Below are 56,153 nucleotides of genomic sequence, written 5' to 3'. Positions count from 1 at the left end.
CGAAGCCCATCCCGGCGAAGGTGGCGGCCAGCATCATCTCGCTGCGCGCCTCGAGGTCGTCGGCCCCGTGGTGCACCGCCCGGCGGAACGAGCCGGCGATCAGCTTCAGCGACTTCTCGCACCACAGGTCCGAGACCGGGTTGGAACCGCAGTAGGTCACCCGGTCCTCGGCCCGTTTCCGGTCGAAGGTCTCGTACCAGCGGGCGGTGTACGACTCCAGGGCGTGGCAGACGATGTCCATCCCGGCGCTGGCGGTCACCTCGGGCGGCAGGCTGAGCGTCAGCAGCGGGTCGACCACGGCCAGGGTGGGCCGCAGCCGCCAGTGGCTGATGCCGGTCTTGACTTTGAGCGAGAGCACGTCCAGCACGCACATCGCGGTGCTCTCCGAGCCGGTCCCGGCCGTGGTGGGCACCGCGATCAGCGGTTTGAGCTGCCCGGCGGGGGCTTTGGCGGCCCCGATCGGCTTGTTCAGGTAGTCGAGCAGCTCACCGCCGTCGGTGATGATCAGGTTGACCGCCTTGGCGGTGTCGATCACCGAGCCGCCGCCGATCGCCACGAAGGCGTCCCAGGGACCCTGCTCCCGGGCGTAGCCGGCCGCCTTGTCCATGCTGTCGTCGGTGGGCTCGACGTGCACGCCGTCGAAGATCTCGGAGCGGATCCGGTAGCGGGTGAGCTGTTCCTGGATGCGCTGCGGGATGCCGGTGGCGCTGATCGTGGCGTCGGTGATGATCAGTACGCGGGAGACGTCGTACTGGCTCATCTCGAAGCCGATCTCGTCGATCGCGCCGGGGCCGAACTTCAGCGGCGGGGCGCCCCAGGTGAAGATCGTCTCGTTCACGCGTACACCCCCGGCGCGACGCGCAGCTGCCGGATCTGTTCCGGGTCGTGGCCGAAAACCATGGTCGCGTCGGTCTCCTCGGCGATCCCGCGGAGCTTCTCCACCGAGGAGTACCAGCTCTCCAGATTGTTGACGATGGCGGCCGGCACCGAGGGCGGCCCGTAGCTCTCACCCCGGTAGACCGCGTCCGCGGTGAAGATCATCGTGCCGGACTCGGGCAGGTCGACCCGCAGCGACATGCTGCCCGGGGTGTGGCCGGGAGTCTGGATGAAGCTGACGCCGGGCAGGAACTCGGTGTCGCCGCTGACGGTCCGGAACTCCACGTCCTGGTAGTCGGACTTGATGTGGGCCCCGCTGAACGCCCCGTCGAAACCGAACGCGAACTCCTTCTCCACGTCGCTGACCACGAACGTGGCGCCGCTGTCGCGGAACAGGCCGAGGTTGCCGGCGTGGTCGAAGTGCAGGTGCGAGAGCACCACGTAGTCGATGTCCCCGGGCGCCACGCCGAGCTGCTGCAGCCGGGCGTGCAGGTACTCGTCCTCGGACACCTTGTCGTAGGGGAAGAAGTCGTGCAGGCCGGTCGGTTCCCAGCGCTGCTCCCAGTCCGGCGGGCAGCTGGTGTCCCACAGCAGCCGGCCCTCCGGGGTGTCGACCAGGACGCAGTGCGTGGGCACGTCCACCCACTCGGGCGGTTCGGCCTTCTGCTGCCGGCTGCGGATCGCCCGGCCCGGCGCCAGCAGCAGCCAGGTGAGGTCCGCGGTCATCGCCCCGCAGGGCAGGATCGTCAGCTTGGTGCCGGGTTTCGCGAGGGCCATGCGGATCCTCCGTCGACGTCGTCGTCACGTGCGAGGACACCTCCGGGCACGACCGCGCCCGGAAATGTACGGCCAAAGTCCGATGCGGAAACCCTCCGTCCGCTCCGGCCGTCTGTCAAGACCGTCGGCGCCGCCCGGTCAGCCGTGCCTGCGCAGCCGGATCCGGTACGAGTAGTGCTGCGGGTCGAAGTGGCTGACCGCCAGCTCCAGGGGCCGGCCGGTGCCGTCACGGTAGAGCCGCTCGATCCGCAGGACGGGTGAGCCCGGCGGGCAGGCCAGCACCTCGGCCGGCCCGGCGGCGCAGGGGGCCGCGGTGACGGTCTGCTCCGCGTCGCGGATCGGCCGGCCCAGGTGCTGCTCGAGCAGGCCGATCACGGTGGCGGCGCTGCGGTGGCCGGGCCGGGCCAGCTCCGGGGCGGCGGCGACCAGCATCTCTCCGGCGGTCGGGGGCAGGCTCACCTCGGTGTGGCAGAACGTCACGCCGCCGTGGGTGCGGGCGAACGACAGCCGGCCCACGTCGTCGCCGTCAAGCTCCAGCCGGGCGGCGGCCGCGGCGTCGGTCCGGGTGCGCAGCGGGTGCAGGATCTGCGCCTCGGTGTCCACCGACAGGCTCATCAGTTCCTCGACCGAGCCGATGTGCCGCAGGTAGCGCTCCGAGCGGTCGACCGCGTAGGTGCCCCGGCCGGGCACCCGGTCGACCAGCCCCTCGGAGACCAGTTCCTGCATCGCCCGGCGCACCGTCTGACGGCTGACCTGGTGGGTGTCGGCCAGTTCGGCCTCGGTGGGCAGGCGCACCCCGCCGGCGAAGTCACCCCGGCGGATGGCCTCGCGCAGGGCGGCCGCCATCGCGCCGTAGGTGCTGTTGCGGGGAGAGGCCATCTCAGGACGGCTGCTTCCGGGTGGCCTCGGTGGTCCGGCAGGCCTGCGTGGTCTTCTCGTCCTTCTCCGGCTCCGGGTCGGGCCGGTCCGCCTTGGGCAGCCCCGGCAGGGCCTCGGCGATCTTGCTGAGCACCGGCTTCTTCTCGTTAACGGCCTTCAGTTCGGCCTCGCGGGCGGCGGCCTCCGCGGCGGCCCGGCGCTTCTCGTCCTGCTGCCGGCGGCGGCGCAGTTCGGCCTGGGTCACGAAGAAGGCGATCAGCACCGGCCAGACGTACTGCACCCAGCCGGGCAGGTTCGGCAGGTCGGGCAGGTCGATGTCGATGTCGGGCCAGGGGATGTCGGGCAGGTCGATCTCCGGCCAGGGGATGCGCGGGAGCTGGATGCGCGGCAGGTCGATCCGGGGCAGGTCGATGTTGGGCCGCCAGGTGATCTGGCGCAGCAGCCAGATCAGCGCGACCGGCACGAGCACCCCGGCCAGGGCGGTGGCTGTGCGGCGGGCCGCGTACTGGTTCGGGTGTTCGCGGATCCAGGCCTCCCGGCGGGCCGCCCGGCTGCCCTCCTCGGGCACGAAGTCGGTACCGCCCACCCCGAGGTGGGCCTGGCCGGCCGCGCCCAGGTCCTTGCTCTTCTTGGCCCCCTCGTCCGCGGCGGAGTACAGCGTGACCTGGCGGGCCGGACCGGTCAGGGAGGGCAGCTTCAGGCGCACCGCTCCGTGGTCCTTGCCGTCCAGCACCACCGTGCTGTCGGAGGTCTTCTTGGCCGCCACCTCGGTGCCGTCGCTGGTCCAGCGCAGCACCCAGGACGCGGCCGTGGTGGAGATCTCGACCGTGTGCTCGTGGCCGTCCTGGGCCAGATGCCAGCGTTCGGGTTCCTTCGACATCAGCTCATCCGTAAGGTCGTCGACTATTAGTAGAGTAGATGCTCTATTAATATAGACGCCGGACCGCCGCACGTCATCCGTCGTGAAGCGGATCGCCGTCCGTCCCGGGAGGGAGTTGTCATGGCCCGCACCGTCGACCCGGCCCGGCACCGGGCCCGGCGCCTGCAGATCATCGACGCGGCCCTCACCCGGTTCAGCGAGGACGGGTTCGACCGGGCCACCACCACGGCGATCTGCCGCACGGCGGGCATCGGCTCGGGCACCTTCTTCCACTACTTCCCGACCAAGACGGCGGTGCTGCTGGCGGTGCTGGAAGAGGGCACCGCCGAGACCGAGGAGTGGTTCGCCGCCCGGAAGGGCAGCGCCGAACCGGCGCGGGTGGTCCTGGAGTACGCCGAGCACCATGCGCTGCAGTGCGCCGACCCCCGGGTCCCGGGGTTCGTGCGGTCGGTGGGGGCGATCGCGAACGACGCGGAGGTCGCCGTCGCCCTGGAACGCGACGAGGAGGTCATCCGCCAGGGCCTGGAGCCGCTGATCGCCGAGGCCGCCGGGCGCGGGCAGGTGCGCTCCGACCAGCCCGCCGAGCGCCTCGCGGTCTGGGTGGGGGTGCTGCTGGACGGGTACATCAGCCGGGTGGCGGGGCAGGGCCGGTTCGACCACCCGGCCGAGCGGGCGATGCTCCTGGACGCGGTGACCCGCCTGCTCAGACCCTGACGGCCGGGCCGAGTACCTTGACCGCATGAACAGGATTGCGGTGATCAGTGGGGCCAGCAGCGGCATCGGCGCGGCGACCGCGCGCGGGCTGGCCGGGGCCGGGTACGAGGTGGTTCTGCTCGCCCGCCGCGAGGACCGGCTGAAGCAGGTCTGCGAGGAGATCCGGCAGGCCGGCGGCATCGCCTGGTACCAGGTGCTCGACGTCACCGACGGCGCCGCCGTGCGGGCCTTCGCCGACAGCGTCGAACGCTGCGACGTGCTGGTCAACAATGCCGGGGGCGCGGTCGGGGCCGACCCGGTGCTCAGCGCCGACGCGGCCGACTGGCGGGCCATGTACGAGGTCAACGTGATCGGCCCGCTGCAGCTCACCCAGGCCCTGGCGCCGAAGATGCGGCACACCGACGACGCGGTGATCGTGGTGATCGGCTCCACCGCCGGTGCGGTGGTCTACGAGGGCGGGGGCGGCTACACCGCGGCCAAGCACGGTGAGCACGCCCTGGCCGGCACGCTGCGGCTGGAACTGTGCGGCGAACCGGTGCGGGTGATCGAGATCCAGCCGGGAATGGTGGCCACCGCGGAGTTCTCGCTCAACCGGTTCGGGGGTGACCAGGCCCGGGCCGACGCGGTCTACGCCGGTGTGCCCGAGCCGCTCACCGCCGAGGACGTGGCCGACACCGTGGTCTGGACGGTCACCCGGCCCCGGCACGTGAACGTCGACCTCCTGGTGCTGCGGCCCCGGGCGCAGGCCGCCCAGCACAAGGTGCACCGGGTCAGCCAGGAGTAGCCGTGCGCTCGGAGCGCCTGCTGTCGATCATGCTGTTGCTGCAGACCCACGGGCAGCTCAGCGCGTCCGATCTGGCCGCCCGGCTGGAGGTTTCCCCGCGCACCATCATGCGCGACGTGGAGGCGCTGTCGTCCGCCGGTGTGCCGGTGTACTCGGTGCGGGGCCCGCACGGCGGGATCGCCCTGCTGCCGGGGTACCGCACCGACGTCACCGGTCTCACCGCGGACGAGTCCCGGGCGCTGTTCGTCCTGCTCAGCGGGGGAGTGCACCGCGACCTGGGGCTCGGCGAGGCGATCGGGCCGGCGCTGCGCAAGGTGATGGCGGCGCTGCCCTCACCGCACCGGCCGGACGCCGACCTGCTCAGCCGCCGCATCCTGGTCGACCCCTCGCGCTGGCGCGGTGCGAGTGCCCGCCCCGCGGCCGGTCTGGACGTGCTGCAGCAGGCCGTGCTGAGCGACCGGCGGCTGCGGGTGCGCTACCGGCACGGCGGCGACGGTGCCGAGCGCGACTACACGCTGGACCCGCACGGCCTGGTCAGCAAGGCGGGTACCTGGTACCTGGTGGCCGAGCACCGTTCCCGGCCGAAACTCTTCCGTTCCGACCGGATCCGGCGGGCCGAGGTCCTGGACGAGGAGGTGCGCCGGTCCGACCCGCGGGAGCTGCCGCAGATCTGGGACGGACTGCGCCGGGCGATCGACGAGGTGCCCACCCCGGTACCGGCCCGGGTCCGGGTGAGACGTTCGGTGCTGCAACGGTTCCGGATGGTGCAGGAGACGGACCTGGCGCCCGGTGCGGATTTCGAGGACGACGGTGACGAGTACGTGGTCACCACCCTGGCCTTCCGGTCGGTGGAGGCCGGGGCGATGCTGCTCGCCTTCGGCCCGGACGTGGAGGTCCTCGACCCGCCCGAGATGCGCCGCTACCTGGCCGGGCGGGCTCTGGCGACCCACGAGCAGTACAAGTTCTGAGGTATATGACAGAAGGTGTCAGGTATCCCCGGAAGAGTGCTCCAGGTCAGCAGCGAGACCCCTTCCGGAAGGAAATGCCGTGAGCATCAAGGACATCGTCACCGCCTACTTCGAGGCCTGGACCACCGGTGACATCCCGACCGCGCTGAAGTACGTGGCCCCCGACGTGGTCGTGGTCGGCCCGGCCGGCCGGCTGGACGGGGCGGACGCCTTCGCCCAGTTCTGCGGCAACTTCGCCGCCCGTCTGACCGGCATCCGGCTGCTCAGGCTGCTGGCCGACGACGAGGGGGCGGTGCTGTTCTACGAGACGGCCACCGACGCCTCCGCGTCGGCCCTCGCCGCCGAGTACCTGACCGTGAAGGACGGCGTGATCACCGAGGCCCGCTACGCCTTCGACCGGCTTCCCTTTGCACAACTGGCCCAGGGATAAAAGCCTTTTCCCCGACACCGCCAGATGTCACAATTTGTCGCGTGACTGCGACGAAGCGTGCACTGATCGTCCGGGGCGGCTGGGCCGGGCACGAGCCGGTGGCCGCCACCGACCTCTTCATCCCCTTCCTGGAGTCCTCCGGCTTCGACGTCCGGATCGAGGACGGCCCGGCCGTCTACGCCGACGGTGAGCTGATGGCCGGCATCGACCTGGTGGTGCAGTGCGTGACCATGTCGACGATCGAGCGGGACCAGGCGCGGGGGCTGAGCCGGGCGGTGGCGGCCGGCACCGGGCTGGCCGGCTGGCACGGCGGGATCGCCGACTCCTACCGTGACTCGGCCGACTACGTGCAGCTGGTCGGCGGGGTCTTCGCCTGTCATCCGGGCAAGGACCCGGCCGAGCGGGACGACAGCGAGCGGGACAACTTCATCCCGCACCGCGTCGACATCACCGCCGGCGACCACCCGATCACCGCCGGGATCAACTCCTTCGACCTGCTCACCGAGCAGTACTGGGTGCTCTCGGACGAGTACAACGAGGTGCTGGCCACCACGACGGTGGCGGCCCAGCCCTGGAACGAGTGGAGCCGGCCGATCACCAGCCCGGCGGTCTGGACCCGGCAGTGGGGACAGGGGCGGGTGTTCGTGGCCACCCCCGGCCACTCCCTCGACGTTCTGCGCACTCCGCAGGTCAGGACGCTGATCGAAAGGGGCCTGACGTGGGCGAGCCGGTGAGCACCCAGCAGTTGCGGATCGGCGTGATCGGCGCCGGGGCGATCAGCGGGCAGTACTCGCGCACGCTGTCGCGGCTGCCGCACCTGCCGGTCACGGCGGTGGCCGACCTGAGCCCCGAACGGGCCCAGGCCCTGGCCGGGCAGCATCCGGGGGCCCGGGTGACCGGCGTCGAAGAGCTGCTCGCGGCCGACGACGTGGACCTGGTGCTGAACCTGACCATCCCCGCCGTGCACGGCGAGATCGCCCTCGCCGCGACGAAGGCCGGCAAGCACGTCTACGGCGAGAAGCCGCTTGCCCTCACCGTGGAGGAGGGCCGGGCGGTGATGAGATCGGCCGAGGACGCCGGGGTACGGGTCGGGTGCGCGCCGGACACGGTGCTGGGCACCGGGATCCAGACGGCGCGCTCACTGCTGGATGCTGGCCGGATCGGGGTGCCGGTCGCGGCCACGGCCTTCATGACGACTCCGGGCCACGAACGCTGGCACCCTGATCCGGAGTTCCTCTACCGCCCCGGTGGAGGCCCGCTGCTGGACATGGGCCCCTACTACCTGACGTCGCTCGTGCACCTGCTCGGCCCGGTGGTCAGCGTGACCGGCGTGTCCACGCGCCCCACCACCTCCCGGGTGATCGGCAGCGGGCCGCGCGCCGGAACGGCTTTCGACGTGAAGGTGGACACCCACGTCACCGGCCTGCTCGCGCACGCCTCGGGTGCGGTCTCCACGCTGATGATCAGCTTCGACGTGTGGGCCGCCCGGCTCCCGCGGATCGAGGTCTACGGTTCCTCGGGCAGTCTCTCGGTGCCGGACCCCAACCACTTCTCCGGTGACGTGGAGCTGTTCACCTCGGAAACGCCTGAGTGGGAACTCGTTCCGCCGAGCGCCGGGTACGCCGACGGCGGCCGGGGCATCGGGATCGCCGACCTGGCCGAGTCTCTGGCCGCCGGTGGGCAGCAGCGGGTCTCCGGCGAACTGGGCCTGCACGTGCTCGACGTGATGGAGACCCTGCTGAGGGCCGCCCAGGAGGGCCGCACCCTGCCGGTCTCCACCCCGGGCACCCGGCCGGACCCGGTGGCCGGCATCCTCAGCTTCTGAAGCCGGATCTGGTTAGGCTGCGCCACATGAGCTTCCAGGTTCCTGCCTACGCCGCCTTCTCCGCGCACGAGCCGCTGGCTCCGTACACGGTGGAGCGCCGCGACGTCGGCCCCCGCGACGTGCGCATCGACATCAAGTTCGCCGGGATCTGCCACTCCGACATCCACACCGCCCGGAGCGAATGGGGCGAAACCCCCTATCCGGTGGTGGTCGGGCACGAGATCGCCGGGATCGTGGCCGAGGTCGGTCCCGAGGTGACCAAGTACGCCGTGGGTGACCGGGTCGGGGTCGGCTGCATGGTCGACTCCTGCCGCGAGTGCGAGAACTGCAAGGCCGGTGACGAGCAGTACTGCCGCAAGGGCAACACCGGCACCTACGCCAGTACCGACGCCGACGGCCGGATCACCCACGGCGGGTACGCCCGGGCGATCGTGGTCACCGAGGACTTCGTGCTGCGCATCCCCGAGGGCCTGGAGCTGGACGTGGCCGCCCCGCTGCTGTGCGCGGGTATCACCACCTACTCGCCGCTGCGGCACTGGAACGCCGGCCCGGGCAAGCAGGTCGCCGTGGTCGGTCTGGGCGGTCTCGGCCACATGGCGGTCAAGCTCGCGCACGCCATGGGTGCCGAGGTGACGGTGCTGTCGCAGTCGCTGAAGAAGCAGGAAGACGGTCTGCGTCTGGGCGCCGACCACTACCACGCGACTGCCGACGCGGACACGTTCACCCGGCTGCACTCGTCCTTCGACCTGATCATCAACACGGTCAGCGCCAAGCTGGACGTCGGCGCCTTCCTGGGGCTGCTCAAGGTCGACGGCACCATGGTCAATGTCGGCGCCCCGGACGAGTCGCTCTCGGTCAACGCCTTCGCCCTGATCAACGGCCGCCGCTCGTGGGCCGGCTCGAACATCGGGGGGATCGCCGAGACCCAGGAGATGCTCGACTTCTGCGCCGAGCACCGGCTCGGCGCCGAGATCGAGGTGATCGGGGCCGAGCAGATCAACGAGGCCTACGAGCGGGTCCTGGCCTCGGACGTGCGCTACCGCTTCGTCATCGACACCTCGACCCTGGGCTGATCCGGGCCCGCGGTTTCCGCCGATTTTCGCCGCCGTCTGATGAACTGGGGCGGTGGCAGACACCGACGTGAAACTGTGGTCCCGACGACTCGCCGCCGCCGGCGTGCTGGTGCTGGGGGTGGCCGGGTGCGGCGCCGAGAACGACGAATCGGAGTCCGCCGCGTCGCCCCCGGCGACCACCACCCAGGCGGCGCCGGCCACCCAGGCTCCCGAGACGTCCTCAATCGGTTCGGTCGCCATCGACCTGAGCAGCCCCGAAGAAGTGGCGACGGGCATCGAGGTGCCCTGGGGGCTGGCGTTCCTGCCGAACGGTGACGCCCTGGTGGCCGAGCGGGACTCGGCGCGGGTTCTGCGGATACCGGCCGAAGGCGGTGCGCCGGAACCGGTCTACGAGGTTCCGGGCGTGAGTGCAGAGGGTGAGGGCGGCCTGCTGGGGCTGGCCGTCTCACCCGAGTACGACTCCGACGAGACGGTCTACGCCTACTACACGGCCTCCGGCGACAACCGGATCGTGCGGTTCCAGCTGGACGGGGGCAAGCCGGAGGTGATCTTCGACGGCATCGCCCGCAACACGTTCCACAACGGCGGCCGGATCGCCTTCGGCCCCGACGGCCTGCTCTACGTGGGCACCGGAGACGCGGGAGACACGGCCACCTCGCAGGACCAGCAGAGCGTCAACGGCAAGATCCTGCGGCTGACGCCGGAAGGTGAACCGGCGCCCGGCAATCCGGAGAACGGCTCACCCGTCTACAGTTCCGGCCACCGCAACGTGCAGGGGCTGGCCTGGGACGCCGAAGAACGGCTGTTCGCCGCGGAGTTCGGGCAGAACGAGCTCGACGAGGTGAACCTGATCGAGCCGGGCCGCAACTACGGCTGGCCCGAGGTCGAGGGTGAAGGAGACACCGACGGCGGGCGTTTCACCAATCCGCTGGTGACCTGGTCGACCGACGAGGCCTCGCCGTCCGGCATCGCGATCGCCGGAGACATGCTCTTCGTTGCCGCGCTGCGGGGCGAACGTCTGTGGACGGTTCCGCTCACCGGCGGTGAGACCGGTGAGCCGGAAGCGCGTTTCGAAGGAGACTACGGACGGCTGCGGACGGTCGAGGCTGCCCCGGACGGTTCGTTGTGGCTCACCACTTCGAACACCGACGGACGAGGCGATGTCCAGGACGGCGACGACCGCATCCTTCGTTTCCCAGCCGCTGGGTAGTCGGTGATCAGTAGTCAGCGTTCGAACCGGGCCCGGGCCAGCGAGTGGGCCTTGGTGATCAGCTCCCGCAGATCGCCCTCGGTGGCCGGGCCCGGGTTCTTGACCGCGAGCCAGCCCAGCGTGCCGTAGGTGGGGTGGGCGAACACCACGTCGTCGGTGGCGCTGAGCGGTTCCAGGTCACCGGCCGGGGCCCGGGGCTCCCGGCCGATCCGCGCCACGAACTCGTCCTTGCCGCTGCCCACGTTCACCCGGAACGCCCCCGGCTGGTTCAGGCCCGAGGGCACCTCGTCCGGGTAGTCCTTGGTCACGATGGTGGCGAACGGCTGGGTGCGGGGCGCCTCGCCGTCGGGGGAGTAGTGGAAGAACACATCGCCCCAGGCGATCTGCGGCGAGCCGTCGCCCTCGGTGGGCCGCTGCACCAGGACACCCTCGAGCGAAGTGACGAACTCGGTGATCTCCTCAAGCGTCATCCGCCCAGGTTTTCACAACCGGCCGCTGCTAGCGTCCCCACCGTGCTGAAACCTGCGTTCGAGGCCGTGCTGTTCGACTGCGACGGCGTGCTGGTCGACTCCGAGCAGATCACCAACGGCGTGCTCCGGGGGATGCTGCACGAGCTGGGCTGGCAGATCAGCGCCCCGGAGTGCTTCGGGCGGTTCGTCGGCCGCTCGCTGAAGGACGAGTTCGGGGTGATCGAGGAGAACACCGGGTTCCGCCCCGACCTGGACTGGCTGGCCGAGTTCCGCCGCCGGCGCGACGCCGAGCTGGCGATCAGCCTGCAGGAGATCCCCGGCGCCGGCGAGGCCGCGCGAGCGCTGTTCCAGGCGCTCGACGGCAAGGTGGCCTGTGCCAGCGGGGCCGACCGGGGGAAGGTCGAGATGCAGCTGGCCCGGGTGGGCCTGCTCGACGTGTTCGAGGGCCGGATCTTCAGCGGTGAGGAGATGCCGCACAGCAAGCCCGCCCCCGACGTCTACCTGGCCGCCGCCGCGGCGCTGGGCGTCGACCCGGCCCGGTCGGCGGTGGTCGAGGACACCATCTCCGGCACACAGGCCGGGGTCGCGGCCGGAGCCACCGTGTTCGGCTACTGCCCGCCCGACAGCCCTTCGCACAGCCGGCCGGAGTGGCTGCTGGAGGCCGGGGCCGCGCACATCTTCACCAGCATGAAGGAACTGCCGGGTCTGCTTTCGGCCGAGTTGGGCCGACGCGAAGTTCCGTAAGAGAATGCGCCGGTGACTGACAGCACTGAGGTTGATCCCGACATCCAGGCCTGGGTGAAGCAGGCCGCACTGCCCCAGGGCACCGTGCGCAAGGTGACCATGCGGGGCAACCCGGTGCTGCACCGCCCCTGCCAGGAGGTCACCGAGTTCGGGGCCGACCTGCGCCAGCTGGTGGCCGACATGTTCGCCAGCATGGAGGCCGCCAACGGGGTGGGCCTGGCCGCCAACCAGATCGGGGTCGACGCCCGGGTCTTCGTCTACAACTGCCCCGACGCCCGCGACGAGTACCAGACCGGCGCCATCGTCAACCCGGTGCTGGTGCCGGTGCCCGGTCAGGCCCTGACGCCGCCGGTGGAGGACGAGGAGGGCTGCCTGTCGGTGCCCGGCGAGTACGCGCCGCTGGCCCGGCCCGGGGTGGCCGAGGTCCAGGGGCAGGACATCGACGGCAAGCCGCTGCGGGTGCGCGGTGACGGTGTGCTGGCCCGCTGCCTGCAGCACGAGACCGACCACCTCAACGGCCTGCTCTACGTCGACCGGCTGGCCGGGCCCGAGCTGAGCCGGGTGCTGGAGTCGCTCGAGGCCCGGGTGCGCAAGGGCGACCTGCCGGCCTGGTCCGAGGGCGCCTCGTCGTAATCGCCGCAACAGCCCTGGTGGTCGCGCTCGGAGCGGTCTGCCAGGTGCTGTCCGGTGTGGGGTTCGCCCTGGTGGTCTCACCGTTGGTGATGCTCGCCCTGGGGCACGAGGCCGGGTTGCGCACGGTGCTGATCCTGTCGGCGGTGCTCAACCTGTCGGTGATCGCGCGGATGCCGGGCCAGGTGCGCCGGCCCGACGTGGTGCGCCTGCTGGTCCCCGCGGCGCTCGTGATCCCGCCGATGCTGCTGCTCAGCGACCTGTTGCGGGGCACTGCGCTCAATCTGGTGGCGGGCCTGTCGATCCTCGCGGCCACCGCGGTGAGCATCGCCGGCCGGCCGCTGCCGTTCTTCGAGCGTCCGGGCGGGGCGGTGGTGGCCGGGGGAGTCAGTGGCGCGCTGAACGTCCTGGCCGGTGCTTCGGGCCCGCCCGTGGCGCTTTTCGCGATGAGCCGGGGCTGGCCGCCGGCCCAGATGAGCGCCACTCTGCAGGCCTTCGGGCTGCCGCTGAACGTGCTCACCCTGATCGCCGTCGGCCTGCCGAGCGGTTCGGAGTGGGCCGAGATGGGCGGCGCCGGCCTGGGCCTGGTCGTCGGGATGGCGTTGTCGCTGCCGTTCGTGCACCGGGTCTCGCCGGTGCTGGTGCGGCGGGTCACCCTCGGCATCGCCGTTCTCGGTGGTCTGACCCTGCTCGGGGCCGCCTGGCCGTGAGGCCGCTGTCAGCAACATGTACTCGTGTTGCAACAGGGGGTGATTTATCCCCTTGGGAAACCTAGGGTCCGCGGTATGGCTGGGCATTCTGAGCGGCACGGTCCGGGGGTTCCCAAGGAGCTCGACCGGTACCTGGTCCCGAGCGAGCAGGTCGTCTTCCTCCTGCGCCGGCACTGGGTCGTCCTGGCCGAGCCGTTCCTCACCACCCTGCTCGGGCTGATCGTGCTGGCCACGATCAGCTCCCAGGTCGGCGACTCCGTCGAGACCGCGTTCACCCTGCTCTGGCTGCTGCTGCTGTCCCGCCTGATCATCGTGGCCTGGGAATGGTGGCTGGAGCTGGTGGTGGCCACCGACAAGCGGCTGATGCTGGTGCACGGGGTGATCACCCGCAAGGTCGACATCATGCCGATGAGCAAGGTCACCGACATGCGTTACGACCGTACGGTCACCGGGCAGATCCTCGGCTACGGCAAGTTCGTGATGGAGTCGGCCGGTCAGGACCAGGCGCTGGGCACGATCAACTACATCCCCGACTCCGACCTGCACTACCAGCAGATCTCGCAGCTGATCTTCGCCCCGGGCGAGCCCCGGCTGGTGCAGCGCTCCGGCGGGGGCAGCTCGCGGGTGCCGGTCAGCGAGCCGGAACAGGCCTGGTGGCGCCGCAAGGCCTGAGCCGCCCCCCGCGCTTGAGGGTCCTGTCCACGCGATCTAGGTTGGCTGTGGACGGTTGCCGAGAGAACAGTGGGGTCGAACGTGAAGCTCGGGTACAAGGCGTCGGCAGAGCAGTTCGCCCCGGCCGAGCTGGCGGACTTCGCCGTTCAGGCCGAGGACCAGGGCCTGGACTCGGTCTGGATCTCCGACCACTTCCAGCCGTGGCGCCACGTCGACGGGCACGCCCCGTCCGCGCTGGTCTGGCTGCCCTGGGTGGCTGCCCGGACCTCGCGGGTGCAGCTGGGCACGAGCGTGCTCACGCCCACGCTGCGCTACAACCCGGCGGTGATCGCCCAGGCGTTCGCCACCCTGGGGTGCCTGGCCCCCGGGCGGGTGATCCTCGGGATCGGCGCCGGTGAGGCGCTGAACGAGACGGCCGTGGGGGTGCCCTTCCCCGAGCCCAAGGAACGCTTCGCCCGGCTGCGCGAGGCGGTCCGCCTGATCCGTCAGCTCTGGCAGGAAGAGCGGGTCACCTTCGAGGGCGACTTCTACCGGCTGCACGACGCGACCGTGTACGACCGTCCCGAGCAGCCGGTGCCGATCTACATCGCCGGCGGCGGGCCCGGGGTCACCAAGTACGCGGGCCGCGCCGGCGACGGGTACATCTGCACCTCGGGCAAGGGCATGGACCTGTACGAGGAGACGCTGCTGCCCGCCCTGCGCGAGGGGCTGGAGGCCTCCGGGCGCACCGAGGCGGACATCGACCGGACCATCGAGATCAAGCTGTCGTTCGACGAGGACCCGGCCCGCGCGCTGGAGAACACCCGCTTCTGGGCCCCGCTGTCGCTCTCGCCGGAGCAGAAGGCCTCGGTGCACGACCCGGTGGAGATGGCCCGGCTGGCCGACGAGCTGCCGATCGAGCAGGTGGCCAGGCGCTGGATCGTGGCTTCCGACCCGGAGCAGGTGGTCGCGGCGGTGAAGAACTACACCGAGGCCGGTTTCACCCACCTGGTGTTCCACGCTCCGGGCAACGACCAGTCCCGGTTCCTCACCCAGTTCACCCAGGACGTCGTTCCCCTGCTGCGCAAGCTCTGACAACAACTGAACCGACAATGGACGGCCGCGGCGCCCTGGTAGGTGCCGCGGCCGTCCATTGTCGGTTCAGTTACGTGAGAGTGCTCAGATCTCCATCGTGCGCTCGAGGTTGGCCAGCTTGTGCCGGGCCATCGCCAGGTTCGAGCGCTGCTTGTCCAGGGCCAGGTAGAGGAACAGGCCGGTGCCGGACTTGTCGGTGATCAGGCGGATCAGGTGGTACTGGGTGTCGAGGGTGATCAGGATGTCCTCGATGTTCTCGCGCAGCCGCAGCGCGTCCATGGTGCGCAGCTTGGCCCGCACGACCTCGGTGTTGCCGGCCGCGGCGACCTCGAGGTTCAGCGTGTTGCCACCGGCCTGGCCGAGGGTCATGCCGCTGGTGTGGTCCACGAGCGCGACGCCGATGGCGCCGTCGATCTGCATGGCTTCCTTGAGGACGGTGTCGATGTTGGACACGTGATTTCCTTCCGGCCTACGTCGGCGGGCTCGTGGAGCTGGGAGGTGCCCCGGTTCTGGGGGCACCCAGCCGATCGGGGACGGCTGCGAGACGCTCTCGACATGTTTCCTCGGCAGTCTCCGGGGGCTCCTGATGGGCTGTTCGGGGTAACGGCCACCTGGCATTCGTCGCTCGAATCGTTCGAACATCTGTTCGAACTGGAGTAGAATATGGGTAGGTTGTGACGCTTCAGCGGCAGGAGTCGCAGATGTCCGAGATCAAGACCTCCCTTCCGTCGATCATCCAGTTCATCAGCACGCCCGGGGCCCGGCGGGGGCGCGTTCCGGTGCAGTTGCGGGCGATGTACGAAGACCCCACCCGTCATCCCTGGCGCTACTACGACCCGATCGTCACGGCCGTGGTCAACGGCCTGCGCGGCGACCGGCTGCGCACCGAGCTCGACCTGGCGGTGGCCCGGTCCGAGGAGCGGGAAGAGTCCGACCGGCGCTGCCGGGGGCAGTCGGTGCACTACGCGGAGATCCGGGCCGGCATGCTCAGTATCCGCCGAAGGGTCGGGCCGGTGCGGGTCTTCGGTGCCCCGTCGGGTGTTTGGCAGCATCGTGACCTGCGGGTCAACGTCGCCCCGCACCTGATCGTCGAGCGCCGGGGCGGCGTGCAGGAGGCCTGGTTCCTGCACCTCAAGGCCACCCGGCTCAGCCAGGCCACGGCCGACGGTGCCCTGGTCATCATGGGCGAGGCGCTGCGCTCGGTGGGCTGCGAGGCCACTCCCCGCATCGTCGACGTGCGTTCCGGTACGGTCGGTTTCGCGCTCAGCCGCAATCGCGACGTGCGCATGCTGACGGCCTACGCCCGGTCCGAGGCCGAGGCCTTCGCCCGGCTGTGGGAGGCCAAGGCCGCCGCCTGAGCACGAGAGAGCCCGAGCTGGAAGCGATTTCCAGCTCGGGCTCTCTCGTGGTGCCTCGGGATCAGACCAGGTCCTGCTCCACCACCTGATCGACCACCACCGGCTTGGGCCTGCGCACGAACAGGGCCAGCAGCACCGCCGCCGCCGAGATGATCCCGCCCCACATCAGGGCCGCGTGCACCCCGTCGGCCACGCTGGTCAGCGGGTCCACGCCGTCGTCCAGCGCGGCCGTCGAGGTACGGGTCATCACCGTCACGAACAGCGCCGTGCCGGCCGCGCCGGCCACCTGCTGCACCGTGCCCACGATCGCGCTGCCGTGCGAGTAGAGCGCGTGCGGCAGCGAACCCAGGGCACTGGTCAGCAACGGCGTGAACATCAGGGCCAGACCGACACTCAGCACCACGTGGGCGGCGATCACCGAACCCCGCCCGGTGCCGATGTCGAACGTGGTCATGCCCCACAGGGCGACGCAGGCCACCAGGGCGCCGGGCGCGACCAGCGGGCGCGGGCCGTAGCGGTCGAACAGCAGGCCCACCACCGGCGCCAGCAGACCCATCACCAGACCGCCCGGCAGCAGGATCAGGCCGGTGGCCAGGGTGGAGAGTCCGAGCGCGGTCTGCAGGTAGATCGGCAGCAGGATCAGCGTGCCGAACAGGGCCATCATGCTCACCGCGACCAGCAGCACGGCGATCGAGAAGGTCGGCGTGGCGAACGCCCGCAGGTCCAGCAGGGCCCGCGTTGTGAGGCTGAGCTGCCGCTGCACGAACGCTGCCAGCGCCAGGGCGCCGATCACCAGCGGGATCCAGGGCGCCACCGGGGTGTGGCCCGCGGCCGACTCACCGATACTGCTCAGACCGTAGATCAGGCCACCGAAGGCGAGCGCCGACAGCACCACCGAGACCACGTCGAGCGGGGAGGCCTTCGGGTCGGTCACGTTGCGCACCAGCGCCGCACCCACCGCCAGGGCGAGCACCGCGATCGGCATCACCAGCCAGAACATCCAGCGCCAGGTGAGCTGGTCGAGCACCACGCCGGAGATGGTCGGGCCGACGGCCGGGGCCACCGAGATCACGATCGAGACCACGCCCATCATCTGCCCGCGCTTGTGCGGGCTGACCACGTTCAGGATGGTGGTCATCAGCAGCGGCATCATCAGCGCGGTGCCGACGGCCTGGACCACCCGGCCGGCCACCAGCACGCCGAACACCGGGGCCAGGGCGCAGATCAGCGTGCCCAGGGTGAAACTGCCCATCGCCACGACGAAGACGGTGCGCAGCGGCAGCCGGGTCAGCAGCCAGCCGCTGATCGGGATCACGATCGCCATGGTCAGCAGGAACGCGGTGGTCAGCCACTGGGCGGTGGTGGCCGGGACGCTGAACTCCAGCATCAGGTCGGGCAGCGCGACGCCCATGATCGTCTCGTTCAGGATGACCACGAACGCGGCGCCGGTGAGGAGGGCGATCAGAGGCCCGGTGCGCACGCCCGCCGGGGCGCCCACCTCGCCTGTCCCCGTCGGTGTGCTGGTGGTCGACTCGGTGCTCAAACCCGGACCCTTCGTCTCTTACCCGTTGCGGCTGTCAGCCAGTATGGCAGTGACTGCCAACGCGGCACAGGGTGAAGTCATTCCTCTAGGATCGGACCGTGTCGAACGACCACGGGGAAGAACTGACGCCGCTGCGTGACCGGCGGCGGGCGCAGACCGAGCAGGAGATCGCCGAGGCGGCTCTGACGCTCTTCGAGAAGCAGGGCATCGACGGCACCACCGTCGACGAGATCGCGCGGCTGGCGGGGGTCTCGCCGCGCACCTTCTTCCGCTACTTCGCCACCAAGGAGCGGGCCGCCCTGGTCCCGCACCGCGACCTGGAGAACCGGGTCGAGGAGATGGTCTCGACGATGCAGCCGGACGAACCGCTGCTGCCCCAGCTCGAGGCGGTCTGGACGGAGGTGCTGCAGGCCTTCGACAACGGCCGCAGCGAGCCCGGCCGTCAGCTGCTGCGGGTGCGCCGGCTGATGCGCGCGGAGCCCGCGCTGCGCTCGACCGCCCTGAGCCTGGACGAGGAGCGGCTGCAGGCCCTGGTCGCCCGCCTCACCGCGCTCACCGGCAGCGCCGACGAGCTGGCCGCACGGGTGCTGGTGGAGAACGCCGGGGCCACCGTCCGGGTGGCCCTCGACACCTGGGCCGAGGCGATCGAGGCCGGACGGCCGGTCGACCTGCTGCAGACCTACCGGCGCTGCCGCGCTGTGATGCACGACGCGGTCTCTGCCCAGCGGGTCGGTCAGCTGTCACGCTGATCGGTGTGGAGATCACCGACGAGCAGTTCTGGGACCGGGCCGGGCGTCACCTGATCCGCTACGGCGGCAGCTTCACCCCGCGGATCATCGAGCGCGCGAAGGGGTCCCACGTCTGGGACTCCGAGGGCCGGCGCATCCTCGACTTCACCTCCGGGCAGATGAGCGCGGTGCTGGGGCACGCCCACCCGGACGTGGTGCAGGCGGTCGCCCAGGCGGCCGGCGAGCTGGCCCACCTCTACTCCGGCATGCTCAGCCGGCCGGTCGTCCGGTTCGGCGAACGACTGGCCGCCACGCTGCCCGATCCGCTGGAGCGGGTGCTGCTGCTGACCACCGGCGCCGAGTCGAACGAGGCCGCGATCAAGATGGCCAAGCTCAGCACCGGCCGCTACGAGGTGGTCTCGTTCGACCGGTCCTGGCACGGGATGACCTCGGGGGCCTCGGCCGCCACCTACTCGGCCGGGCGTCGCGGCTACGGCCCCGCGGTCCCGGGCAACCTCACTTTGCCCACCCCGAACGCCTACCGTTCACCGTTCCGCCGGGCCGACGGCTCCTACGACTGGGAGACCGAGCTGGCCTACGGATTCGGCCTGGTCGACCAGCAGAGCTCGGGCTCGCTCGCGGCCTGCCTGATCGAGCCGATCCTCTCCTCGGGCGGCATCATCGAGCTGCCGCCGGGCTACCTGGCCCGGCTCCGGCAGTACTGCGACGAGCGCGGCATGCTGCTGGTCCTCGACGAGGCGCAGACCGGGCTGGGCCGCACCGGCACGATGTACGCCTTCGAGCGCGACGGGGTGACGCCCGACATCATCACCCTCTCCAAGACCCTCGGCGCCGGTCTGCCGGTGGCCGCAGTGGTCACCTCGGCCGCCGTCGAGGAGACCTGCCACGAGCGCGGTTTCCTGTTCTACACCACGCACGTCTCGGACCCGCTGGCCGCCACCGTGGCCCTCGCCGTGATGGACGTGATCGAGCGGGAAGGACTGGTGGCCCGGTCGGCCGCGCTCGGGAAGGTGCTCGGCGAGCGGCTTCTCGGCCTGCAGGAGCGCTACGAGCAGGTGGGTGACGTGCGCGGGCGCGGCCTGCTGCAGGGTCTGGAGCTGGTCACCGACAAGCGCAGCAAGGCCCCGGCCGACCGGCTCGGCGCCGCCGTGACCGAGGCGTGCCTGGAGGGTGGGCTGCACATGAACATCGTCCAGCTGCCGGGCATGGGCGGGATCTTCCGGATCGCGCCTCCGCTCACCATAGACGAGACCGATCTGCACGACGGCGTCGACATCCTCGAGAACGCCCTCAGGAAGGTGATCTGAGCTGCAGGAAGCGAGTGGTGGGCAGACCGCCGTCCTTGCTCCGGGCCCCTTCCGCCGTGCTCGGGTCGACCTCGACGAAAATGGACGGGTCGGCGTCCCAGAGATTTTCGGTCTCCTCGGCGGTGGGGGAGAGGGCCGCGTCGTCCTGGTTGCCCGCCGCCACGTTGTCACTCAGCCGGGCGGCGGCGGTGGGCAGGTAGAAGCCGGTGACGTCGTTGCCGAACGCGACATTGCCGGTGAGGGCGGCCGGGCCGGTGTTGCCCTCCTCGTTGAACCCGATCCCGGAGTTCTCCCAGGCGGCGTTGTCAGTGAGCACGTGGGCCACGGCCAGGGTGGTGCCGCCCCCGCCGAAGGTGAAACCGTTGCCGTTGCGGTAGGACCAGCTCCCGCGCACCGTGACCGGGTCGGCGAACCCGCCGAGATCCACGCCGTCCGCCTGGTTCCCGGCCGCGCGTACGCCGCGGATCAGGTTGCCCTCACCGCTGCCGAACATGATGCCGAGGCCCGAGCCGTTGTTCAGGAAGTCGCTGTCCAGGATGCGGTTGCCGGAGGTGTTCTCGCCGCGCAGCATCAGCCCGGAGGACCCGTTGTCCCGGCTCACCAGACGGCGGAAGTCGTTCTGCTGACAGGAGTCGCACACGTAGGCGTGAGTCGGGGCGTTGCGCAGTTCGAGTGAGCGCACCGTCCAGAAGCTGCCGGTCTGCGTGATGCCCCACTTGTCCGCCGGGATGGCTGCGAAGTCGATGACCGGGCGCTCGTTCCGGTAGCCGCTGAGCGTGATCCGCCGGCCCTCGGCGCCGGAGACCTCGATGCCGACCGGTTCGGACGGGCGGTAGGTGCCGCCTCGCAGAGCGATCGTCTGCCCGGCCTGGACCTCGGAGACCGCCTTGCCCAGAGTGGCGAACGGCTCGTCGAGGGTGCCGTTCCCGTCGTCCGACCCGTTCGGGGCGACGTAGTAGTCGGCGGCAGCCACCCCGGCGTAGACCGGCGGTTTGCGCTTGGTCGGCTTCGGAGACGGTGCCACGCTGGTGGAAACCGCATCCGGCGTTGGGGTCACAACTATGGACGAGGGTTGCGGACTCGGAGCCGGAGCGGCACTTCGGGTGGGTGGCGGGCTTTCGGGGGAGCTGCTCCACAACGGGTAGGTGACCCCGCCCAGGGTGACTGCCGCGGCCGTGCCCACGATCGCAGCCTTGCCGGTGAAGCTGTGCAGGACAGCAGAAACCGGACCCAGCGAGGAGACCTCGGCGCCGGTGGACAGGATGCCGCCGACCTTGGCCACCAGCGCGGCCGGCACCGCCACCAGAGCGACGCCCTGGAGCAGGACCTCGGGCCGCACCAGGTCCTGCCCATGACGGCGGCACTGCGGGCAGTCCCGGGTGTGCCGGGACAGGCGCTTGCGCCAGCGCGAGTCGACCTGCCCGTTCCAGCCCTTCACCAGCTTGTCCAGCTCCGGGCAGCGCGGCTGCGCGGAGAGGGCGCGCATCACCGCCCGGGAACCGTCCAGCCGCTCGCGCATCCGCTGCAGCCGGACGGCGGCCTGCTGCGGCGTGGTCTCCAGCGCCGTGGCCACCTCGGGCCGGCTCAGCTCGCCGGCCGCCTCCTGCCACCAGAGCGAGAAGAGCTGCCGGTCGCCCGGTTCCAGCCAGCGGGCGGCCCGGGTCAGTTCCCGCCGCTGGTCGTTCAGGGCGAGTTCGGTCACCGTGCGCTCGGCGAAGTCGGCCTGCGGGTCGGCAATGTCGGAGAAGTCGGGATCGGGGGCGGCCGACGCGCGCGGCCGGGAGCGGTAGCGCCGGCGGTAGTGCTCCTGCAGCCGACGGTAGGCGATGGTCACCGCCCACGAGCGGAACCGGCCCGGCTCCCGCAGGGCGGGCAGACCGCGGATGATCCCGACCATGGTGTCCTGCACCAGGTCGTCCACCTCGCTGTCGCCGTTCAGGGCGCGGCCGACGACGTTGTAGATCAGCGGCAGGCAGGTCCCGACCAGTTCGTCCAGCGCCGCCCGGTCACCGGCCTGGGCCAGCCGCACCAGCTCGGAACTCTCGGTGCCGACCCCTGCGTCCATGATTGGTGCCCTCCGACCGGCCTTTTCGGCGGCGCCGATCCTGACACAGCCGATCCGCCGGGAGCAAACCACAACTCGTCCACCATTGGTTGCCCGAAGTAGTTCTTCGGATTTCTGTTATCGCCCTCTCGGGACCGCGACTACTCCTACGCCGGGACGATCACCACCGGTTCCATCCCGAGAGGACATCCCTGTCATGCCCGCACTCCGGCAGTCGCTGAAGCGACTGCGAAAGCGCCACACCCTCCTGACCGCAGGCCTGGCCACGGTCGGGGCGGCTGTGCTGATCGGCAGCCAGATGCTGCCCTCGAACGCCGCGAACCCGACCGCCGGCGGCACCTATGCGCTGGTCAACGCCAAGAGCTCGATGTGCGTCGACGTGCCCGGGGCCTCCTCGACGGCCGGCACCCAGCTCCAGCAGTGGGGGTGCAGCGCGGGCACCTGGCAGCAGTTCAAGCTCACCGACCGCGGCTCCTCCCAGTACTGGCTGCAGAACGTCAGCAGCGGCCAGTGCATCGACGTCCCGGGCGGGGCCAAGACCGCCGGCCTGCGGCTTCAGCAGTGGGGCTGCGCCTCCGGCCAGTCCAACCAGCTCTGGACCACGAAGGCCAGCGGCGACGGGTACCAGCTGGTCAACGTGGGCTCCGGACTCTGCATCAGCGTCAAGGACGGCTCGACCGCCTCCGCGGCCGCCGTGGTCCAGGACACCTGCACCACCAACAACCGCATGCAGTGGACGCTCAAGGCGGCCGGCAGCACCACCACCCCGACCCCGGGCACCACCACGTCCGCCCCTTCCACCGGCAACGGCACCGGTAGCGGCACCGCCACCGTGGCCGCCGACGGCAGCGGCAAGTACAAGACCGTTCAGGCCGCGATCAACGCGGTCGGCACCGGCAACAAGAGCCGGGTCACCATCACGATCAAGCCGGGCACCTACCGCGAGATCGTCACCGTGCCCAAGGACAAGCCGTTCGTCTCGCTGGCCGGCACCGGGGCCTCGGCCAAGGACGTGGTGATCGTCAACAACCACCACGCCGGCGCCTACGGCACCAGCGGCAGCGCCACCGTGTTCGTCAACGGCGCCGACTTCACCGCCGCGAACCTGACCTTCTCCAACGACTTCGACGAGACCTCGACCGCCGACGGGCACCAGGCGGTCGCGCTCAACGTGAACGCCGACCGGGCCGCGTTCAGCAACGTCCGGGTGCTCGGTGACCAGGACACCCTGCTGATCAACTCGGGCCGCTCGTACTTCGCCAAGTCGTACGTCGAGGGCACCGTCGACTTCATCTTCGGCGGCGGCACCGCGGTCTTCGACGCCTCGGACATCTACGAGAAGCGTTCCACCGGAGGCCCGCTCACCGCGGCGAAGACGGATGCCGCGAACAAGTACGGCTTCCTGATCTACAAGTCCAAGATCACCGGCGCCACGAACAACACCACTACTTTCGGACGTCCGTGGGGCCCGGCCGGTCAGGTCCTGGTTCGCGAGTCGAGCCTTTCGGCGACCATCAAGACGGCGCAGCCGTGGACCGACATGTCCGGCAACACCTGGCAGAAGGCCCGGTTCCACGAGTACAGGAACACCGGCGCCGGGGCCACCACCAACAGCAACCGCCCGCAGCTGAGTGACAGCCAGGCGGCCGACTACACCCCGCAGAAGTACCTGGCCGGCTCCGACGGCTGGAGCCCGGTGGGCAAGGCTGTCCCGACCGCTTCGGCGACCACCAGCACGACCACCACCAGCACGACCAAGGCGACCACCTCGTCCTCGGCCGGGAAGACCTGGTCCAACACGGCCGACGGCTTCGCCTCGACCGACGGCGGCACCACCGGTGGCGCCGCGGGCAAGACCGTGACCGTGAGCACCTACGCCGACCTGGTGAAGTACGCCACCTCGGCCGACCCGTACGTGGTGAAGATCGCGGCCACGGTGAAGGTTCCGACCTACGGCTACGAGATCCCGGTCACCTCGGACAAGACCCTGATCGGGGTCGGCACCAAGGGCAAGATCCTCAACGGCGGGATCATCCTGAAGGCCGGCGTGAAGAACGTGATCGTGCGCAACCTCACCATCGGCGAGACCGAGATGGCCCAGGACGACCCGGACGACAAGGACTACGACTACGACGGCATCCAGATGGACACCGCCGACCACGTCTGGATCGACCACAACGACATCACCAAGGTCAACGACGGCGCGATCGACAGCCGTAAGGACACCAGCCACCTGACCGTCTCGTGGAACAAGCTGGGCGGGCACAACAAGAACTTCGGGATCGGCTGGACCGAGAACGTCACCGCCCGGATCACGATCCACCACAACTGGCTCTTCGACGTGAACCAGCGCAACCCCAGCGTGGACAACGTGCAGTACGCCCACCTCTACAACAACTACCTGCAGAACGTGAAGTCGTACGGCAACAACGCCCGCGGGAAGACCAAGATGGTGGTGGAGAACAGCTACTTCGAGAAGGTCAACAACCCGTACTACGCCGGCGACAGCACCGCCTCGGTCAGCGCGAGCGGCAACGTCTGCTCCAGCTGCACCGGCAAGCAGCAGACCGTCGGCACCACGTTCAAGCCGGGTGACTTCTACAAGTACACGCTCGACGCCGCCAAGGACGTGCCCGCGCTGGTGAAGACCTACGCAGGCCCGCAGGCGAACATCGGGCAGTAGGAGCCCAGTTCAGGAGCCCAGTTCAGGCGGCCGGGAGACAGAGGCTGACGGTGGTGCCCCGGCCCACCTCGGACTCCACCGTCACCCGGCCGCCGTGGGCCTTCACGATGGCCTGGACGATGGCCAGCCCCAGCCCCGACCCTCCGTAGTCGCGGCTGCGGCTGGCCTCGGCCCGCCAGAACCGGTCGAACAGCCGCGGCAGGTCGGCGGCCGGGATGCCGGTGCCGTTGTCGCTCACGTCCACCCGGACCTGCCCGGCCTCCTGCTTCAGGGTCAGCCGGACACGGGTGCCATCAGGATTGTGCTGCACGGCATTTCCCACCAGGTTGCGCAGGACCTGTTGCAGCCGGGCGGCATCGCCCCGGGCGGGCAGCTGATCCGGCGCCTCGAAGGCGATGTCGAGGCCCGGGTGGATCACCTGGGCGTCCTCCACCACACTCTCGGTCAGCCGGGCCAGGTCGACCGGCGCCGACTCCAGCGGACGGCCGGTGTCCAGCCGGGCGAGCAGGCCGAGTTCCTCCACCAGCAGCCGGATCCGGCCCACCTCGTCCTCGATCCGGGCGATCGCCTGCTCCAGGTCCTCCTCCCGCAGCCCGCCCTGCCGGTACAGCTCCAGCCAGCCGGAGACGGTGGCGATCGGGGTGCGCAGTTCGTGCGAGGCGTCGGCGGCGAAGGTGCGGGCCCGGTCCTCCGCGGCGGCCTGGGCGTCGAAGGCCCGGTTCACCGCCCGGGCGAGCACGTCGGTCTCCTGGTTGCGGTCCGAGACCGGCAGCCGCTCGTCGCGGGACCCGCTGGCGATCGCGTCGGCGGCCTGGGCCATCCGGGTCAGCGGGCGCAGGCCCACCCGCAGAACGACCAGGGCCAGGGCCATCAGGACGACCATGGCGACCAGCGCGATCGCCACCAGCACGCGGATGAAGTCGTTGACCGTGTCCTGGTCGATGTCGGCGTCGTTCACCAGGACCAACTCGGCGATGTCGGCCTGGATCCCGTCGTCGAGGCCGTTGATCTGCATCTGAGGCGTGAGGATCCGGACCGCCGCGACGTCGTTGTGGGCCACCATGATCTCGCCCGGTGCGGCGCCGGCGGCCAGCCCGGCCAGCTCGCTCTCCCGGCCCTTGGCGCTCCCGATGGCGAACACGGGCTCGCCGCCGGGGGCGAAGCCCATCATGCCCAGCGGCGGGCCGAGGAGGGTCTCGAACTGGTTGGCGTTGATCGTCTGCGGCCCGGAGGCGACCAGCACCCGCACCCGCTGCTCGTCCTGGCGCAGCTTGTCCACCGACCGGTCGAACACGTAGTCGTTGACCAGGTAGGCGGTGATCGAGCCGCTGGCGCCCAGGGCCAGGGCGAACAGCAGCAGGAAGCCGAGCAGCAGGCGGGCCCGGATGCCCAGCCGGAACCACCGGATCACGGTTCGTGCCGCAACGCGTAGCCCACACCGCGCACGGTGTGGATCAGCGGTACCTCACCGTCGTCCACCTTGCGGCGCAGGTTGGAGATGAACCGCTCGACCACCACCGAGTCGCCGCCGAAGTCGTACTGCCACACCGCCTCGAGGATCTGCGTCTTGGACAGCACCTGCCCGGGATGGGTGATCAGCAGGTGCAGCAGCTTGAACTCGGTGGGGGAGAGCCGGACCGGCCGCTCGCCGCGCCGGACCTCGTGGCGCTTCGGGTCGAGCGAGAGGTCGTGGAAGGTCAGGGCGGAGCCGGCCGGCACCGCGGTGCCGCGGGCCCGGCGCAGCAGGGCCTCGAGCCGGGCCCCGATCTCGACCACGCTGAACGGCTTGACCACGTAGTCGTCACCGCCGAGCTGCAGGCCGCGCACCCGGTCCTCGACCGAGTCGCGGGCGGTGAGGAACAGCACGGGCACCCCGATCGAGCGCGAGCGCAGCATCGAGACCACGTCGAAGCCGGTGCCGCCGGGCAGCATGACGTCGAGCACGATCACGTCGGGCAGCCGGGCCTGGACCCGTTCCAGGGCCTGCGGGATGTCGGCCGCCACCTCCACCTCGAACCCGGCGAAGGTGAGGGCGGACTCCAGCAACCCCCGGATGCCGGGATCGTCGTCGACCACCAGAACGCGGTCGGGGTGCTCGGGGGCGACCATCAGTGGGTACCTCGGTCTCTCTGTTTTCCTGGGCGGGACCGTTCCAGCCTGGGGCCGCGGATTGACGGTGACCCATCGCCGTCCTTGACGGCTTCTTGAAGGGTGGTGCCGACGACGCGCGGGACCTACCGGGCGGGCCGCCAAAAGCGAGAAGCCAGATCAGACACGCGGTCTGATCTGGCTTGTCTGATCTGGCTGGCAGATGGTGGGCGATACTGGGATTGAACCAGTGACCTCTTCCGTGTCAAGGAAGCGCTCTCCCACTGAGCTAATCGCCCTCGTGCACGAGGTGCTCGAGGTGGAGACGGGATTTGAACCCGTGTAGACGGATTTGCAGTCCGTTGCCTCGCCTCTCGGCCACTCCACCGTGAGGCTCAGGTGAAACTACAGAGCCTATTTATCGAGCGGACGACGAGATTCGAACTCGCGACCCTCACCTTGGCAAGGTGATGCTCTACCAACTGAGCCACGTCCGCATGCTCCTGGCGTTCGGTCTGGCCTTTCGGCCGTCCCTCCCGTTCGGTGCCCCATAAACTTAGCAGAAGTTCGGGGCCCTCCTGACCACCCGGCGATCAGGTCCGGTTCAGGTCCGGATCAGGTCCTGGTCAGGGGTTGCGGCGGCCCGCAGCAGTGCCGTGGTGCCGGCCAGGGCGAACACCCCGACCGTGGCCGGGATCAGGCTCATCAGCGTCCCGAACCCGGCCAGGAGCCCCAGCATGGTGAGCATGGTGGGGCCGAGCAGCGACTCGTCGTTGGCGAGCCCCAGCAGGAACGGCGGGATCACCATCAGGACGACGCCGACGGCAGCCAGGCCGGTCACCAGACGGCGCCGTGCGGGTGAGGGGGACGGCCGGGGCGACAAGCGGTGCAGGATCAGGGCGGTCAGCAGCAGGGCCGGGCCCACGCAGGCGATGTTCCGGGCCACGGCACTGTCCGGATCGATCAGCGGGAACACCACGAAGGCGGTGGCGGTGCCACCGCCAGGGCAAAACAGGAAAGCCAGGTCAGTTTCATCTGACCTGGCTTTGGTGGTGGGCGATACTGGGATTGAACCAGTGACCTCTTCCGTGTCAAGGAAGCGCTCTCCCACTGAGCTAATCGCCCTCAGCTACACAGTGAGATCCTGTGTCGGAGGTGGAGACGGGATTTGAACCCGTGTAGACGGATTTGCAGTCCGTTGCCTCGCCTCTCGGCCACTCCACCGTGAGGCTCAGGTACAACCTACGTACTACTCAAAGAGCCCTTATCGAGCGGACGACGAGATTCGAACTCGCGACCCTCACCTTGGCAAGGTGATGCTCTACCAACTGAGCCACGTCCGCATGCTCCTGGCGGTCGGTCCGGCCTCTCGGCCGTCCCTCTCGTTCGGTGCATGAGTAAGTTAGCCGAACAGCCGCCGGGAAGTCCAACCGGAAGCGTCCGGACCATGAACATCCTGGTCAGACCCCAGTTGAGCGCTGTCGGCGTACTACCAAAGCGGTACGCCGTCACCCCCGGAGTCATCCTCCGGGAGGCAGCCAGGGCGGGGTTTCGCTTCCTACGATCGTGATCACTGGTTCCGGCGCTCCCGGGAGGAGCCGCGGGGACGGTCCGGCGGCCTCAACGGGGGAGAGGTCACCGGACCGTCGTCCAGGGGTGCAGAACGAGGAGGTGCGGATCTTGGTGGTGCGGGTGGAGCTGGTGGAGCAGGGAGCGACGACCGGGGATCGCGCGAGGGTGGATCAGGTCAACAGCCGGGCGACGGCGGCGTCGAGATCCAGGTACAGGCTCTCCTCACCGTCGGGCACCACGGCGGCGGTGCGGTCGAGGAAGGTGCGGACGTCGTCCGCGCCGGCCTCCAGAACGGCCTGGCCGTCGGGCGAGGTCAGGCTGATCATCACCAGTTCACGGCCGGTGCCCCAGGAGGGCCAGACATGAACGTCACCGTCGCCGATCGGCGTGGTGAGGCCGGTGCGGAGCAGGTCGCGGGCGAAGACCCACTCGACCTCCATGCCGTCACCGGAGAACACGGCCCGGACTGCATACGGGTCGGACGCGCCGTACCGCAGGCTGACCGGCAGGGGCACGGCATCGGCGTCTGCGACCACAAGACGCAGCTGAACGGACGCCTCAACGTCTACTTGCGGCTGCATCGATCTCCCTCATCTTCGCCCCGGTGGTTCCGCGGAACTCTTGGTCACGCGTCACCGTTTCGGGGGGCACACAGGTGGCTTACAGCGGCATCTTTCCCTGCCGGACCCGAACTGAAACCAGCCAACCGGGTGGTGATCTCAATAAGTATCTGTCGATCTTGATACCACAGGGTGTTTCGGTCACCCTCCGCAGTCAAAGCTTCGTTCTAGGTCAGGAGATCAAGGGTCATGGGACCAGCTGGTGACGGATCGCTGAAGGTCATGGACAAAGTCGAGGAAGCCCGACATGACCAGCGAGAAAGTGATGAGTCAGAACGCGGTTCGCGGCGCTGGGCCCGGCGGGCGGTCCGCTGGCGGGAGTCGGTCCGCAGCCGTCCGTCCACTAACCGTCTGTATCGCCTCGCGGTAGGTCTTCTGGGCGGCGCAATTGTTGTGGTCGGTCTTGCCCTGGTGCCGCTTCCCGGACCGGGCTGGGTGATCGTCTTCGTCGGATTAGCCGCTCTTGCCACCGAATTCGTATGGGCTGCCCGTTTGGAGCAATTCGCCCGGAAACAGGTGAGTGCCTGGACGATCTGGATCCTGGCCCAGCCTCTCTATGTCCGCGCAGCGGTGGCGCTGGGCACGTCCGCCCTGGCGGTCGCCTGCTTCTGGATCACCTTCCTGGTGATCGGAGTGCCCGGCTGGGTCCCGGCCGACCTGATCCCCGCCTGGACGGGTCTGGAGTCCAGGCGCTGAGCAGGGCCGGACGCCGCTCTGGCGGCCGCCCCCGAAGACTCCGGCCCGGCGTTCCGTGAGCCGGCCGGAGAGCCGATTGGGATGTTCGGGGGAAGGTTCGCTACAGTTCTACTCGTTCGGTTCGCCGCTACGGCGCAACCGGGCAAGATTCGGGCGATTAGCTCAGCGGTAGAGCACTGCCTTCACACGGCAGGGGTCACTGGTTCGAACCCAGTATCGCCCACCCGAAAAGTTTTACCTCGCAGGCCCGGTCCCCAGGTGGGAACCGGGCCTCTGCTTTGTCACCCACCCAATGCCGCACTTTTTGCCGCCTTCGGCTGCCTGAGATCCGTTTCATGATCGAAGTGCTCGGGCGTGAGGTGGAAGCTCAGCAGATCGGTAAGACCCTGGGGCACGCCCGGCACGGCCGGGGTGGGGCGTTGCTGGTGGTGGGGGAGCCCGGGATCGGCAAGACCACCCTGCTGCGGTCGTCCACCACCGGCGCCGGTGAGGACACCGGGCCCGCGGGGATGCGGCGGATCCAGGTCGACGGTTTCGAGGCCGAGGCGCAGATGCCCTTCGCCGCGGTGCAGCGCCTGGTCATGCCGCTGCGCGACTACCTTCCGGCGCTGCCCGAGCGGCACCTGCGGGCGCTGGAGGTGGCCTCCGGCCGGGCGGCCGGCCCGCCACCCGACCGGTTCCTGATCGGCCTGGGCGTGCTGGGCCTGCTGGCCGCGGCCGGATCCCAACGGCCGGTGCTGTGCGCGATCGACGACGCGCACCTGTTCGACCCGGAGAGCCTGGACGCGCTGGCCTTCGTGGCCCGGCGGCTGGAGGCGGAGTCGGTGGCCGTGGTGTTCGCTGCTCGCCCGGACGACAACGTGGACGCCCACATGGCCGGTGTGCCCCGGCTCCCGCTCGGGGGTCTGAGCCTGGAGCACTCGGTACGCCTGCTCGCCCGGTCCGTGGCGGAGCCGATCGACCCGGCCGTGGGGGCGCAGATCGCGGTGGCCACGGGCGGGAACCCGCTCGCGCTCACCGATCTGGCGCGTGAGCTGACGGTGCGGCAGCTGACCGAGTCCAGTCTGGGCGACCAGCCCTTCCCGGTCGGGCGCCGCCTGGAGTCGTTCTACGTGCGGCAGATCCGGGCCCTGGGTAACGAGGTGCAGGAGTGGCTCCTGGTGGCCGCGGCCGACGCCACCGGCGACCTGGCGCTGATCTCGGAGGCGGCGGCCAAGCTCGGGCTGCCCGAGTCGGCGGCCGACGGGGCGGAGGAGGCCGGCCTGGTCGAACTCGCCGCGCAGGTGCGGTTCCGGCATCCGCTGGTGCGCTCGGCCGCCTACAACGCTGCGGCCGGCCGGATCCGGCGCCGGGTGCATCACGCGCTGTCGGAGGTGGCCGACTCGATGGGCCGCGCCGACCTGGAGGCCTGGCACGCGGCCAAGGCCACGCTGGGCACCGACGAGGCGGTGGCGGCGCGCCTGGAGAAGGCCGCCGACCGGGCCGGTGAACGAGGCGGGTTCACCTCCAGGCCGGTGTCCTGGCCCAGGCGGCCTCGCTCACCCCACCGGGGCCGGGCCGGTACCGGCGGCTGGTCGCGGCGGCCGAGGCAGCCCTCGCCGCAGGTACCGCGCAGCTGGCCAAGGACCTGTTCGACGACGTCGACGAGGACGAACTGGACGACGTCACCCGCGGGCGTCTGCTGTCCCTGCGCACCCAGTGGGCCCTGTTCACCGCCGATCCCTCGCTCACCCGGATCGGCGCCGACCTGGTGGAGGCGGCCGACCTCTTCCACGGCCACGACGACGAGCTCGAGCAGACCGCGCTGATCCGGGCCTGGGAACTCTCCCTGCCCGCGGAGAGACTGGCCACCGGCATCGACTGGGGCGAGCTGGGGCGCCGGATGGACGCGGCGGCCCGGCACCGGTCCGGTCCGGCGGCAGTCATGCTGCGAGCGCTCAGCGATCATCTGCTGCTGCCCTTCGACCAGGCCGTGCCCGCGATCCGCCGGGCCCTGGACATGCTCGGCGAACTGCCGCTGGAGCAGATGCTGGAGTTCGGTCAGAGCAGCGCGGCGCTCGCCTCGGCGCTGTGGGACGAGCAGCGCCGGCAGCACTGCCTGGACCGCTGGGTGCAGGCGGCCCGTGACGCCGGGTCCCTGCAGCAGCTCGACTCCGCGCTGTGGGTCCAGTCGCTGACCGAGGCGCAGATGGGTAGTCCGCGGACCGCGGCCGGATACATGGAGCAGGTCCGTGAGCTGCGTCGGGCCATCGGCTACGAGGCCGAGCACGTGGTCAACGTCTCGCTGCTGGCCTGGAACGGGGTGCCCCGTGAACAGGTGGTGGCGATGGCCGAGGGAGCTCGGGCGGCCGGCTTCGGTGGGGTGCACTCGGCGGCGGTCGCGGCGCTCGCGATGGTCGACCTGGCCTGCTCGCGCTACCAGGAGGCCCACGACCTCCTGGCCCCGATCGTCGACGTGCCCTTCTTCCACACCACCCCCCTGGCCTACCCCGACTTCGTCGAGGCGTGCGTACGTACCGGACGCACCGACCGGGCCACCGACGTCCTCAAACTGATGGAAGCCCGGGCCACCGCCTGCGCAACGCCGTGGGCGGTCGGGGTCGCGGCCCGCTCCCGGGCCCTGGTGACCGGCCGGCAGGTCGACTACCTCAAGGCCATCGAGGCGCTGGAGAGCGCCTCGATGAACACCGAACTGGGACGGGCGCACCTGCTTTACGGGGAATGGCTGCGCCGGACCAGACGCCGGCGTCTGGCCCGGGAGCACCTGCACCAGGCGACCGAGCTGTTCGCCCGATCGGGGGCGGACGTCTTCGCCGAGCGGGCGAACGGCGAGCTGGAGGCGATGGGCGAGGCCCGCACCCCCACGAGCCCGAGCGGCACGCCCGCCCTGACCCCGCAGGAGGCCACGGTGGCGCGACTGGCCGCGAGCGGCCGGACCAACGCCGAGATCGCCGCGACGATGTTCCTGAGTACCAACACGGTCGACTACCACCTCCGGAAAGTCTTCTCCAAGCTGGGCATCTCCTCGCGCCGGCAGCTGGCCGACCGGCTCGGCCAGTGATCACTACGAGGATCACGTGGTCCGCGGCGGCGGGGCGGCGGTGAGGCTCTAGGAGACAGAACTCCCCCACAGGAGCCCGCTCTCACTGAGACCCGGAGGCGCCCCATGCCCTTCGTCACCGCCGACGACGGAGCCGAGATCTTCTACAAGGACTGGGGGACCAGCGGTACCCCGGTCGTCCTGAGCCACGGCTGGCCGCTGAACTCCGACGCCTGGGAGGCCACCGCGCGCTTCCTGGCCGAGAACGGCCACCGGGCGATCGCCCACGACCGGCGTGGGCACGGCCGCTCCAGCCAGACCTGGCACGGCAACGAGATGGACACCTACGCCGACGACCTGGCCGCCCTGCTCGACACCCTCGACCTCGAGGACGTCACCCTGGTGGGGCACTCCACCGGCGGCGGGGAGGTCGTGCACTACGTCGGGCGGCACGGGACCGCCCGGGTGGCCAAGGTGGTGCTGGTCTCGGCGGTACCTCCGCTGATGCTGCGTCAGGACGACAACCCCGAGGGTTTGCCGATCGAGATCTTCGACGGCCTGCGCGCAGGGGAGGCGGCCGACCGCTCCCAGCTCTACCGCGACCTGGCCGACGGCCCGTTCTTCGGGCACAACCGCAAACAGGATGTGCCACAGGGTTTCCGCGACGCGTTCTGGCTGCAGAGCATGGCCTGCGGGCACCGTGCGGCCTACGAGTGCATCGCCGCCTTCTCGGCCACCGACTTCCGCCCCGACCTGGCCAAGGTCGACGTGCCCACGCTGGTGGTGCACGGCGACGACGACCAGATCGTGCCGTTCGAGGTCGGGGGCAAGCGCTCCGCCGACCTGGTCGAGGGGGCGGTGCTCAAGGTCTACGAGGGCAGCGGCCACGCCCTGCCCGACACCGACCGGGACCGGCTGCACGCCGATCTGCTCGCCTTCATCGATGCCTGAAAACACTGAATTCCTGAGAACCCCGAAAACACTGAGAGGTCAAACGCAGATGAGCGAAACCCCCGACACCGTCGTCCTGGTCCACGGCCTGTGGGTGACTCCCCGCAGCTGGGCCGACTGGGTGGCCTACTACCAGGCCAAGGGCCTGAACGTGATCGCCCCCGCCTACCCCGGCTTCGAGATCGAGGTCGAGGCGCTGCGGGAGAACCCCGACGTGATCGCCCGGCTGACCGTGCCCGAGACGCTGGACCACCTGGAGTCGGTGATCCGCTCGGTCGAGACCCCGCCGATCATCATGGGCCACTCCTTCGGCGGCACCCTGACCCAGCTGCTGCTGGCCCGGGGCCTGGGCTCGGCCGGCGTGGTGATCGACTCGGCCCCGACCGAGGGCGTGCGGGTCAACCCGATCTCGCAGGCCCGCTCGCTGTTCCCGGCCCTGAAGAACCCGGCCAACCGTAAGCGGGCGGTGGCCTTCACGGCCGAGGAGTGGCACTACGCCTTCGCCAACACCCTGAGCGAGGAGGACTCCCGGGCCAGCTGGGAGAAGTACGCGATCGCGGCGCCCGGCCACTGGGTGTTCGAGTACGGCCTGTTCGCCAACTTCAAGCCCGGCCACCAGGACACCTGGGTGGACTACACCGCCGACCGGGCGCCGCTGCTGTTCATCGCGGGGGAGAAGGACCACATCATGCCGCCCTCGGTGAACCGCTCGAACGCCAAGCACTACGCCAAGTCGCCCGCCCTGACCGAGTACTTCGAGTTCGAGGGCCGCGACCACTGGACCTGCGGGGCGCCCGGCTGGGAGGCCGTGGCCGACCACGCGCTGGAGTGGGCCCTGAAGAACGCCGTCGTGCGTCCGTAGTCGGGGCTCCGCAAGAAGAGCGGCGGGCGCCCGGGTGCCCGCCGCTTTTTCGGGCAGGCATTGCACAAACATCTGTGCACATGTAATTGTGTACAGGTGACCTCAGAACCTGGCCGACGGGAGATCAGCGACCTCAGAACCCTGAGGGCGCTCAGTCACCCGCGGCGGTACGCGGTGTTCCAGCAGCTCTCGGTGCTGGGGCCGGCCACCTCGGCCTCGCTGGCCCGGGCGATGCAGCTGAACACCGGGGCCACCAGCTACCACCTGAGGGAGCTGGCCAAGTTCGGGTTCGTCGAGGAGTACCAGCCGCAGGAGGGGGCGCACGGCCGCGAGCGGTGGTGGCGGGTGGTCCCGGGCGACCTGCGTTTCCCGCCGCCGTCCCGGCAGACCCCGCAGATCCGAGAACTGTTCGACGAGATGAACCGGCAGGCGTACCTGGCCGACGTCGAACTGTTCGAGCAGTTGCGGCGCGAGAGCGACGGTCTGGGTGTCTGGGCCGATGCGTTCCTGTCGTCGCGCGGCACGATCCAGGTGTCCCCGGACGAGCTGAGCCAGTTCTTCGAGGAACTGATCGCCCTGGTGAACAAGTACAAGCGGGACGGTGGCGGTGACCAGACCCGCACCGTGCTGACCCGGTTCTTCGCCTTTCCAGCACCTGAACAGAGCACTGAACAGAGCACTGAACGGAACAGCTGAGCAGTTGACACCCGTGGGGGGACGAGATGGGTATGTGGGGGACATCGGGGCGGGCGTTGCGGGAAGCGTTGCCTGCGGCGGCTTTACAGATGGACGGGGTCGGCCGGGTCCACGGCAGCGGAACCAGTGCGGTGCGGGCGTTGAGGAACGTCGACCTGGCGGTCGCATCGGGCAGTTTCACGGCGGTGATGGGGCCCTCCGGGTCGGGCAAGAGCACGCTCCTGCAGTGCGCGGCCGGGCTGGACCGGCCCACCAGCGGTTCGGTCCGGCTGGCCGGCACCGATCTGACCGGGATGTCCGAGGTGGCGCTGACCCGGCTGCGACGCACCCGGATCGGTTTCGTGTTCCAGGGTTTCAACCTTCTGCCCGCGCTGACCGCCCGGGAGAACGTGACGCTCCCGCTGCGGTTGGCCCGGCAGCGGGTGCCCCGGCCCTGGCTGGATGAGGTGATCGAGCGGGTCGGCCTGGCGCAGCGGGCCGATCACCGGCCCGACCAGCTCTCCGGCGGTCAACAGCAGCGCGTCGCCATCGCCCGGGCCCTGATCACCCGCCCGGACATCATTTTCGCCGATGAGCCGACCGGTGCTCTGGACACCGTGACCGCCGGCGAGATCCTGCAGTTGCTCCGGGAGTGCGTGGACGAGGGCGGGCAGACCCTGCTGATGGTCACGCACGACCCGGTCGTGGCCGCGCACGCGCACCGGGTGGTGTTCCTGGCCGACGGTGAGATCGCCGATCAGCTGGAAGCGCCCGGCGTGCAGCAGATCTCCGACCGGCTCCAGAGTCTGCGGGGAGTGCGGTCATGATCCGGTACGCCCTGCGCACCCTGTGGTTCCGGCGCACCGCGAATCTGGCCGTCGTGGCCGCCCTGGCCCTGGCCGCGGCGCTGGTCACCGCCTGCGGCAGTCTTCTGGCCACCGGCCTGCAGGGGCAGGTGCGCACCGAGCGCTACGCGGCCGCCGACCTGATGGTCACCGGTGACCAGGCCGTGCACCAGGACAAGGTCAAGAAGAAGGACGGCGAGGTCAAGGTCAAGCGCAAGTCCAAGCCGCTGGCCGAGCGGGTCTGGCTGCCTGAGCAGGTCGTGGCGCAGGTCCGGGCCGTGCCGGGCGTGCAGCGGGCCGTTCCGGAGCTGACGTTCCCGGCCAACCCGGTGAGTGCGGCCGGAGACATCGTCGCCGGGCCGGACGGCGCCGAGGTCCTCGGGCACGCCTGGGAGTCCGCCGCCCTCACCCCCTTCACACTGGAGTCGGGCAGCGAGCCGACGGGGGAGCGGGACGTCGTCCTCGACCAGGGGCTGGCCCAGCGTTCCGGAGTGAGAACTGGCGACAGCGTCCAGATTCAGTCGGCCTCCGGACTGACCACCTATCAGGTCACAGGCCTCGCCGAGTCTGCGACCGGCGAGCTGCGCGAGCAGTCGTCCCTGTTCTTCTCCAGCACCGAGGCGGCTCGCCTGAGCGGGCGCTCCGGACAGGTGGCCACGATCGGGGTGATCGCCGAGCCGGGGGTCGAGGAGCGGCAGCTGAAGAGCGCACTCAGCAGCGCGCTGGCCGGCTCCGGGGCGCAGGTGCGTCCGGCCGCCGAGCGTGGAGCGATCGAGTTCCTCGACGCCGACCGGTCCCGGGTGCAGCTGATCAGTCTGGGCGGCGCCCTGGCCGGAACCTCGCTGATGGTCGGGCTTCTGGTGATCACCGGCATCCTCACTCTGGCGGTGCAGCAGCGCAGCCGGGAGCTCGCCCTGCTGCGGGCCATCGCCGCCACTCCGCGCCAGGCGCGCCGGCTGATCGGCGCCGAGGCACTTCTTCTCGCTGTCCCCTCCACCGTTTTCGGTGCCTTGCTCGGCCTGCCCCTTGCCTTCGTGGTGTACCGGCTCTTCGTCGGCCAGGGCATCGCCCCGGAAACCATGCCCCTGACCGTCAGTCCGTTCCCGCCCCTGGCGGCGGCCCTCGCCGTCACCCTGGGCGCCTTGGTGGCGGCCCGGCTGGCCGCCCGCCGGGTCGCGCGCATCCGTCCCGGGCAGGCGCTGGCCGAGTCTGCGACCGAGCCGGACGGCATGCCCAGGTCCCGGCTGCTCGCCGGAACCGGTTTCCTGGCCGCCGGTCTCGCGCTGCTGTTCACGCTGACCCGGCTGCACACCGAACCTGCTTCTTCGCCCGTGCTCTACCTGGCGATCATCGTGCTGTCCACGGCCGTCGCCCTGCTGGGTCCGGTCGTCACCCGGTTGGCCGTGGGAGCACTCGGCTCGGTGCTGAAATTCTCACCGGTCAGCGGGTTCCTGGCGGCCGCGGGCACCAAGGCCTACGCCCGGCGCTTCTCGGGGGCCGTCACCCCGCTGACCCTGCTGGTCGGGATGACCTGTGCCGTCCTGTTCGCCCAGACCACCATCGGGCACGCCGCCCGCAACCAGTTGGCCGAAGGCACGCTGGCCGATCTGGTGGTCGCATCGTCCGGTCCGGGAGTGCCGGCGCCGGCTGCGGAGGCCCTGCGGGCGACGCCTGGCGTGGAAACGGTGACCCAGGTCGTCCACAGCACCGTCCGGGTCGGCCTGGACAAGTACCCCATCCAGGGGGTCACACCGAACGGCCTGAACAACACCATGGATCCGGACGTGGTGGAGGGGTCTTTGGACGGCCTGGCCGACGGTGGCGTGGCGATCAGCGAGAACGCCCGCCGAACCATCGGCGGGGTGGGCAGCCGACCGGTGGTCACCCTGGGCGACGGCACCCGGGTGGAGCTGACGGTGGTCGCGGTGTACCGGCGGGGCCTAGGTTTCGGCGATCTGACCGCGGCCCACGACCTGGTGGCCGCGCACATGGACCGTCCCGCAGCCGCAACCCTCCTGGTCCGCGCTGACCCCACCGCCGCCGCAAACGTCCAAAAGGCGGTTCAGGAGTTCGCCGGGCTCAGCGTGCAGGATCAGGCCGAGGCACGCACCGGCCAGGGGGACAGTGACACCGCCGTCACCCTGATCGCGCTGGGACTGATCCTCGGCTTCACGGCCATCGCGGTGGTGAACACGCTGGCCCTGACCACCTCGGCCCGAGGTCCGGAGTACGCGCTGCTGCGCCTGATCGGGGCCACCCGGCGTCAGGTGATGGACATGCTCCGGCTGGAAACCCTTCTCCTGGTGCTGATCGCCGCAGTGGTGGGCACTCTGATCGCGGTGGCCACCCTGACCGCCTTCGCGATCGGGATGACCGGCTCCGCCGCAGTGCACCTGCCACCGGTCAGCTACGCCGCGGTGCTGGCTCTGGCCACCGCGTTGGCCCTGGGCACCACCGTGGCCTCGGCGAGGGTGGCGCTCAGAGCTCGGTGATGGTGGCCGCCAGGGCCTTCAGCTCAGGAATGCCGCCGGCCTCGGCCAGGGTCTCCTGCAACACCCGGTCATGGGTGGGGTGGGCCTGGCCTAGGAGGTCGCGGCCGGCCGGGGTGAGCTCGGTGTAGATACCCCGCCGGTCGTCCGCGCACAGGATCCGGGTGAGCAGGGCCCGGTCTTCCAGGCGGTTGACCAGGCGGGTGGTCGCGCTGCTGGACAGGGCGGCGGCGCGGGCCAGCTGCTGCATGCGCATGTGCCAGCCGTCCTGCCGGCTGAGGGCGTCGAGCACGGTGAACTCGACCACCGAGAGCCCGTGCTCACGCTGCAGCGCGCGCTCCAGCTCGCTCTCGATCAGCCCGTGCAGGGCCGCGAGCGTGCGCCACCCGCGGGCCCGGATCTCCACCGCATCGTCCGCAATTCCCACGGATGCCCACCTCCATCGCCGTCAGCACCCGAGTCTAGCAGCTTGCGCCGATATCCAGCGTGTGCAACTATCGCCAACTGTTGCGTCCGCCGATAGTTGCAGACGCGGATAGTCGCCTGGCGCAGATCAGTGCCGGGGGACGGTACACAGCAATCGTGGAAGGACCCATCCCATGCCTGTCGCGCTCTACGCGCTGGCTCTCGGCGGCTTCGGCATCGGCCTGACCGAGTTCGTGATCGCCGGTCTGCTGCCGGAGGTGGCGGCCGACTTCGACGTCTCCGAGACCACCGCCGGCTACCTGATCTCCGGCTACGCCCTCTCGGTGGCGGTCGGCGGCATCCTGCTCACCGCCCTGCTCGGCCGCCTGGACCGCAAGAAGGCCCTGCTCGGCCTGCTCATGCTGTTCATCCTCGGCAACGGGCTCTCCGCCCTGGCCGGCACCTACGAGGTGATGCTGGCCGGCCGGGTGGTCGCGGCCCTGTGCCACGGTGCGTTCTTCGGCATCGGGGCCGTGGTCGCCGCCGACCTGGTCGACGAGAAGCGCCGGGCGGCCGCCATCTCGGTGATGTTCGCCGGGCTGACCATCGCCAACGTGCTCGGGGTGCCGCTGGGCACCTTCCTTGGCCAGGCCGCGGGCTGGCGGGCCACCTTCTGGGCGATCACCGCGATCGGCGTGGTGGCCCTGGCCGGCATCCTGGCCCTGGTGCCCGCCCATCCGGCCGGCGCCCGGAACAGCAGCGTGCCGGCCGAGTTCGGCCTCTTCCGCAGCCGCCAGGTCTGGCTGTCGATGCTGGTCACCGTGCTCGGTTTCGGCGGCATGTTCGGCGGTTTCACCTACATCGCCTACACCCTCACCGAGGTCTCCGGCTTCAGTGCCGGCGCGGTGCCGTGGATGCTCGTGCTGTTCGGAGTGGGCACGTTCACCGGTAACCTGCTCGGCGGCCGGTTCGCCGACCGGGACCTGGGCCGGACCCTGGTCGTCGTGATGGCCGCGCTCGCCGCGATCCTGGCCCTGTTCGCGCTGACCGCCGGCTCTCAGGCCGCGACGATCGTGGTCATGGTCCTGATGGGCGGCTTCGGTTTCGCCACCGTGCCCGGCCTGCAGATGCGCATCATGAACTACGCCGCGCACACCCCGACCCTGGCCTCCGGGGCCAACATCGCCGCGTTCAACCTGGGCAACGCCTTCGGCGCCTGGGTGGGCGGCGTGACCCTGGCCGCCGGGCTGGGCTACACCTCACCGCTGTGGGCCGGAGCCGGGATCACACTCGCCGGTCTGGCCGTGTTCCTGCTGGCCGCCCGGGTGAAGGGCGGCGAGTTCGCCCCGGCCGAGCCCGAAATCATCAAGGAGACAGTATGATCCCGCAGATCACCCTCAACAACGGCGACCGCATGCCTCAGCTCGGCTTCGGGGTGTTCCAGGTGCCGGACGACGCGACCCAGCAGGCGGTCGAGGCGGCCCTGGCCGCGGGCTACCGCAGCATCGACACGGCCGCCGTGTACGGCAACGAGCGCGGTGTCGGAAGGGCGCTGGCTGCAGCCGGTATCGCCCGGGAAGAGCTGTTCGTCACCACCAAGCTCTGGGTGCCGGACATGGGCCGGGAGGTCACCGAGGCCGCTCTCGAGGCCAGCTTGGCCAAGCTCGGCCTGGACGCGGTCGACCTCTACCTGATCCACTGGCCCGCCCCGCGCACCGACGCCTACCTGGACGCCTGGCAGACCATGGAAAAGCTGGTGGCAGATGGCAGGACGCGCGCGATCGGCGTGTCGAACTTCCTGCCCGAGCACCTCGACCGGCTGGTGGCGCTGGGCGGAACCGTGCCCGCGGTGAACCAGATCGAGCTGCACCCGGCCCTGCAGAACCGAGCCGCCGTAGCGGCCAATCAGAAGCTGGGCGTGGCCACCGAGGCCTGGAGTCCGCTGGCCCAGGGCGCGGTGCTCAGCGATGAACCGGTCACGGCGGCTGCGCGGGCGCACGGTGTCAGCCCGGCTCAGGTCGTGCTGCGCTGGCACCTGCAGAAGGGCAACGTGGTGATCCCGAAATCGGTCACCCCGAAGCGGATCTCCGAGAACTTCGACGTCTTCGGCTTCGAGCTGACCCAGGCGGAGATGGATGCTGTGGACGGCCTGGACCGCGACGGCCGCACCGGTCCCCACCCCAGCTCTTTCAACGGCTGACCAGGGCTCGGGCCAGGGCGCCGACGGCGGCCCGCCCGGCCCGGTTGGCGCCCACGGTCGACTGCGAAGGGCCGAAACCGATGAGGTGAACCCGCGGCTCATCGGCCACCTGGGTGCCGATGAGCCGGATGCCGCCCTCGGGAGTCCGTAGTCCCAGCGGGTCGAGGTGGCTCAGAGACGCCTTGAAACCCGTTGCCCAGAGCACGGTGTCGACCGGTGTGAACGACCCGTCCGCCTCCCGCACTCCTTCGGGTTCCAGAGCGGTGAACATAGGACGTCGGTGGAGGGCCCCGCGGTCACGGGCCGCGAGCGCGTACGGGGTCCAGATCAAACCCGTATAAGAGACGACACTTCCGGTGGGCCGGCCGGCCTCCACATCGGCGACCACCTTGGCGATGGTCTCCCGGCCGGCCACCTCGGGCTCGAAACCGTCTTCCCGAAAGACCGGTTCGCGGCGGGTGTACCAGAACGTCTCGGCGTTGCGGGAGATCTCCTCGAGCAACTGGATCGCGGAGATCCCGCCGCCGACGACCGCCACCCGCTGGCCGGCGAACTCGTCGGCCGAGACGTAGTCGCGGGTGTGCAGTTGCCGGCCCCCGAAGCGGCCGGGGTAGTGCGGCCGCACCGGATTGTCCCAGGTGCCGGTGGCATTGATGATCGCCTCGGCCGACCAGTCACCCCGGTCGGTGCTGATCCGGAAGCCGGATCCTTCCCGCTGCACCTGCCGGACCCTGACCGGCCGCAGGATGGGCAGGCCGAGCGCACGTTCGTAGTCCGCGAAGTACTGCGGTACGGCCGTGCGGCTCGGCTCTTCGGGGTTCTGGGGCGGCCGGGGGAAGCCGGGCAGATCGAAGATCCCGTTGACCGTCTCCATCCGTAGCGACTCCCAGCGGTGACGCCAGGCCCCGCCCGGACCGGACTCCGCGTCGAACATCACGAAGTCCAGTCCTCGGCGCTGCAGGTGGTACCCGGCCGACAGACCGGCCTGACCGGCTCCGACCACGGCCACCGCCACCCTGTCCATGTCCCGTGAAGGAGGCCCGGGGGCAGGCTATTCCGCGGTGACCACGGCCGTGACGCGGATCTCGATGTGCATGGTGGGCAGTCCGAGCGCGGTGACGCCCACCTGGGTCCAGATCGGCGCCCGGTCCGGCATCCGGCGGCGGTACTCCTCCACGATCACCGGGTTGTGGTGCTCGGACATCGTCTGCCCCTCGCCCAGCACGTGGTACGAGTTCACGTGGATCACGTCGCTCCAGGTCGCCCCGGCGGTGTTCAGGGTGCGCTCGACGTTCTCGAAGGCGCGGCGGATCTCGTCCTCCAGGGACTCCGGGATGACGAAGTCGTCGTCCCAGCCGCCCTGGCCGGAGATCTCCACCCGGTCGCCGATCCGGACCGCCTGGTTGTAGTGGAGCAACTCGAGGGCCTTCTCGCCGTAGCCGGGCGTGGCGGTGAACTGCATGACGTTTCCTCCTGATGACTTCATGTGTGAAGTGAAGCTAACACGCCGATCACTTCAAGCGTCAAGTCATTGAGGAAATCGGTACCCTGGCTGCATGAGCACTGCCGAGCAGCCCCGGTGGCTGAACGCCGACGAGAAGGAGGCCTGGACCGGCCTGATCTCGCTGATGCTGCTGCTGCCCGGCCGCCTGGAGGCACCGCTTCAGCGGGTGGGCGGCCTGAGCCTGTTCGAGTACATGGTCCTGAGCCAGATGTCCGACGCCCCCGAGCGCCGGCTGCGGATGAGCGAGCTGGCGTTCCTGGCCAGCGGCTCGCTGTCGCGTCTGTCGAACGTGGTCAAGCGCTTCGAGAAGAAGGGCTGGGTGGAGCGCTACCCCGACCCGTCGGACGGCCGGTACACGATCGCCGCGCTCACCGAAGAGGGCTACGCGGTGGTGGTCGAGACCGCACCGGCGCACGTGGAGTCGGTGCGCCAGTACGTCTTCGACAAGCTCGATGCCGCCGACCGCCGGGCGCTGTCGCGGATCGCCGAGAAACTCCGGGTCCGGCCGGTGGACCTGGGCCCGGAGGAGCGGCTCAGATCGGGTCGTTGATGCGGTGCAGGAAGCGCCGCGTGCGCTCGTGCTCCGGGTTGTCGAGCACCTGTGCCGGGGTGCCGTGCTCGACCACCACACCGCCGTCCATGAACAGCACCTGGTCGGCCACCTGCCGGGCGAACCGCATCTCGTGCGTCACCACGACCATCGTCCAGCCCTCGGAGGCCAGGCTTTTCATCACCGAGAGCACCTCGCCGACCAGTTCCGGGTCGAGGGCGGAGGTGGGCTCGTCGAACAGCATCAGCCGGGGCTTGATGGCCAGCGCCCGGGCGATGCCGACGCGCTGCTGCTGACCACCGGAGAGCTGGTACGGGTACTGCTCGGCCTTCTCGGCCAGACCGACCCGTTCCAGCAGCGTCAGCGCCTCGGCCCGCACCTCGGCCGCCGGGCGCTTCTGCACCACGATCGGGCCCTCGGTGACGTTGCGCAGCACGCTCAGGTGCGGGAACAGGTTGTGGTGCTGGAAGACCATCCCGCTCTGCGCCCTGAGCCTGGTCAGAGCCCGCCGGTCCGGCTTCGCGGCGAAGTCGACACCGACGTCCCCGATCTGCACCGTGCCCTGGTCGGGCACCTCCAGACCGTTGAGCGAACGCAACACGGTGGTCTTGCCCGACCCGGACGGTCCGACCAGCACCGTCACCGAACCGGCCGGCGCCGAGAGGTCGATACCGCGCAGCACGTGGTTGTCGCCGAACGACTTGTGCAGCCCCCGGACTTCCAGCAGATCGGTCATGAGGCCACGTACCTGTCCAGTCGGGTTTCCAGCCGGGTCTGGGCGAACGACAGCACCAGGCAGACCACCCAGTAGTAGACCGCCGCCACGCTGTAGAGGGTGAAGAACTCGAAGGTCGGGGCGGCCAGTTCCTGGGCCTTGCGCAGGGTTTCGGTGACCAGGATGGTGGAGGCCAGCGAGGTGTCCTTGACCAGCGAGATCAGCGTGTTCGACAGCGGCGGGACGGCCACCCGGCTGGCCTGCGGCAGGATGATCCGCCGCATCGTGGTCGGGTAGTTCATGCCGACGGTCAGCGCCGCCTCGTGCTGTCCGCGCGGCACCGAGAGGATGGCCGCCCGGATGATCTCGGCCGCGTAACCACCCACGTTGAGGGTGAACGCGATGCACGCACTGGGGAACGGGTCGATCGTCGCGCCGAGCGAGGGCAGGCCGTAGAAGATGATGAAGAGCTGCACCAGCAGCGGCGTTCCGCGGATCACCGAGACGTAGGCCCGGGCGATTGCCGAGACCGGCCAGAACGGTGACAACCGCATCAGTGCGACGACCAGCGCCACCACCAGGCCCAGCACGAAGCTGACGGCGGTGAGCGGGATGGTGCCCTTGATCATCCCCTCGGTCAGGGGGCCGAGCGAGCTCCGGATCAGCTCGACGGTCGACTCGTCCACCTAGGCTCAGCTCTCGGTCGAGGACTCGACGGAGACGTCAGTGCCGAAGTACTTCTGCGAGATCTCGGCCAGCGTGCCGTCGGCCGCCAGCTCCTTCAGCGCGGTGTCGAACTCGGCGGCCAGGTCGCTGCTGTCCTTGCGGAAGGCGAACGCCTGCTGGTTGACCTCGCCGATCGTGCCGGAGATCTTGACGTCCTTGTCGCCGCTGGTGTTCAGGTACTCCAGCACGGCCAGGTTGTCGTTCAGGGTGACGTCGACCCGCTTCTGCTTGAGCAGGGCGACGGACTGGGTGAGCCCCTCGACGGCCTCCACCTTGGCGCCGGCCGCCTCGGCCGCCTCGCCCCAGTTGCTGGTGGCCGACTGGGCGGCGGTCTTGCCCTTGAGGTCGGCCTCGGTGGTGATCGAGGTGTCGCCGGCCTGGGTCACGATCACACCCTGGGAGTAGGTGTACGGCGCGGAGAAGGTGTATTTGGCCTCGCGCTCGGGGTTGACCGTGACCTGGTTGGCCACCACGTCGAAGCGCTTGGCCTCCAGCCCGGCGAAGATCGAGTCCCAGTTGGTCTCGGAGAACTCGACCTCACGGCCGAGCTTCTCGGCGACCGCCTCGACCACCTCGACGTCGTAGCCGGTGAGCTCGTTGGTGCCCTCCTCGTGGAAGGTGAAGGGGGCGTAGGTGCCCTCGGTGCCGACCTTCAGCGGGTCCTTGCTGCCGCCGTCGGAGCCGCCGGAAGCGCTGTCCGTGTCACTGTCACTGCCGCAGGCGGCCAGGCTCAGCGCCATCAGTGCGGCGGCGGAGACGGCGAGGAACCTCTTGCTGGTCATCGGACGAACCCTTCATTTTCGACAGAGATGGTAAGGATGGCATCCCTGTCGGCACACTGTGAAATCGACCAGGAGCGTAACGCGGATTCGCGCAGTTGCTGGTTTGGGGTGGTCATACCTCTGCTTGGCTACGGAATGTCCGCCGGTAACCGGCCGGAGAGGTGGCGAACCGGGCGGCGAAGTTCTGCCGCAGGGTCACCGGACTGCCGAAGCCGCAGGCCTGGGCGATCCGGTCGACTCCCCAGTGGGTGGTCTCCAGCAGCAGGCGGGCCTCGTCGAGGCGGCGGTCGGTGACCCAGCGGGCCGGGGTGGTGCCGGTGGCCTCGCGGAAGCGGCGCACGAAGTTACGGCGGCTCATGGTCGCCCGGGCGGCCAGGTCCTCCAGGGTGAGCGGCTGGTCCAGGCGGGTGAGGGCCCAGGCCAGCACCTCGGCGATCGGGGCGTCGGTGTCGGCGTTGATCACCGGGCGCTCGATGTACTGCGCCTGCCCGCCCTCCCGGTGCGGGGCGACGACCAGGCTGCGGGCGACCCGGTTGGCGTGGGTCACGCCGAGGTGCTTGCGCACGACGTGCAGGCAGGCGTCGATGCCGGAGGCGGTGCCGGCCGAGGTGAGCACGTCGTCGTGGTCGATGTAGAGCACCCCGCTGTCGACGGTGATGCCGGGGTGGCGGTCGGCCAGCTCCTGGGTGGCGCTCCAGTGGGTGACGGCCGAGCGGCCCTCCAGGAGACCCGCCTGGGCGATCGGGAAGGCGCCCAGGCAGAGCCCGATGACCGTCGAGCCGGTGGCATGAGCGGAATTGATGACGTTGGTGAGCCCCGATTCCGCGGGAGCGAGGCTTTCGTGCCAGGAGGGGATGACGACGATGTCGGCGCCCACCGTCGTGCCCGGCCCGCCCAGCCCGGCGACCGCGTAACCCTCCGCGGTGGTGATGCCCCGGCCGTCGGTGGACCACAGCTGCGTGGTCCACTCGCCCAGCCCGAGCTTGGTCACCTCGCCGAACACCAGCTGGGGAGCGGCGAGGTGGAACATGGAGACGCCGTCGAAGGCGTGGATCGCGATGCGCATCGGTGGGGGAGTACCCGGCCTTCCTGGGTCCGCTTCTCTTGGCCTGATCTCATCGCAATTATGCATTCGGGCCACTCGTCAGGGCCCCGGTCAGGCGTGAAGCTCTTGGTAACGCCGAACGAGAAGGAGCTAACGATGAGCACCCCCAAGCGCGCCCTGGTCGTGGTCGACGTCCAGCAGGAGTACTTCGACGGTCCGCTGGAGATCCAGTACCCGCCGCGCGAGACCTCTCTCCAGCAGATCGTCCAGGTCATCCGGACCGCCCAGGACCTCGGTCTGCCGATCGCCTACGCCCAGCACACCGCCCCGGCCGACAGCCCGGTGTTCGCCGAGGGCTCGGCCGGCTGGCAGCTGCACCCCGAGATCGAGGCCCTCGTCGGGGACAGCAAGCGGTTCACCAAGGAGTTCGGAAGTGTCTACGCCGGAACCGGTCTCGCCGACTGGCTGCGCGAGCAGGGCGCCGACACGATCACCCTGACCGGCTACATGACCCACAACTGCGACCTGGCCTCCTCGGTCGAGTCCGAGGGGCTCGGGTTCACCGCCGAGATCCTGTCCGACGCCACCGGGGCCACCCACCTGGCCAACGAGGCCGGGCACGTGAGCGCGCAGGACCTGCACACCACGCTGATGACGTTGTTCAACGCCAACTTCGCGGCGGTGGCCACGGTGGACCAGTGGACGGACGCGGCCCGGTCCGGCCGCGCGCTGGCCAAGAACGACCTGGTGACGTCGGCGGTGACCGGGCGTCAGAAGTTCAGTTCCTAGGGGTGGACGTAGGGCGGGGCGGTGCTCCGTCTGATCAGCAACTCGGTGTCGTCGGACCCGGCGCCGGTCTCGCCGGGATCACTGGCCGGTTTGCCGATCCGGGCCAGCAGGGTGTCCACCAGCCCCCGCCCGTGCCGGGCGTAGTCCACCTTCACGGTGGTCAGGGGCGGGCGCAGGTAGCCACTCTCGGGGATGCCGTCGAACCCGGTGACGCTGATCCGGCCGGGCACGTCGATGCCGTGCTCGTCCAGGGCCAGCAGCGCGCCCAGGGCCATCTGGTCGTTGCCGCAGACCAGCGCCGTGATCTCGCCGAGCTGGTGCGGGCCGAGCTCCCGCACGGCCTGGGCGCCGGAGGCGGCCGACCAGTCCCCGGCCAGCTCGGTCACCAGCTCCAGACCGTGCTGGGCCAGGGCTGCCCGGACCGCCTCCGAGCGCCGCCGGGCCGCCAGCCAGGTGGGGGAACCACCCAGGTAGGCGACCCGGCGGTGCCCGAGCCCGGCCAGATGCTCCGCCACCAGCGCCATCCCGCGCTCGCTGAGCGTCGCCCCCTGGCCCGGGTCGGGCTCCAGCTCCATCACCATCGGCACGCTGATCAGGGACGGCGCGTCGGCCTTGCCCAGCAGCCGGTCCACCGGCGCGAACGCCAGCAGCCCGGCCACGTCGGCCCGGTCGAGCAGCCCGAGCGCCCGCTGGATCGCCTGCTCGTCACCCGGGTGCAGGCTGACGATCTCCAGCAGGTACCCGGCCTCGGCGGCCCGCTGGGTGGCACCCTGCACGGTCTTGCTCGGACCCACCTCCTGCAGCTCGAACACCAGCGCCCCGATCCGGTTGGCCTGGCTGGTGGCCAGGGCCCGGGCCGTGGTGTTGGGGCGGTAGCGCAGGGTCTGGATCGCCGCCGAGACCCGCTGCAGCGTCTCCGGACGGAACTTGCCCTGCCCCCGCAGCACCATGGCGACCGTCTGGTGCGAGACCCCCGCCTCCTTGGCCACGTCGTAGATCGTCGGACGACGGGCCGGAGGCTCAGACTTCACCGCAGCACTGCCCGTCCGTTCTCTGCGGCGACCCGCTCGCCGCCGGGCAGAGCAATACCCCAGTCGGTGCCGGCTTCCGACTCGGCGACGATCTCGTCGCCGCCGCGGCGCACGGTGAACCCCACTCCCGGACCATGACCGGTGAGAATATCCACCCGGCGCTCCCAGTCGTCGGCAGTGCCGTCTGCATTGCCCGGGTTGACCACCAGGGTCAGCCCTTCCAGGTGGTCGGTGTCCGGCCGTTCCTCGCTGGCCCCCAGGGCCACCACGCCGCCGGGGCGCACCAGCAACGGCAGCGAGTCCACCTCGTGCCGCTCCCGCAGCCAGCGGCCGCCGGTGACCTTCTCGCCGGTGAGCAGGCGGACCCACTCGCCCTCGGGCAGGTAGTACTCCACCTCGCCCTCCGGGTCGAACACCGGCGCCACCAGCAGGTCGGGGCCGAGCATGTACTGCCGGTCCAGATAGGCCACGGCCGGGTCGTGCGGGAACTCCAGGATCATCGACCGCATCACCGGGGTGCCGCTCACGTGTGCCTGCCGGCCTGCGGCCAGCAGGTAGGGCGCCAGGCGGGACTTGAGCCGGGCGAACTTGCGCGTGACCGCCACCGCGCCGTACTCGCCCTCGCTGTCAGCTGAGCCACTGTCGACCAGCCACGGCACCCGGTAGGAGTTGTTCCCGTGGAACCGGCTGTGGCTGGACAGCATGCCGAACGCCGTCCACCGCTTGAACAGGGTCGCGTCCGGCGTGCCCTCGAAGCCACCGATGTCGTGACTCCAGTAGCCGAAGCCGGACAGGCCCAGACTCAGCCCCCCGCGCAGGGTCTCGGCCATCGAGATGTAGGTGGCGGTGTTGTCGCCGCCCCAGTGCACCGGGAACTGCTGGCCCCCGGCGGTCGCCGAGCGGGCGAACACGACCGCCTCGCCGCGTCCCTTGACCTCCTCGATCACCTCGAACACGGCCCGGTTGTAGTTCTGCGTGTAGAGGTTGTGCAGCCGCTCGGGGTCGCCCCCGGAGTGATGGACCACGTCGGTGGGCACCCGCTCGCCGAAGTCGGTCTTGAAGGCGTCCACCCCCTCGGCCATCAGCCGGCGCAGGTGGCCCTGGTACCAGGCCACCGCGTCCGGGTTGGTGAAGTCGACCAGGCCCATCCCGGCCTGCCACTGGTCGGTCTGGAAGGTGCTGCCGTCCGGGCGCTTCAGCAGGAAGCCGGCCTCGGAGGCCTCGTCGAACAGCACCGAGCGCTGGCCGATGTACGGGTTGATCCAGACGCAGACCCGGATGTCCTTCTGCTTCAGCCGCTTCAGCATGCCCACCGGGTCGGGGAAGACCCGTGGGTCCCAGGTGAAGTCGGTCCAGCTGTACTCGCGCATCCAGAAGCAGTCGAAGTGGAACACGCTGAGCGGGATCTCCCGCTCGATCATGCCGTCGACGAAGTGGTTGACCGTCTCTTCGCTGTAGTCGGTGGTGAAACTCGTCGACAGCCAGGTGCCGTAGCTCCAGGCCGGCACCTCGGCCGGGCGGCCGGTCAGCGCGGTGTACCGGTCCAGCACGTCCTTCGGCTCCGGACCGCCGATCACCAGGTACTCGAGCGACTCGCCCTCGATCGAGAACTGGACGCGCTCGACCGCCTCGGAACCGATCTCGAACGAGACCAGGCCGGGCTCGTTGACCAGGACGCCGTAGCCACGGTTGGTCAGGTAGAAAGGAACGTTCTTGTAGGCCTGCTCACTGGACGTACCCCCGTCGGCCATCCAAACGTCCACTGTCTGGCCGTTCTTGACCAGCGGGCCGAAACGCTCACCCAGGCCGTAGATCGCCTCGCCCACGCCGAGGCTGAGCTGCTCGTGGAGGTAGGTCTTCCCCTCGGTCTGCATCAGGCCGAGCGAACGGTTCCCGCTGCTGGTGATCGGTTTTCCGTCGAACAGGAAGGTCAGGTTCCAGGGGGTGCCCCGCTCCAGCCGGGCTTCCAGCCGACCCGACCGGAGCACCGCGGTGGTGCCGTCGTACTCCGCCTGGCCACCGGCGTCCTCTGGTGTGTTCAGTTCGAACCGCTGCAGCTCCCTGCCTCCGGTGTGGTGCGACACCCGCACCCGGATCACCTCGGGGGCCGCGACGCTCAGGGTCACCGTGAGCACGGCCGCGTTCAGCGTGTCCCCGCGGTGGTTGACCACCTTGGTGGCGCCGATGACGGTCAGGGTGTCCGGCGTGGCCTCGACGTCGTAGACCTCGCGGGCATAGGTGGCGTTGACGCCCTCGCGGGTGTGCCAGTAGCCGTCGGTGAATCTCATCGGTATGACAGCCCTTTCGTCGTTACTTGATCGCACCGGCGGTGAGGCCGCGGGTCAGGGTGCGCTGGAAGAGCAGGAAGAAGATCAGGGTCGGCGCGATCCCGAGCAGGGCCGAGGCGCTGATCGTGGTCACGTTCATGATCCGCTCGCCCTGCAGGGTCGCGATGCCCACCTGGACGGTCTGGTTCTGCTCGCTGACCAGGAAGGACAACGGGATCAGGAACTCGTTCCAGGTCCAGATGAAGAAGAACACGGCGAGCACGGCCAGGGTCGGCCGGCAGACCGGCACCACCACCCGCCAGAGGATCTGCCGGCGGTTGGCCCCGTCGAGCTGGGCCGCCTCCAGCAGTTCCCGGGGGAACGCGCCGAACACGCTGGCCAGCAGGTAGGTGCCGAAAGCCCCGTGGATCACCACGAAGACGATGACCACCGACCAGACGGTGTCGTACAGGCCGACGTCCTTGAACATGATGTAGAGCGGGTAGAGCAGCGCCTCCTGGGGGACGATGGTCGCCAGCAGGAAGGCGACCAGGACCCACATGCGTCCCTTGATCCGGCCGATGCCCAGCGCGTAGGCGTTGAGGATCGAGATCAGGACCCCGAACACCGCCACCGCACTGGAGATCAGGATGCTGTTCCAGACCTTCTGCGGGAAGTTGACCGCGTTCCAGAAGGTCTTGATGCCGTCCAGGTAGATCTCGGTCGGGAAGCTCAGCGGGCCGCCCTCGGCGAAGTCCTGCGGAGACTTCACCGCGTTCAGCAGGACCAGCAGCAGGGGAGCGGCCATGACCACGGCGACCAGGACGGTGAAGCCCAGGGCGAACCATTCCAGGCCGGTCCGGCGCCGCCGTTTGTTCTGCGGAAGAACGCGTTCGGTGAGGCTCGCCTCGTCCGTAGTTCGTATTTCTGACTGATTGAGGCTCATCGCTCCTCCTCGGCGGCCAGGCGGAACTGGGCCCGCACGAAGAACACGGCAACGATCAGCACGACCACGGTGAGGGCGGTGGCGATGGTGGCGCCGTAGCCGACCCGCTGGGCGGTGAAGAACTCGGTGTAGGCGTAGTAGCTCGGCACCACCGTGGAGTCGCCGGGCCCACCCCGGGTCAGCGCGTAGACCGGGCCGAACACCTTGAGCGCGGCCACCGTGCAGGTGAGCACCACCACGAAGATCTCCGGACGGATGCCGGACAGGGTGATCGCCCGGAACCGCTGGAACCAGTTGGCCCCGTCGAGTTCGGCCGCCTCGTACAGCTGCGGGTCGATCCGCTGCAGCGCCGACATGAACACCACCACCGGATAACCGATCTGGATCCAGACCAGGACGGCGCCCACCGAGAGCAGAGCGGTGTCGGGGCTGCCCAGCCAGTTGTGGCCCTCCAGGCCGATCCCGGTCAGGAGCTCGTTCAGCGCGCCGTCACCGGGCCGCAGGATCCACCCGACCACGATCGCCGCGATCGCGATCGGGAGGATCTGCGGCAGGTAGTACACCGCCCGCAGCAGCCCGGCCACCTTGCCGTTGAACCGGCGCCCGACCAGGTCGAACAGCAGCGAGGCGAGCACCAGGCCGAACAGCGTGGGCAGGACCACCATGGCTACGACCATGGCGACGCTGTGCTGGAAGCTGGCCCAGAACGCGCTGTCCTGGGCCAGTTCCCGCCAGTTGTCCAGTCCGGTCCAGATCGGCGGCCGGATGCCGCGGTACCGGGTGAAACTCAGGTAGACGTTCCAGACCAGCGGCACCACGACGATCAGGGTGAGCAGGGCGGCGCCCGGGATCAGGTAGAGCCAGTAGCCCGCCCGGCCGCGTTCTCTGATCACCCCGCGATCTCCTTGATGCCCTTGTCGTAGTCGGCCTGCATCTGGTCGAGCGCCTCGTCCACCGACTTGGTGCCGTTCACCAGTTCCTGCAGCGAGGAGTTCAGGTCGGCGTAGAACGTGGGGGCCGGCCAGTCCGGGTAGAAGGCCAGGCCGTCCTGCTCGGTCAGGGTGTTGAAGTTCTGGATCAGTTCCTTGGACTTCTCGTCCTCGATCGCCGACTCCTCGGCCGCGACCGGGATCCCGCCGTTGTTGCCCAGCAGGTTCTGGATCTCGGGCGACATGGTGATGTCGATGAACTTGTAGGCGAGGTCCTTGGCGTCGGAGTTCTCCGGCACGACCCACAGGTTCCCGGACGACCCGGGCGACAGCTTCGCCTCAGGGAACAGGAACGTACCCCAGTCGAACTTGGCGTCGGTGGTGAAAGTTCCGTACCACCAGCTGCCGGAGAAGAAGATCGGGTACTTCTCGGCGATGAACGCGTCCCCGACGTCCTGGGCCTTCAGGCCGGTGGAGTCCTTGGAGATGTAGCCCTTGTCCACCCATTCCTTCAGGGTGGTGGCGGCGTACGTCCAGGCCTCGTCGTGGAAGTCGGCCGGGGCGGTGTAGGTCTGGTAGTCGGTGACCCACTGGCGGTCGGCCTTGGTCAGCGCGAGCTGGTAGAGCAGCTGGCCGAGCGGGTACTCGGTGGCCGACTCGGCCAGCGGAGTGATGCCCTTGGCCTTGAACGCCTCCAGCACCTGGGTGAACTCGTCCAGGGTGGTCGGCACCTCGAGGCCGTTCTCCTCGAAGAGTTCCTTGTTGTAGTACACCTGCACGTACTCGCCGTAGTTGGGCACGCCGTAGTAGTTGCCGCTGCCCATAACGCCGAGGTCGCTGTACTTGGCCGTGGTCTGGATGCTGGGGGCGAGCTTGTCCTCCCAGCCGTAGGCCTCGACCGCGCCGTTCAGGTCGGTCAGCAGGCCCTGGCTGGACAGCAGGCCCGAGGTGGCGTTGCCCTTGTTGTACTCCATGACGTCGGGGGCGGCGTCGGAGTTGAGCACCTGGCTGGCCGAGGTGTTGATCTGCTCGAAGCTCTTGAGCTGGAAGTCGACCTTGGCCCCGGTCTCGGCGGTGAACTTCTCCATCGCCTTCTCCCAGGCGATGCCCATCGCGCTGGCGTCGTTCTCGTAGTGCCAGATGGTCAGGGTCTGGCCCTCACCCTTCGGGGCCGTGTCGACCTCCTCGCTGCTGCTGCCCGAGGAGTCGCTGCCGCCGCTGCAGGCGCTCACCAGCAGGGCCGCAGTAAGGGCGAACGCGCCCCCGGCGACCATTCGTCGTTGTTTCACCGGGACGACCTCCTTGTCCGGGCGCCGTCCTTGGCGCCTCCGGCTGACCTGCATGTTTGCCAGGTTTATCGGTAAAGGACGTTAGCGGTAAACCAAGGCGGCAGGCGACGGTGCGGAGGCAATTTGTCGACGAACGGTCGGGTTCGGACTGGCTTTCCTGGTCAGGTCGTGCTGGGCCGACCGTCCCCGGTGGCGCGGTCCGGGGCACCTCTTGCCGGCCCTGGACACCCGGCGTCGCCTGGACAGTGAAAAGCGTTCTCAATAGGTTCGCTGTCATGGGCTCCCATCACGGTCACGGTTCAGGGAGCGACGACTTCAGGATCGGCCGGCGTGCGCTCACCTGGCTTCTGGTGGTCCTCGTGCCGATGCTGGTCGCCACGCTCGTCGGCCTGGTGATGCTCTGGCCCACGGGCACACCACCGGTCGCCGAGTCGGTGGCCGCGCTCGGTGAGGTCTCGGAGGACGTGTACTCGGCCACCGTCACCAAGACAGCGGCCTTCGAGTGCGAGGGCTCCTCCAGCGATCGTCTGCCCGACGGTTCGATTCCGGCCACGGCCCTCTGCGCATCGGTGGACGCGCGGATCGATGCCGGGCCCGACGAGGGGCAGACCGTCACGGTGCAGATCCCGCCGCAGGTGTATCGCGCCGGGATCAGCCCGGGGGACGGCGTCCGGGTCGCGCGGTATCCAGGCGATCTGGTGGACGAAAGTGCTGACGCTGCCACGGTGAACCCGGAGGCGCTGGAGGACGGCACGGTCTACGCCTGGGTCGACTTCTCCCGGTCCTTCCCGCTGGTGCTGCTCGCCGTGGCCTTCGCAGTGCTGGTCGTGGCGGTGGGGCGGTTGCGTGGTCTGGCCGCCATCCTCGGTCTTGCGCTGAGCTACGTCACGGTCGTCAAGTTCATGCTCCCGGCCCTGCGGCTGGGCGAGAACCCGGTGGCGGTGGCCATGGTCGGCTCGATCGCGGTCATGACGGTGGTGCTCTACCTGGCCCACGGGGTGTCGGCGAAGACCACCACGGCCCTGTTGGGCACGATCTTCGGCCTGGCCCTGATGGCCGGACTGGCGCAGTGGGCCTCCGACATCGGGCACCTGAACGGCCTGAGCTCGGAGGAGAACTACACCCTGGCCCAGCTGACCGGGATCACGAACCTGTCCGGGGTGATCCTCTGCGGCATCATCGTGGCCGGGCTGGGCGTGCTGAACGACGTGACGATCACCCAGGCCTCGGCCGTCTGGGAGGTGCGGGCCCATGCGCCGGAGCTGGGTTTCCGAGAGTTGTTCGTCAGCGGGATGCGCGTGGGCCGGGACCACCTGGCCTCGACGGTGTACACGATCGCCTTCGCCTACGCCGGTGTGGCCATGCCTACGCTGATCCTGATCGACCTCTACCACCAGCCGCTGGGTCAGGTGCTCACCGGTGGCCAGCTCGCCGAGGAGATCGTGCGGACGCTGGTCGGGGCGATCGGGCTGATCCTGTCCATCCCGGTCACCACGGCGGTGGCGGCGGTGATCGTGGCTTCTTCGAGGGAGCCGGCTGGGGTGTTGGGTGGTGCTGAGCGGGGTGGGGCTGAGCTGGGTGGGGCTGAGCTGGGTGGTGCTGAGCGGGCTGAGCGGGGTGAGCAGGACGGTGACCGTGCCGGCTCCGGCAGCCGGGCGGGTTACGGCGATGCGGCCGGATATGCAGGTGGGGTCGGCTATTCGGATGGAGTGGACTACGCGGACCCTGCTGGTCATCCGGAGCTTGCCGGCAATCCGGAGCTTGCTGGCGATCTGAAGCCTGTTGGCTATCGCGGTGCTGCTGGTGGTCCGGAGCCTGTTGGCTATCGCGGTGCTGCTGGTGGTCCGGAGCCTGTTGGCTACCGCGGTGCTGCTGGTGGTCCGGAGCCTGTTGGCTATCGCGATCCCGCTGGCGGCCCGGAGTCCGTCGGCTACCGCGGTGCTGCTGGTGGTCCGCAGCCTGTTGGCTACCGCGGTGCTGCTGGTGGTCCGGAGCCCGTCGGCTACCGCGACCCTGCTGGCTATCCGGATCGTTCTGGCTACGCCGATCCGGCTGGCTACGTCGATGCGGACCAAGCCGGTCCGGCTGGCTACACCGGTCCGGTTGGCTATCGGAATCCCTCCAGCCCGAGGGATGACGTCCAGCCGGATGAGCACCCCTCGCAACGGTCGGGTCCGAGCACCGGCAGCGTCGGGGAGACCAGGCGCCAGCGGCGAAGGCGTGAGGCGTCGGGCCAGGAGTGAAGTCGGGCCAGGAGTGAAGTTGGGCCTGGAGTGAATCTGCCTGGGAGCACCCTGTCCGGAGGCAACCTGCCCCGCTAGGCGTCCCTGTTAGGTATCCGCGCTGGGGTGGTCCGTCTGCTCCTGGTCGCCGAAGCTGCGTTCAGAAGGGCGGCTCTCCCCACACTTCCTCTGGATCGGCGGCCCCGGCCGGCTGACGCGGTGCCACTCGCCGTAGCTCGCTTTCCCAGGCTTCATCGCGAAGGCGGGCCCGGGTGGCCGCATTGGCCGTGTCCGTCACGCCTGGCAAGGGTGGCTTGTCCGCTGCGCCACCCGCCATACCCGCCGTATCTGCTGTGCCCGCCATACCTGCTGTGCCCGCCATACCTGCTGTGCCCGCCATACCTGCTGTGCCCGCCATACCTGCTGTGCCCGCCATACCTGCTGTGCCCGCCATACCTGCTGTGCCCGCCATACCTGCTGTGCCCGCCATACCA

The 56,153-nt window shown here is 69.8% G+C and carries 54 protein-coding genes and 7 tRNA genes (1 of these 61 only partly in view); 31 read left to right on the top strand and 30 right to left on the bottom strand.

Going from position 1 to position 56,153, the window contains the following annotated elements; genetic code table 11:
* From QSK18_RS21960 to QSK18_RS21945, 4 genes are all read right to left on the bottom strand, one after another.
* Positions 1–838, bottom strand: the 5' portion of a protein-coding gene (locus tag QSK18_RS21960; protein WP_285622589.1) for a hydroxyacid-oxoacid transhydrogenase. The gene continues 434 nt to the left of window position 1, outside the view; only the first 838 of its 1,272 coding nucleotides appear in the window; it begins with the start codon at positions 836–838; the stop codon falls past the left edge of the window.
* Positions 835–1,653: an N-acyl homoserine lactonase family protein gene (locus tag QSK18_RS21955; RefSeq protein ID WP_285622586.1), complete on the bottom strand. Its 819-nt coding sequence runs from the start codon at positions 1,651–1,653 to the stop codon at positions 835–837. The genes QSK18_RS21960 and QSK18_RS21955 overlap by 4 nt, the downstream gene beginning before the upstream one ends.
* A gap of 138 nt (positions 1,654–1,791) precedes the next feature.
* Complete coding sequence (locus QSK18_RS21950) at positions 1,792–2,532, bottom strand: GntR family transcriptional regulator (protein ID WP_232812012.1); 741 nt, start codon at positions 2,530–2,532, stop codon at positions 1,792–1,794.
* A gap of 1 nt (position 2,533) precedes the next feature.
* Positions 2,534–3,412: a hypothetical protein gene (locus QSK18_RS21945; RefSeq protein ID WP_285622584.1), complete on the bottom strand. Its 879-nt coding sequence runs from the start codon at positions 3,410–3,412 to the stop codon at positions 2,534–2,536.
* Between the two features lie 120 nt (positions 3,413–3,532).
* Here QSK18_RS21945 and QSK18_RS21940 point away from each other — a divergent pair, with 120 nt between their 5' ends.
* The 8 genes from QSK18_RS21940 (at position 3,533) to QSK18_RS21905 (ending at position 10,416) form a co-directional block, all read left to right on the top strand.
* Positions 3,533–4,126, top strand: coding sequence for a TetR/AcrR family transcriptional regulator (locus tag QSK18_RS21940; protein ID WP_285622581.1), 594 nt, complete (start codon positions 3,533–3,535; stop codon positions 4,124–4,126).
* A gap of 25 nt (positions 4,127–4,151) precedes the next feature.
* Positions 4,152–4,910, top strand: a complete 759-nt coding sequence (locus QSK18_RS21935; protein ID WP_232812015.1) for an SDR family NAD(P)-dependent oxidoreductase — start codon at positions 4,152–4,154, stop codon at positions 4,908–4,910.
* A 2-nt stretch (positions 4,911–4,912) separates the two neighbouring features.
* Entirely contained in the window at positions 4,913–5,878 is a 966-nt protein-coding gene (locus QSK18_RS21930; protein WP_285622578.1) for a helix-turn-helix transcriptional regulator, read from the top strand.
* Positions 5,879–5,957: 79 nt separating this feature from the next.
* A complete protein-coding gene (locus QSK18_RS21925) occupies positions 5,958–6,308 on the top strand; it encodes a nuclear transport factor 2 family protein (protein ID WP_285622566.1) in 351 nt (116 codons plus the stop codon).
* Positions 6,309–6,349: 41 nt separating this feature from the next.
* Positions 6,350–7,042 carry a ThuA domain-containing protein gene (locus QSK18_RS21920; protein ID WP_285622564.1) on the top strand — a complete coding sequence of 231 codons (693 nt, stop codon included), beginning with the start codon at positions 6,350–6,352 and terminating at the stop codon, positions 7,040–7,042.
* Complete coding sequence (locus QSK18_RS21915; RefSeq protein WP_285622561.1) at positions 7,027–8,133, top strand: Gfo/Idh/MocA family protein; 1,107 nt, start codon at positions 7,027–7,029, stop codon at positions 8,131–8,133. Before QSK18_RS21920 ends, QSK18_RS21915 begins: the two co-directional genes overlap by 16 nt.
* Before the next feature lie 26 nt (positions 8,134–8,159).
* The gene (locus QSK18_RS21910; RefSeq protein ID WP_285622558.1) at positions 8,160–9,206 is read left to right on the top strand and encodes an NAD(P)-dependent alcohol dehydrogenase; all 1,047 of its coding nucleotides are present in this window, start codon (positions 8,160–8,162) and stop codon (positions 9,204–9,206) included.
* Positions 9,207–9,258: 52 nt separating this feature from the next.
* The gene (locus QSK18_RS21905) at positions 9,259–10,416 is read left to right on the top strand and encodes a PQQ-dependent sugar dehydrogenase (protein ID WP_285622556.1); all 1,158 of its coding nucleotides are present in this window, start codon (positions 9,259–9,261) and stop codon (positions 10,414–10,416) included.
* Positions 10,417–10,430: 14 nt separating this feature from the next.
* Here QSK18_RS21905 and QSK18_RS21900 read toward each other — a convergent pair whose 3' ends face one another.
* Entirely contained in the window at positions 10,431–10,886 is a 456-nt protein-coding gene (locus QSK18_RS21900) for a DUF6194 family protein (protein WP_285622553.1), read from the bottom strand.
* A gap of 42 nt (positions 10,887–10,928) precedes the next feature.
* On the opposite strand from QSK18_RS21900, the gene QSK18_RS21895 reads away from it, so the two are divergent.
* The 5 genes from QSK18_RS21895 (at position 10,929) to fgd (ending at position 14,716) form a co-directional block, all read left to right on the top strand.
* Entirely contained in the window at positions 10,929–11,630 is a 702-nt protein-coding gene (locus QSK18_RS21895) for an HAD family hydrolase (RefSeq protein WP_285622550.1), read from the top strand.
* Positions 11,631–11,642: 12 nt separating this feature from the next.
* On the top strand, positions 11,643–12,263 hold the full coding sequence (def, locus tag QSK18_RS21890) for a peptide deformylase (protein WP_285622547.1): 621 nt from the start codon (positions 11,643–11,645) through the stop codon (positions 12,261–12,263).
* A gap of 17 nt (positions 12,264–12,280) precedes the next feature.
* Positions 12,281–12,970: a TSUP family transporter gene (locus QSK18_RS21885; RefSeq protein WP_285622543.1), complete on the top strand. Its 690-nt coding sequence runs from the start codon at positions 12,281–12,283 to the stop codon at positions 12,968–12,970.
* A gap of 75 nt (positions 12,971–13,045) precedes the next feature.
* Complete coding sequence (locus tag QSK18_RS21880) at positions 13,046–13,642, top strand: PH domain-containing protein (RefSeq protein WP_232812026.1); 597 nt, start codon at positions 13,046–13,048, stop codon at positions 13,640–13,642.
* Positions 13,643–13,723: 81 nt separating this feature from the next.
* Positions 13,724–14,716 carry a glucose-6-phosphate dehydrogenase (coenzyme-F420) gene (gene fgd, locus QSK18_RS21875; RefSeq protein WP_232812027.1) on the top strand — a complete coding sequence of 331 codons (993 nt, stop codon included), beginning with the start codon at positions 13,724–13,726 and terminating at the stop codon, positions 14,714–14,716.
* An 84-nt stretch (positions 14,717–14,800) separates the two neighbouring features.
* Here the strand turns inward: fgd and QSK18_RS21870 are convergent, their stop codons facing one another.
* Complete coding sequence (locus QSK18_RS21870) at positions 14,801–15,136, bottom strand: hypothetical protein (RefSeq protein ID WP_269810414.1); 336 nt, start codon at positions 15,134–15,136, stop codon at positions 14,801–14,803.
* A gap of 281 nt (positions 15,137–15,417) precedes the next feature.
* On the opposite strand from QSK18_RS21870, the gene QSK18_RS21865 reads away from it, so the two are divergent.
* On the top strand, positions 15,418–16,074 hold the full coding sequence (locus tag QSK18_RS21865) for a hypothetical protein (protein ID WP_232812029.1): 657 nt from the start codon (positions 15,418–15,420) through the stop codon (positions 16,072–16,074).
* Positions 16,075–16,135: 61 nt separating this feature from the next.
* Here the strand turns inward: QSK18_RS21865 and QSK18_RS21860 are convergent, their stop codons facing one another.
* Positions 16,136–17,617: an MDR family MFS transporter gene (locus QSK18_RS21860; RefSeq protein WP_285622533.1), complete on the bottom strand. Its 1,482-nt coding sequence runs from the start codon at positions 17,615–17,617 to the stop codon at positions 16,136–16,138.
* A 98-nt stretch (positions 17,618–17,715) separates the two neighbouring features.
* Between QSK18_RS21860 and QSK18_RS21855 the strand changes: the two genes are divergently transcribed.
* Complete coding sequence (locus QSK18_RS21855; protein ID WP_285622530.1) at positions 17,716–18,366, top strand: TetR family transcriptional regulator; 651 nt, start codon at positions 17,716–17,718, stop codon at positions 18,364–18,366.
* Between the two features lie 11 nt (positions 18,367–18,377).
* Entirely contained in the window at positions 18,378–19,673 is a 1,296-nt protein-coding gene (locus QSK18_RS21850; RefSeq protein ID WP_352396611.1) for an aspartate aminotransferase family protein, read from the top strand.
* Here the strand turns inward: QSK18_RS21850 and QSK18_RS21845 are convergent.
* Positions 19,657–21,738 (bottom strand): sigma-70 family RNA polymerase sigma factor, encoded by a 2,082-nt coding sequence (locus tag QSK18_RS21845; RefSeq protein ID WP_285622524.1) that lies wholly within the window; start codon positions 21,736–21,738, stop codon positions 19,657–19,659. The two genes, QSK18_RS21850 and QSK18_RS21845, sit on opposite strands and share 17 nt — an antisense overlap.
* Positions 21,739–21,934: 196 nt before the next feature.
* Between QSK18_RS21845 and QSK18_RS21840 the strand changes: the two genes are divergently transcribed.
* Positions 21,935–24,421 (top strand): pectinesterase family protein, encoded by a 2,487-nt coding sequence (locus tag QSK18_RS21840; protein WP_285622521.1) that lies wholly within the window; start codon positions 21,935–21,937, stop codon positions 24,419–24,421.
* Positions 24,422–24,443: 22 nt separating this feature from the next.
* Here the strand turns inward: QSK18_RS21840 and QSK18_RS21835 are convergent, their stop codons facing one another.
* From QSK18_RS21835 to QSK18_RS21790, 10 genes are all read right to left on the bottom strand, one after another.
* Positions 24,444–25,832, bottom strand: a complete 1,389-nt coding sequence (locus QSK18_RS21835) for a sensor histidine kinase (RefSeq protein WP_232812035.1) — start codon at positions 25,830–25,832, stop codon at positions 24,444–24,446.
* The gene (locus QSK18_RS21830) at positions 25,829–26,530 is read right to left on the bottom strand and encodes a response regulator transcription factor (RefSeq protein ID WP_285622517.1); all 702 of its coding nucleotides are present in this window, start codon (positions 26,528–26,530) and stop codon (positions 25,829–25,831) included. Before QSK18_RS21830 ends, QSK18_RS21835 begins: the two co-directional genes overlap by 4 nt.
* Positions 26,531–26,733: 203 nt before the next feature.
* Positions 26,734–26,808: transfer RNA gene (locus QSK18_RS21825), tRNA-Val, on the bottom strand.
* An 18-nt stretch (positions 26,809–26,826) separates the two neighbouring features.
* Positions 26,827–26,897, bottom strand: a tRNA-Cys gene (locus tag QSK18_RS21820).
* Positions 26,898–26,933: 36 nt separating this feature from the next.
* Positions 26,934–27,006: transfer RNA gene (locus QSK18_RS21815), tRNA-Gly, on the bottom strand.
* Between the two features lie 107 nt (positions 27,007–27,113).
* Positions 27,114–27,485 (bottom strand): hypothetical protein, encoded by a 372-nt coding sequence (locus QSK18_RS21810; RefSeq protein ID WP_285622513.1) that lies wholly within the window; start codon positions 27,483–27,485, stop codon positions 27,114–27,116.
* 74 nt (positions 27,486–27,559) lie between these two features.
* A tRNA-Val gene (locus QSK18_RS21805) sits at positions 27,560–27,634 on the bottom strand.
* A 28-nt stretch (positions 27,635–27,662) separates the two neighbouring features.
* Positions 27,663–27,733 (bottom strand) — tRNA-Cys (locus QSK18_RS21800).
* Positions 27,734–27,779: 46 nt separating this feature from the next.
* Positions 27,780–27,852 (bottom strand) — tRNA-Gly (locus QSK18_RS21795).
* Positions 27,853–28,251: 399 nt separating this feature from the next.
* Positions 28,252–28,662, bottom strand: a complete 411-nt coding sequence (locus QSK18_RS21790; protein WP_231446700.1) for an SsgA family sporulation/cell division regulator — start codon at positions 28,660–28,662, stop codon at positions 28,252–28,254.
* Positions 28,663–28,923: 261 nt separating this feature from the next.
* Here QSK18_RS21790 and QSK18_RS21785 point away from each other — a divergent pair, with 261 nt between their 5' ends.
* The 9 genes from QSK18_RS21785 to QSK18_RS21745 all read left to right on the top strand — a co-directional run bounded on the left by QSK18_RS21785 (position 28,924) and on the right by QSK18_RS21745 (position 38,262).
* On the top strand, positions 28,924–29,397 hold the full coding sequence (locus QSK18_RS21785) for a TIGR02611 family protein (RefSeq protein ID WP_285622504.1): 474 nt from the start codon (positions 28,924–28,926) through the stop codon (positions 29,395–29,397).
* Between the two features lie 151 nt (positions 29,398–29,548).
* Positions 29,549–29,620: transfer RNA gene (locus QSK18_RS21780), tRNA-Val, on the top strand.
* Between the two features lie 112 nt (positions 29,621–29,732).
* Positions 29,733–31,205, top strand: a complete 1,473-nt coding sequence (locus tag QSK18_RS21775) for an AAA family ATPase (RefSeq protein WP_285622499.1) — start codon at positions 29,733–29,735, stop codon at positions 31,203–31,205.
* Positions 31,148–32,458 carry a helix-turn-helix transcriptional regulator gene (locus QSK18_RS21770; RefSeq protein ID WP_285622496.1) on the top strand — a complete coding sequence of 437 codons (1,311 nt, stop codon included), beginning with the start codon at positions 31,148–31,150 and terminating at the stop codon, positions 32,456–32,458. Before QSK18_RS21775 ends, QSK18_RS21770 begins: the two co-directional genes overlap by 58 nt.
* Before the next feature lie 105 nt (positions 32,459–32,563).
* Positions 32,564–33,388, top strand: a complete 825-nt coding sequence (locus QSK18_RS21765; protein ID WP_232812040.1) for an alpha/beta fold hydrolase — start codon at positions 32,564–32,566, stop codon at positions 33,386–33,388.
* Between the two features lie 49 nt (positions 33,389–33,437).
* Positions 33,438–34,250 (top strand): alpha/beta hydrolase, encoded by an 813-nt coding sequence (locus QSK18_RS21760; RefSeq protein WP_285622489.1) that lies wholly within the window; start codon positions 33,438–33,440, stop codon positions 34,248–34,250.
* Positions 34,251–34,346: 96 nt separating this feature from the next.
* Entirely contained in the window at positions 34,347–34,946 is a 600-nt protein-coding gene (locus QSK18_RS21755; RefSeq protein ID WP_232812042.1) for an ArsR/SmtB family transcription factor, read from the top strand.
* Between the two features lie 89 nt (positions 34,947–35,035).
* Positions 35,036–35,752, top strand: coding sequence for an ABC transporter ATP-binding protein (locus tag QSK18_RS21750; protein ID WP_232812043.1), 717 nt, complete (start codon positions 35,036–35,038; stop codon positions 35,750–35,752).
* Positions 35,749–38,262: an ABC transporter permease gene (locus QSK18_RS21745; RefSeq protein WP_232812044.1), complete on the top strand. Its 2,514-nt coding sequence runs from the start codon at positions 35,749–35,751 to the stop codon at positions 38,260–38,262. Before QSK18_RS21750 ends, QSK18_RS21745 begins: the two co-directional genes overlap by 4 nt.
* Here the strand turns inward: QSK18_RS21745 and QSK18_RS21740 are convergent.
* A complete protein-coding gene (locus QSK18_RS21740; RefSeq protein WP_232812045.1) occupies positions 38,249–38,686 on the bottom strand; it encodes a MarR family winged helix-turn-helix transcriptional regulator in 438 nt (145 codons plus the stop codon). The genes QSK18_RS21745 and QSK18_RS21740 overlap by 14 nt on opposite strands.
* Positions 38,687–38,858: 172 nt before the next feature.
* On the opposite strand from QSK18_RS21740, the gene QSK18_RS21735 reads away from it, so the two are divergent.
* Both QSK18_RS21735 and QSK18_RS21730 read left to right on the top strand, forming a co-directional pair.
* Positions 38,859–40,046: an MFS transporter gene (locus QSK18_RS21735; protein ID WP_232812046.1), complete on the top strand. Its 1,188-nt coding sequence runs from the start codon at positions 38,859–38,861 to the stop codon at positions 40,044–40,046.
* On the top strand, positions 40,043–40,864 hold the full coding sequence (locus QSK18_RS21730; RefSeq protein ID WP_285622476.1) for an aldo/keto reductase: 822 nt from the start codon (positions 40,043–40,045) through the stop codon (positions 40,862–40,864). Before QSK18_RS21735 ends, QSK18_RS21730 begins: the two co-directional genes overlap by 4 nt.
* Here QSK18_RS21730 and QSK18_RS21725 read toward each other — a convergent pair.
* The gene (locus tag QSK18_RS21725) at positions 40,854–41,888 is read right to left on the bottom strand and encodes a flavin-containing monooxygenase (RefSeq protein WP_285622473.1); all 1,035 of its coding nucleotides are present in this window, start codon (positions 41,886–41,888) and stop codon (positions 40,854–40,856) included. The two genes, QSK18_RS21730 and QSK18_RS21725, sit on opposite strands and share 11 nt — an antisense overlap.
* Positions 41,889–41,915: 27 nt before the next feature.
* The gene (locus QSK18_RS21720) at positions 41,916–42,326 is read right to left on the bottom strand and encodes a RidA family protein (RefSeq protein ID WP_232812049.1); all 411 of its coding nucleotides are present in this window, start codon (positions 42,324–42,326) and stop codon (positions 41,916–41,918) included.
* Between the two features lie 94 nt (positions 42,327–42,420).
* Between QSK18_RS21720 and QSK18_RS21715 the strand changes: the two genes are divergently transcribed.
* On the top strand, positions 42,421–42,918 hold the full coding sequence (locus QSK18_RS21715; protein WP_232812050.1) for a MarR family winged helix-turn-helix transcriptional regulator: 498 nt from the start codon (positions 42,421–42,423) through the stop codon (positions 42,916–42,918).
* Here the strand turns inward: QSK18_RS21715 and QSK18_RS21710 are convergent.
* From QSK18_RS21710 to QSK18_RS21695, 4 genes are all read right to left on the bottom strand, one after another.
* Positions 42,902–43,654: an amino acid ABC transporter ATP-binding protein gene (locus tag QSK18_RS21710; protein ID WP_269810366.1), complete on the bottom strand. Its 753-nt coding sequence runs from the start codon at positions 43,652–43,654 to the stop codon at positions 42,902–42,904. The genes QSK18_RS21715 and QSK18_RS21710 overlap by 17 nt on opposite strands.
* Positions 43,651–44,319: an amino acid ABC transporter permease gene (locus tag QSK18_RS21705; protein WP_285622468.1), complete on the bottom strand. Its 669-nt coding sequence runs from the start codon at positions 44,317–44,319 to the stop codon at positions 43,651–43,653. Before QSK18_RS21705 ends, QSK18_RS21710 begins: the two co-directional genes overlap by 4 nt.
* 6 nt (positions 44,320–44,325) lie before the next feature.
* Entirely contained in the window at positions 44,326–45,141 is an 816-nt protein-coding gene (locus QSK18_RS21700; protein WP_232812051.1) for a transporter substrate-binding domain-containing protein, read from the bottom strand.
* 112 nt (positions 45,142–45,253) lie between these two features.
* On the bottom strand, positions 45,254–46,207 hold the full coding sequence (locus QSK18_RS21695; protein ID WP_232812052.1) for a GlxA family transcriptional regulator: 954 nt from the start codon (positions 46,205–46,207) through the stop codon (positions 45,254–45,256).
* Between the two features lie 135 nt (positions 46,208–46,342).
* Here QSK18_RS21695 and QSK18_RS21690 point away from each other — a divergent pair, with 135 nt between their 5' ends.
* Complete coding sequence (locus QSK18_RS21690; RefSeq protein WP_232812053.1) at positions 46,343–46,975, top strand: isochorismatase family protein; 633 nt, start codon at positions 46,343–46,345, stop codon at positions 46,973–46,975.
* On the opposite strand, the gene QSK18_RS21685 is transcribed toward QSK18_RS21690, so the two are convergent.
* The 5 genes from QSK18_RS21685 to QSK18_RS21665 are packed head-to-tail and all read right to left on the bottom strand — an operon-like array spanning position 46,972 to position 53,422.
* Positions 46,972–48,006, bottom strand: coding sequence for a LacI family DNA-binding transcriptional regulator (locus QSK18_RS21685; RefSeq protein ID WP_232812054.1), 1,035 nt, complete (start codon positions 48,004–48,006; stop codon positions 46,972–46,974). The genes QSK18_RS21690 and QSK18_RS21685 overlap by 4 nt on opposite strands.
* Complete coding sequence (yicI, locus tag QSK18_RS21680; RefSeq protein WP_232812055.1) at positions 48,003–50,294, bottom strand: alpha-xylosidase; 2,292 nt, start codon at positions 50,292–50,294, stop codon at positions 48,003–48,005. The genes QSK18_RS21685 and yicI overlap by 4 nt, the downstream gene beginning before the upstream one ends.
* Positions 50,295–50,316: 22 nt before the next feature.
* A complete protein-coding gene (locus tag QSK18_RS21675; protein ID WP_232812056.1) occupies positions 50,317–51,219 on the bottom strand; it encodes a carbohydrate ABC transporter permease in 903 nt (300 codons plus the stop codon).
* Entirely contained in the window at positions 51,216–52,112 is an 897-nt protein-coding gene (locus QSK18_RS21670) for a carbohydrate ABC transporter permease (protein WP_232812057.1), read from the bottom strand. The genes QSK18_RS21675 and QSK18_RS21670 overlap by 4 nt, the downstream gene beginning before the upstream one ends.
* Positions 52,109–53,422 (bottom strand): ABC transporter substrate-binding protein, encoded by a 1,314-nt coding sequence (locus tag QSK18_RS21665; protein WP_352396609.1) that lies wholly within the window; start codon positions 53,420–53,422, stop codon positions 52,109–52,111. Before QSK18_RS21665 ends, QSK18_RS21670 begins: the two co-directional genes overlap by 4 nt.
* Positions 53,423–53,712: 290 nt before the next feature.
* Here QSK18_RS21665 and QSK18_RS21660 point away from each other — a divergent pair, with 290 nt between their 5' ends.
* The gene (locus QSK18_RS21660; RefSeq protein ID WP_285622446.1) at positions 53,713–55,680 is read left to right on the top strand and encodes a YibE/F family protein; all 1,968 of its coding nucleotides are present in this window, start codon (positions 53,713–53,715) and stop codon (positions 55,678–55,680) included.
* The last annotated feature ends 473 nt before the right edge of the window (positions 55,681–56,153 follow it).

The organism is Kineosporia sp. NBRC 101677 (genome assembly GCF_030269265.1).
Classification (GTDB): domain Bacteria; phylum Actinomycetota; class Actinomycetes; order Actinomycetales; family Kineosporiaceae; genus Kineosporia; species Kineosporia rhizophila.
Note: the sequence above shows the minus strand (reverse complement) of the source record. Positions and strands in the feature narration are given on the sequence as shown.

Coding starts and splice junctions, on each gene's coding strand:
- QSK18_RS21695 (WP_232812052.1), bottom strand. CDS start 46,207: ATGCGCATCGCGATCCACGCCTTCGACGGCGTCTCCATGTTCCACCTC.
- QSK18_RS21775 (WP_285622499.1), top strand. CDS start 29,733: ATGATCGAAGTGCTCGGGCGTGAGGTGGAAGCTCAGCAGATCGGTAAG.
- QSK18_RS21665 (WP_352396609.1), bottom strand. CDS start 53,422: ATGGTCGCCGGGGGCGCGTTCGCCCTTACTGCGGCCCTGCTGGTGAGC.
- QSK18_RS21935 (WP_232812015.1), top strand. CDS start 4,152: ATGAACAGGATTGCGGTGATCAGTGGGGCCAGCAGCGGCATCGGCGCG.
- QSK18_RS21660 (WP_285622446.1), top strand. CDS start 53,713: ATGGGCTCCCATCACGGTCACGGTTCAGGGAGCGACGACTTCAGGATC.
- QSK18_RS21675 (WP_232812056.1), bottom strand. CDS start 51,219: ATGAGCCTCAATCAGTCAGAAATACGAACTACGGACGAGGCGAGCCTC.
- QSK18_RS21945 (WP_285622584.1), bottom strand. CDS start 3,412: ATGTCGAAGGAACCCGAACGCTGGCATCTGGCCCAGGACGGCCACGAG.
- QSK18_RS21790 (WP_231446700.1), bottom strand. CDS start 28,662: ATGCAGCCGCAAGTAGACGTTGAGGCGTCCGTTCAGCTGCGTCTTGTG.
- QSK18_RS21840 (WP_285622521.1), top strand. CDS start 21,935: ATGCCCGCACTCCGGCAGTCGCTGAAGCGACTGCGAAAGCGCCACACC.
- QSK18_RS21720 (WP_232812049.1), bottom strand. CDS start 42,326: ATGCAGTTCACCGCCACGCCCGGCTACGGCGAGAAGGCCCTCGAGTTG.
- QSK18_RS21760 (WP_285622489.1), top strand. CDS start 33,438: ATGAGCGAAACCCCCGACACCGTCGTCCTGGTCCACGGCCTGTGGGTG.
- QSK18_RS21765 (WP_232812040.1), top strand. CDS start 32,564: ATGCCCTTCGTCACCGCCGACGACGGAGCCGAGATCTTCTACAAGGAC.
- QSK18_RS21865 (WP_232812029.1), top strand. CDS start 15,418: ATGTCCGAGATCAAGACCTCCCTTCCGTCGATCATCCAGTTCATCAGC.
- yicI (WP_232812055.1), bottom strand. CDS start 50,294: ATGAGATTCACCGACGGCTACTGGCACACCCGCGAGGGCGTCAACGCC.
- QSK18_RS21715 (WP_232812050.1), top strand. CDS start 42,421: ATGAGCACTGCCGAGCAGCCCCGGTGGCTGAACGCCGACGAGAAGGAG.
- QSK18_RS21950 (WP_232812012.1), bottom strand. CDS start 2,532: ATGGCCTCTCCCCGCAACAGCACCTACGGCGCGATGGCGGCCGCCCTG.
- QSK18_RS21880 (WP_232812026.1), top strand. CDS start 13,046: ATGGCTGGGCATTCTGAGCGGCACGGTCCGGGGGTTCCCAAGGAGCTC.
- QSK18_RS21690 (WP_232812053.1), top strand. CDS start 46,343: ATGAGCACCCCCAAGCGCGCCCTGGTCGTGGTCGACGTCCAGCAGGAG.
- QSK18_RS21785 (WP_285622504.1), top strand. CDS start 28,924: ATGGACAAAGTCGAGGAAGCCCGACATGACCAGCGAGAAAGTGATGAG.
- QSK18_RS21900 (WP_285622553.1), bottom strand. CDS start 10,886: ATGACGCTTGAGGAGATCACCGAGTTCGTCACTTCGCTCGAGGGTGTC.
- QSK18_RS21700 (WP_232812051.1), bottom strand. CDS start 45,141: ATGACCAGCAAGAGGTTCCTCGCCGTCTCCGCCGCCGCACTGATGGCG.
- QSK18_RS21710 (WP_269810366.1), bottom strand. CDS start 43,654: ATGACCGATCTGCTGGAAGTCCGGGGGCTGCACAAGTCGTTCGGCGAC.
- QSK18_RS21735 (WP_232812046.1), top strand. CDS start 38,859: ATGCCTGTCGCGCTCTACGCGCTGGCTCTCGGCGGCTTCGGCATCGGC.
- QSK18_RS21830 (WP_285622517.1), bottom strand. CDS start 26,530: ATGGTCGCCCCCGAGCACCCCGACCGCGTTCTGGTGGTCGACGACGAT.
- QSK18_RS21745 (WP_232812044.1), top strand. CDS start 35,749: ATGATCCGGTACGCCCTGCGCACCCTGTGGTTCCGGCGCACCGCGAAT.
- QSK18_RS21730 (WP_285622476.1), top strand. CDS start 40,043: ATGATCCCGCAGATCACCCTCAACAACGGCGACCGCATGCCTCAGCTC.
- QSK18_RS21870 (WP_269810414.1), bottom strand. CDS start 15,136: ATGCAGATCGACGGCGCCATCGGCGTCGCGCTCGTGGACCACACCAGC.
- QSK18_RS21845 (WP_285622524.1), bottom strand. CDS start 21,738: ATGGACGCAGGGGTCGGCACCGAGAGTTCCGAGCTGGTGCGGCTGGCC.
- QSK18_RS21940 (WP_285622581.1), top strand. CDS start 3,533: ATGGCCCGCACCGTCGACCCGGCCCGGCACCGGGCCCGGCGCCTGCAG.
- QSK18_RS21955 (WP_285622586.1), bottom strand. CDS start 1,653: ATGGCCCTCGCGAAACCCGGCACCAAGCTGACGATCCTGCCCTGCGGG.
- QSK18_RS21750 (WP_232812043.1), top strand. CDS start 35,036: ATGGACGGGGTCGGCCGGGTCCACGGCAGCGGAACCAGTGCGGTGCGG.
- QSK18_RS21725 (WP_285622473.1), bottom strand. CDS start 41,888: ATGGACAGGGTGGCGGTGGCCGTGGTCGGAGCCGGTCAGGCCGGTCTG.
- QSK18_RS21910 (WP_285622558.1), top strand. CDS start 8,160: ATGAGCTTCCAGGTTCCTGCCTACGCCGCCTTCTCCGCGCACGAGCCG.